Consider the following 42,698-nt stretch of genomic DNA (forward strand, 5'->3'; position numbering starts at 1 on the left):
GATGACGATACTTTGCTTTATGGCGTGGAGGTTAAATTCTACAACATGGAGGTTGAGATCGACGAAAATCTGGAAACCTGCCACAAGGGTCTCTTTGTTATCGGAGACTGCAGCGGCGTGACCCATTCTCTTTCCCATGCATCTGCCAGCGGAGTCTACGTAGCCAGATACCTGGAGCAGGAGTATTTTAACAGATAAACTGCAAAGCAGTTTATCTGTTATGAGCAAGTAGCGAAGCGGATTGCGAATATCCAGTGTAAGACAGTCCTTTTCTGATATCAGGGTGATGACAGAAAGGGGCTGTTTTTTATGCAGGATGTGCATGAATATTGGAGAAAGTATTCTGATAATAACTGACAGATACAGGGAGAAAACCGGTTACTGTTCACTGGTAATATTTCGCGAGGTGTTTTTGGTGAGCGAAGATCACAGAAAACCGTGAATCGTCTGACATCAATCTTGACAAATTTATGAGTTTGTGGTAAAAGTTAGATAACCAGGTAAAAGAAAATATGTGCAAATGTTATAATGATAAGGTTGCATCCAGTCGGATGTGCAAAAGAGAATCCGGTGAGAATCCGGAACGATACCGTCACTGTGAAAGGGGAGTTGCTTTTATAACCACTGGGAGACCGGGAAGGGAAAGCAGCGTGGAACCAAGTCAGGAGAACTGCCTTATTGTGAGATTCAGGGATTCGCGGTTTACGAATCGGTATTCTCCATAACAATACAGAACTTCTTTTTATGTATTTGTATTGCGCAGAGAATCATGTGTGAGCAGGCGGCCGCAGAGAGCTGCTGCTTTTTTGTACATATCAGTATTCTGGAAATACATGAAAAGAGGACAATGAGAAATGAAAAGAAAAACAATGTTAGCTCTGATGCTCGCAGTTTCCATGACATGCTCTATGGGTGCGGCTACAACAGCAATGGCAGCAGAGGATTCTGCTACAGAAGAGAACGCTGAGGCAGCTGATACCACAGAGGCTTCTGATGCAGATCAGGAAGCAGCAGATAATGTAGCAGCTCTGATCGACAAGATCTATGTACAGGAAAGAAACGACACAACAGATGAGGACTGCAAGGCAGCCAAAGAAGCATGGGATGCTCTGACAGATGCTCAGAAAGAACTGGTAGAGGGTGAGAATGCAGATCCGGATTATTTCGGACGTGACACAGGAGATGCTTCCAAGGACGATCCGCGTAACCAGGATGAGATCGGTGAGAATGAACTTCTTGTTGTAAGCTTTGGTACTTCCTTCAATGACAGCCGTGCAGAGGATGTCAAGGGAATCGAGGATGCTCTTGCAGAAGCTTATCCGGACTGGTCTGTAAGAAGAGCATTTACAGCACAGATCATCATCAACCATGTAGAGGCAAGAGATAATGAAGTGATCGATAACATGCAGCAGGCTCTTGACCGTGCAGTAGAGAATGGTGTTAAGAATCTGGTTGTACAGCCTACCCATCTGATGCATGGTGCTGAGTACGATGAGATGACAGAAGCGATCAATGGCTATAAAGATAAATTCGAGTCTGTAGCTATCGCAGAGCCAATGCTCGGTGAGGTTGGAGACGATGCAACTGTGATCAATGATGACAAGAAAGCCGTTGCTCAGGCGATCACAGATACGGCTTGCAAAGAGGCCGGATTTGACAGCATGGATGCAGCAGCTGAGGCTGGCACAGCATTCGTATTCATGGGACATGGAACATCTCATACAGCTAACGTTACATACGATCAGATGCAGACACAGATGGAAAACCTTGGATTGAAGAACGCATTCATCGGTACTGTAGAGGGTAAGCCGGAAGATACAGCCTGCGACAAGGTTATCGAGAAGGTAAAAGAAGCAGGATACAAGAACGTTGTTCTTCGTCCGCTGATGGTTGTTGCCGGAGACCATGCAAATAACGATATGGCCGGTGATGAGGAGGATTCCTGGAAGAGCCAGTTTGTAGCATCCGGAAACTTCGATAAGGTTGACTGCCAGATCGAGGGTCTTGGAAGAATCGAAGCAGTTGAGAAGCTTTATGTAGAGCATACAAAGGCAGCCATCGATTCTCTGGGAAGCACTGAGGAGTCCGCAGATTCTGATGCAGCAGCAGATACAGAGGCTGATTCTGCTGAGGAGTCCGCAGAATAATAAATATAAAAATATCTGAGTGAGTTCAGATACCTATAAGAAATCAATGTAACTGCCCGGAAAGATCAGGAAGACTGTTTTCCGGGCAGATTGCTGTATCTATGGAAGGGAGAAGATTATCATGAAAAAACGCTATGTAAACTTAATTCTTGCAATGGCAAGTGCATCAGTCCTGGTGCTGGGCTCTGTGCCTGCGATGGCAAAAACAGATGAAACAAAAACAGAGTCCGGTGAGGAAGCAGAAGCTTCCGAAGAAAAGGATACAGATGCAGCCAAAGCAGATACCCTGGAAGATGGCGTTTATACAGCAGAGTTTGAGACAGACAGTAGCATGTTTCATGTAAATGAGGCCAATGACAAAAAAGGAGAGCTCACGGTCAAAGATGGTAAAATGACCATCCACGTAAGTCTGGTTTCCAAGAAGATCGTTAACCTGTTTGCGGGAACTGCCGAGGATGCCCAGAAGGACGGAGCAGAGATCATTGAGCCGACCACAGATACAGTGAAGTACAGCGATGGTTATACAGAGGAGGTTTACGGATTTGATATCCCGGTACCGGCCATTGGTGAGGAATTTAACGTGGCGATCCTGGGAGAAAAAGGCAAATGGTACGACCATAAAGTCAGCGTAAAGAATCCTGTAAAAACCTCTGACGACAAAAAATCCGAAGGGAAAAAACCGGAAGAGCTGAAGCTGGAGGACGGAACCTATGAGACGGATGTAACCCTTACAGGCGGAACAGGAAGAGCATCTGTAGAATCTCCAGCTAAAGTAGAGATCAAGGGCAAAGAAGCTACGGCAACCATCATCTGGAGCAGTCCGAATTATGATTACATGATCGTGGACGGCGAAAAATATGAGCCGGTGAACAAAGACGGAAACTCCACATTTGAGATCCCGGTCACAGTCTTTGACGCAGAAATGGAAGTGACTGCAGATACTGTAGCCATGAGTACTCCTCACGAGATTGAGTATACCCTGAATTTTGATTCTTCAAGCATGAAAAAGGAAGAAAAATGAAAAAAATAATTTCATACATATTTCTGACGCTGACCCTGATCCTGGGGTGTGCTTTTGCAGTGCAGGCAGCAGAGACAGAACATAAGCCTGCGGATATTCCAGGCCTTACCTTTGACCACAGTATGGATCTTTCCTACGCAAAGGAATTTAATGTGGATTACTACAACGATGGCTATGCGCTGCTCACCATTGATCAGGAAGGACAGTTTCTTGTAGTTCCCGAAGGCAAGAAAGCACCGGAGGGGCTGGATCCTGACATTGCGGTTCTGCAGCAGCCCATAAACAATATCTATCTGGTAGCAACCTCGGCCATGGATCTTTTCCGCGCTATCGACGGGATTGACAGCATCAAGCTTTCCGGAACCAAGGAAGACGGATGGTATATCCAGGAAGCAAAGGACGCCATGGAACAGAAAAAGATGATCTATGCTGGCAAGTACAGTGCTCCGGATTACGAGCTGATCCTGAACGAGGGCTGTGACCTTGCCATTGAATCCACCATGATCCATCACAATCCGGAGGTACAGGAGAAGCTGGAGCAGTTCGGGATCCCTGTAATGGTAGAGCGTTCCAGCTATGAGAGTCATCCTCTTGGAAGGACCGAGTGGATGAAGCTTTACGCAGTTCTTCTGGGAAAAGAAGATGTAGCAGAAAAGGTTTTCAAAGAGCAGACGGACAAGCTGGATAAGGTTCTCACAGCAGATAAAACAGATAAGACCGTGGCGTTCTTTTATATCAACTCCGTAGGTGCGGTAAATATAAGAAAAAGCGGCGACTATGTTTCAGAAATGATCTCTCTCGCAGGAGGAAATTATGTTCCGGAGGATACGGGAGTAAATGACAATGCTCTTTCCACCATGAATATGCAGATGGAAGAGTTTTATGCCAAGGCGAAGGATGCAGACTATATCATCTATAACAGTACGATTGACGGGGAACTTAAGACCATTGATGAGCTTCTTTCCAAAAGTAAGCTTCTTGCAGATTTCAAGGCAGTGAAGAACGGAAATGTCTGGTGCACAGGCAAAAATCTCTTCCAGGAAACCACCGGACTTGGAACCATGATTGAGGATATCCACACCATGCTGACTACAGACGATGATTCTCTGGATGAGCTGACCTATATGCATAAACTGAAATAAATTCCAGTGTTCGCTTTAAATCCTTTGCCGGTTTCCACCTGTGAGCAGGAAACGAAAGGACAGGATAACAAAACAGAAGAGGAGTGTACCAGAAAAAATGAATGACAGAAAACGCGCAGTCCGATACGGGATCTCTTTTGTGATCCTTGCGGTACTTTTGATCTTTTTATTTATATGGAATGTAAATTCCGGAAGTATCCACCTCTCTGTGAAGGAGATCCTGAATATCATATTCCGGCATCAGGGAGATGAAACTTCTTATAATATCGTCTGGGAGATCCGTCTTCCCAGGATACTGGCAGTGATCATCCTTGGCGGAGCACTTTCTGTTTCCGGATTTTTGCTGCAGACCTTTTTTAACAATCCTATCGCGGGACCCTTTGTACTGGGAATCTCTTCCGGTGCCAAGCTGATCGTGGCGCTTCTGATGATCTTTTTTTTAAGCAGATCGGTGTCCATCGGTTCCGGTGCCATGATCCTGGCTGCTTTTGCAGGCTCAATGATTTCCATGGGCTTTGTGCTCCTTGTGGCAAAAAAAGTCCACAACATGTCCATGCTGGTCATCAGTGGTGTTATGATCGGCTATATCTGTTCGGCCATCACAGACTTTGTGGTGACCTTTGCAGATGATTCCAACATAGTCAATCTTCACAACTGGTCACTGGGAAGCTTTTCCGGTATGACCTGGGGGAATGTGCAGACTATGGCTGTTGTGGTACTTCTTACCATGGTGATCGTATTTTTTATGTCAAAACCGATCAGCGCCTATCAGCTGGGGGAGACTTACGCGCAGAATATGGGAGTTAATATCAAGGCTTTCCGGATACTTCTGATCCTGCTTTCCAGTATTCTTTCTGCCTGTGTGACTGCTTTTGCAGGGCCGATCTCCTTCGTGGGGATCGCTGTGCCTCATATTGCAAAAAGTCTCCTGAAGACTGCCAAACCCCTGCTTGTGATCCCGGCCTGTTTTCTGGGCGGTGCAGTGTTCTGCCTGTTCTGTGACCTGATCGCAAGAACTGTATTTGCACCGACGGAGCTGAGCATCAGTTCTGTGACAGCAGTTTTCGGAGCACCGGTAGTTATCTATATCATGATTCACAGACAGCAGAGGATATAAACGATGAAATCATATTTTTTTTATACAGATCAGCTGACCGTAGGCTATGATGGAAAACCGCTGATCAAAGAAATCAATATTCAGCTGAATAAAGGAGAAATCCTGACACTGATCGGTCCCAACGGTGCCGGAAAATCTACTATTTTGAAGAGTATCACAAGACAGCTTTCCCTGATCAGCGGAACGGTATATCTGGAACAGGAACAGATGAGCCGGATGACCAACAGGGAAGTGTCAAAAAAACTGGCTGTAGTACTTACCGAGCGCATGCGACCGGAGCTTATGACCTGTGAGGATGTGGTATCCACCGGACGATATCCCTATACCGGAACTCTCGGGATCCTTTCCGCAGAGGACAAGGAAAAAGTTAAAAGTGCCATGGAGATGGTTCACGCCTGGGATCTGAAGGACAGGGATTTTACAGCTATCAGTGACGGACAGAGACAGCGTATCCTTCTGGCACGCGCCATCTGCCAGGAACCGGAGATCATTATCCTGGATGAACCGACCTCCTTCCTGGATATCCGGCATAAGCTGGAGCTTCTTGCTATTTTGAAGAAGATGGTACTGGAAAAACAGATGACGGTGATCATGTCCCTTCATGAGCTGGATCTTGCCCAGAAGATTTCTGACCAGGTGATCTGTGTTCATGGAGATCACATTGAGAAATATGGTGCACCGGAGGAAATCTTTACTTCCGATTATATTCGGAAGCTTTATGGCATCACCCGTGGAAGCTATAATGCAGAATTCGGCTGCGTGGAAATGGAACCTCCGGCCGGAAAACCGGAGGTGTTTGTGATCGGAGGAAATGGAAGCGGGATTCCGGTATATCGGAAGCTGCAGCGACAGGGGATTCCTTTTGTGACCGGAGTTCTCCATACCAATGATGCAGATTATCAGGTGGCAAAAGAACTGGCTGCAAAAGTGATCACGGAGAAGCCTTTTGAATGCATTTCGGAGTCTGCCTTTGAAGAAGCACTGGAGTTCCTGGGAAAATGTGAAAAAGTGTACTGTCCGCTGAAGGATTTTGGTATCATGAATGAAAAAAACCGGGAATTGTTGAAAAAAGCAAAAGAAACCGGAAAATTAAACCAGATCAGATAAGTTCTCTGGGAAAATGAGAAAAGCAATAAAACGCTGTCAGAAATGAGTGATATAATTTCCGGCAGCGTTTTTTATATAATATAAATTACAAATATTTCAGCAGCTGTGTTATAATATGACAAGAACGACAGATCGTGAAGCGCTCGCATTCGTGGAGATGTAAGTAACGAAGAGGAATGTCCGCTTTACACCGCAAAAGTTAAGCAGATACAATCGATCCGAAAAAATATATGGAGGGAAGATCAATGAAAAAAAGAAACATGATCGCAGCTCTGCTCTGCAGTGCATGCCTTGTGGCAGGAAGTGTAAATCCCGTATTTGCAGATGCATCGAAGGTAGTAACACTTGGAGCAGATCTTACGGATGCCCAGAAGCAGACAATGATGAAATATTTTAATGTAAGTTCCGATCAGGTGCAGGTGATGACCATTACAAATGAGGATGAGCATAAACACCTGGATAATATCGCACCACAGTCCCAGATCGGTTCCAGAACTTTGAGCTGTGCCTATGTGAAGCCTACACAGTCCGGCGGGATCAAGGTCCGCACAGCAAATCTGAACTGGGTGACAGGTAATATGATCGCAACGACACTTTCCACATCCGGTGTGAAGAACTGTGAAGTAGTTGCTGCCTGCCCGATGGAAGTATCCGGAACAGGTGCACTTACCGGTATCCAGATGGCATATGAGAAGGCCAGCGGAGAGAAGCTGGATGAGACCAAGACGAAGCTTGCCAACCAGGAGATCGTAACCACTGGTGAGCTTGCAGATAAGGTTGGTAAAAATGAGGCGACAACAGTTGTAAACCAGTCCAAGATGGATGTGATCCAGAACGGAGTACAGAATGCAGATGAGATTCAGAATATTGTAATCAATGTGGCTGAGCAGAACAATATTTCCGTAAGCCAGGACGATATTGACAGGATCGTGTCTCTTCTGAAGCAGATCTCACAGCAGGATTACAATTATGATGATGTGAAGGAAACACTGGAGCAGGTAGATGCCAATACCACAGGCCAGACCTCTTCCTCTGATGATACGCTGGATGGCGAGAGCAGTGATGAAACCGTAGATGTGGATGCAGATTCTTCTGATGATATCGTCAACAATGTAAATGACAGCATTCTTGGTGACGATGTGATCCAGAGCTCCACAGAGGATCCGGGTCTTGAGGAAGAAACAGGAGCAGATTCTCAGGATACAAGCAATGAGACCGGAATCCCGGATGCTACCGACGACGGAACCTATAGCAATGAGGAAAGCTCGGACGAAAGCAGCACAGACGAAAGTACCTCCGACGAGAGCAGTACAGACGAAAGTACCTCTGACGAGAACAGCACAGAGGATAGTGCATCTGACGAGAGCAGCACAGATGAAAGTGCTTCTGACGAGGCTGCATCCGATAAGACCGGAATCCCGGAGGCAACAGAAGATACAGAATCTTCAGAAAGTACAGAGGGCTCAGACCAGGCAGATAGTGCAGAAAACGATACTTCCGTGCTCAGTGAAGAAGCAAAGAACAATTATGATAAATTTGTCCTCTTTGTAAAAGGCGAGTATGAGGGAGATGCAGATTCCCTTCTCGCTGCAACGGAGGATACAGAGGCAGTGGCAACGGTAACACTGGATGAGCAGACAGCGAAGAGTGTGGCAGAAACTGTTGAGAAGGATTATTATGATATCCTGAAGGATGGTACAGAATCCTATGAGGCAGATGGTACAGAAAAATATCAGAGTACAGAGCTGAATATGATGGATCAGAAGCTGAAGAAGCTGTTCAGTATTGACAGTTCCCAGGAGGCCACAGAGGCCACAGACGTGACAGCAGCTATTCTTGCAGATGTTCCCCAGGAAGATAAGCAGACACTTTATAAAGAAACCATGAAATATCTGGCAGGTCTTTACGGCGAGAACACGGACTCTTCTGAGGAATCCGCAGCAGAATAAAAGATTTACAGAAAAAGAGATAAAAAATACCGCAGCAGAGAAAACAACCTCTGCTGTGGTATTTTTTGTCGTGCAGGAAAGATATCATGAAAATTTTGTGATTTACGACAAGGATTTGTGTAAGCACTGGAAAAATGGATTTTTCTGTGATAAAATTGACCGTAAATCGGTTTTGTGGACTCATACATCGCAAACCGTGACAGGGAAACGAGAAAGGGAAAAGGTAGAATTTATGAGCCTGGCAGTAGTAACATTAAAAAAAGGCGAAGGCAGATTCCTGAAATCAGGAGGCCTCTGGGTATATGACAATGAGATCGCAAGCATCATGGGAAGCTTTGTGAACGGAGATATCGTTCTGGTCCGGGACTTTGACGGATATCCAATGGGAAGAGGATTTATCAACACCAATTCCAAGATCACAGTCCGTATGCTTACCAGAGATGAGCGTACAGAGATCAGTCCGGAATTTTTGAAACAACGTGTCCGCGACGCATGGGAGTATCGTAAGAAGGTAGTAGATACCGGAAGCTGCCGTGTGATCTTCGGAGAAGCAGACTTTCTTCCGGGTCTTGTTGTGGATAAGTTTTCAGATGTGCTTGTTGTACAGTCTCTTGCACTGGGAATCGATCGTCTTAAAGAAACGATCATAGATGCACTGAAGGAAGTCCTTGCTGAGGATGGGATCCGGATCCGTGGAGTCTATGAGCGGAGTGATGCAAAGGTACGCCGCCAGGAAGGAATGGAACTTACCAAGGGATTTATCGGAGAAGAATTTCCGACACTTGTTCAGATTGAAGAGAACGGTGTGAAATATGAAGTAGATATCAGGGACGGGCAGAAGACCGGATTTTTCCTGGATCAGAAATATAACCGTCTTGCTATCCAGAAGCTTTGCAAGGGGGCGAAGGTTCTGGACTGCTTTACACATACCGGCTCTTTTGCACTGAATGCGGGAATTGCAGGGGCACAGAGTGTTCTTGGTGTGGATGCGTCGGAAACTGCAGTCCTGCAGGCAAGAAGAAACGCCAGTCTGAACGGCCTGGACGGAACAGTGAAATTCCTCTGTGAGGATGTTTTTGAACTTCTTCCCGAGCTTGAGGAGAAGGGAGAGAAATTTGATGTTGTGGTACTGGATCCTCCGGCATTTACGAAATCCAGAAGCTCTGTAAAAAATGCCATCAAGGGATACCGTGAGATCAATCTCCGTGCAATGCGTCTTGTAAAGGACGGCGGATTTCTCGCAACTTGTTCCTGCTCTCATTTTATGACGTATGAGCTGTTTACACAGACCATCGGTCAGGCAGCGAAGAATGTCCATAAGAGACTGCGCCAGGTAGAGTACCGTACACAGGCACCGGATCATCCGATCCTATGGTCAGCAGATGAGTCCTATTATCTGAAATTCTACATTTTCCAGGTATGCAATGACCGTTAGGAACTGCCATCCGGATTTTTTTACGGAAATTTTTGGGCAGTGCCGTCTGGCAGTGAAAAGGAGATGCAGATCATATGAGAGACAAATTCAATAAATTTATGCAGGGACGTTATGGAGTGGATGATCTTTCCAGGTTCACCATGGGAGTCGCACTGGTTCTGATCATTCTGGCAATGTTTGCTAATATATTCAGCAGAACTGTCGGCAGCACCCTTGACATTCTCGGGGTCGCAGCGATCGTATATGCATATATACGTATTTTTTCCAGAAATATCCAGCAGCGTTATGCCGAAAATCAGAAATTCCTTCAGATGACGTCAAAGTTTCGTTTTCGCTTTAATAAAGAAAAGGATCTGATGAAGCAGAGAAAGACCCATCATATCTACAGCTGTCCGGGCTGCGGACAGAAGATACGTATTCCAAAGGGAAAGGGCAAGATCGAGATCGAATGTCCGAAATGCCACACAAAATTCGTAAAAAGGAGCTGACATGTTCGGATATGTGACCGTTAATAAACCGGAAATAAAATTCAAGGATTTTGATGTGTACCGTTCTTTTTACTGCGGTCTTTGCAGAGAATTGCGGGAGAGATACGGGATACCGGGACAGATCTCACTGACTTATGATATGACATTTGTGGTCCTTCTTTTAAGCGCTCTTTATGAACCGCCAACGAAGAAGGGAACCTCCAGGTGTGTGGTCCATCCGCTGAAGCCCCAGCCGGTACGTAAAAATACAGTAACTGAGTACTGTGCGGATATGAATGTGATCCTTACCTATTACAAATGTATGGATGACTGGCAGGATGAACACAAACCACTGCGCTATGCATATGCAGGAATTCTGAAGAATTGCGGAAATATGCATATGTCCGCTTATCCGGAGAAGATCCAAAGGATCCGAAACGCACTGGAGGAGCTTTCTTCCCTGGAAAAACAGGGGGAAACCGATGTGGACCGTGTAGCCGGATGTTCCGGACGTATCATGGAAGAGATTCTGGCCTTCCGTAAGGATGTCTGGGAATCGTCCCTGCGCCGTCTGGGATTTTATCTCGGAAAATTTATCTACATCCTGGATGCTTATGACGATGTGGAAAAAGATGCAGAAAACGGAAATTACAATCCTTTCCTTGAAAAATATAAGATAGAAGGGTTCGAGGAAGAGGTACGTCGGCTTCTTATGATGATGCTTGCAGAATGCTGCAGAGAATTTGAAAAGCTGCCGATCCTCCGATACGGAGATATCCTTCGAAATATTTTATATTCCGGCGTCTGGTGCCGCTTTGCGGCGATCGGACAGAAGCGCAGGGAAGAACGGGAGAAAGAGAAAAAATGTTAGATCCATACAGCGTGCTGGGAGTTCCCAGAAACGCATCTGATGATGAAATAAAAAAGGCATACCGGAAGCTGAGCCGAAAGTATCACCCGGATGCCAATATCAATAATCCGAATAAGGATCAGGCCGAAGAAAAATTCAAAGAAGTGCAGCAGGCTTACGAGCAGATCATGAAAGAGCGTGAGTACGGAAGCAGTTCCCAGAATGGTTATGGCGGTTACGGAAATTACGGTGGTTTTGGAAATTACGGAAATGCCGGTTCCAGTGCCTATCAGGATGAGGAAAGTATGCGCAGAAGGGCGGCCGCCAATTATGTGCAGAGCGGTCATTTTCAGGAAGCTATGAATGTACTGGATTCTCTTGGTCAGAAAAATGGGGAATGGTATTACCTGGCTGCTATGGCAAATATGGGAATGGGAAATAATGTAACAGCTCTGGATCAGATCCGTGAAGCAGTCCGTCAGGAACCGGATAATATGCAGTACCGTATGCTGCTCCAGAGAATGGAAGGCGGTGGCGGCTGGTATCAGCAGCGGCAGGATCCCTTTGGGGGAATGCCGACTGCAGAAGGGGATATGTGTGATGCCTGCTGCAGGACCATGGCCTGTTTCATGTGCTGGCCGGGCGGCTTTTTCTGCTGCTGATGCAGGAACAAAGCGGTCATCGATATCCCGGAATTGAGAATCGGAATATCCCGAGGCAGCATATCCATATGTTTGTAAGGCGGATCCTGCAGATCCGTTTTGCGATATAGATTGCAGAAGGCTTTTTCTGACAGAGATTCACAATGCTGTCCGGAAAATGTCATACTGCAGAGAAAAAGAGGAGGAAATCGTTATGAGTATAAGAATTGGTATTTTAGGTTACGGAAACCTGGGACGCGGCGTGGAGTGCGCCATCAAGCATAATCCGGATACAGAGCTGGTTGCAGTATTTACCAGACGTGATCCAGAGACTGTAAAGATCCTTACAGAGACCGCAAAGGTTTATTCTGTAAAAGATGCGGAGAAGCTGAAGGATGAGATCGATGTCCTGATCATCTGTGGAGGAAGTGCTACAGATCTTCCTGTTCAGACACCGGAGTATGTAAAATATTTCAATGTTGTGGACAGCTTTGATACACATAAGAAAATCCCGGAGCATTTTGCAAATGTTGACAAGGCAGCAGCAGAGAGTGGACATGTAGGAATCATTTCCGTAGGCTGGGATCCAGGAATGTTTTCTCTGAACCGTATGTATGCAAATGCGATCCTTACAAATGGAAACGACTACACATTCTGGGGCAAGGGTGTCAGCCAGGGACATTCTGATGCAGTCCGCCGCATCAAAGGCGTAAAGGATGCAAAGCAGTACACCATTCCGGTAGAAGCTGCACTTGAGGCAGTAAGAAACGGAGAAAATCCGGAGCTTACCACACGCCAGAAACATACAAGAGAGTGCTTCGTAGTTGCTGAGGAAGGTGCTGATCTTGCACGCATCGAGGAAGAGATCAAGACCATGCCGAACTACTTTGACGAGTATGATACAACGGTACATTTCATTTCCCAGGAAGAGCTGGACCGTGACCACAGCGGTATCCCGCACGGCGGTTTTGTGATCCGCAGCGGAAAAACAGGCTGGAACAATGAGAACAGCCATGTGATCGAGTACAGCCTGAAGCTGGATTCCAATCCTGAGTTCACATCTTCTGTGATCGTTGCCTATGCAAGAGCTGCATACCGCATGAACCAGGAAGGACAGAAGGGCTGCAAGACTGTATTTGATGTTGCACCTGCATATTTAAGTGCCCTTGACGGAGCAGAGCTTCGCAAAAAATTCCTGTAAGGATCTGTAACAGATCTGTAACAGACAGGAGCAAAACTGCATAAAAGATCATATCCCCGGAGCATCAGTGAATATTTCTGATGTTTCGGGGCTTTTTTCTGCATAAAATCAACATTGGTAATACCTGGATGATGATTTTTCTGAAAGAAAAGGAAAGAGTTGACGGACCGTAAAGAATGTTATATAATATGGACGTAAAATTGTAACAAAATTGTAACGTTTACGATCAGTCGGACTTAAGAAATAGTAAATATCAATGATCTATCTATCAAAGGAAGGTATGTATGCGAAAATTAAGCAGAAAATGGAAACTCTGGGGACTTTTTTTTGTTCTGATGTTCTTTGCAGCCGGAGCAACTGTACATACAACGGCAACAGATGTACAGGCTGCGACCAAAAACGGCTTTAAAACAGAAAAAGGAAAGTCCTATTATTATCAGAATGGACAGAAGGTAAAAGGCTGGCTTACACTGAACGGGAAGAAATATTTTTTTAATAAATCCACAGGCGTGCAGATGAAGCGTTGGGCTAAGGATTCCAAGGGCAAACGATATTTTTATAATGTCAACGGTGCCAAGGGCTATATGGCAACAGGCTGGCTTACAGACAGTAAGAACAATACCCGCTATTTTAATCCCACCAGCGGATATATGACAACGAAATGGGCCACGATCAGTAATAAGAAATATTATTTTTACAGAGGCAGTGGTGCTGCAGCCAGAAGTGTATTCCTTACAGACAAGAAGAATGTGACCAGATATTTTACCAGCAAATGCTTTATGGCAAAGGGCTGGGCAACGAATAAGAAACAGCAGAAGCGTTATTTTGATCCAAACACGGGAGCTATGTATAAGGGCTTCAAGAAGATCGGCAGCGATACCTATTATTTTTACAGCAAGAGCGGCGTGATGGCTACCGGTTGGGTCACAAATTCCAAAAAAGGATATAAATATTATTTCGATCCGTCAACCGGTGTCATGGCTACGGGAACGAAGACGATCGATGGCAAGAAGTATACATTTGGCAGCAATGGTGTCTTGGATACCAACCCAAGCACTACTACAGCGACAAGCTCCAGGACTATCAAGAATTTCCTTGCCAATGCATTACTTCCGGTAGGAAAGACTCTTTACGTATGGGGCGGCGGCCACAACTGGTCGGATGCGACCAGAAAGGGCATCAGTCCAAAATGGAAACAGTGGTATGACAGCAATTCCAGCTCCTATAATTACAGATATTATATGGATCTCAGTGAAGCTACAGAACAGAAGGGCCTTGACTGCTCCGGCTTTGTAGGATGGTCTGTATATCAGATCATGCAGAGCAGATCCGGTGGACCTATGTACACGGATGTTTCCGGAAATCTTGGATCTTTGTATTCCGGCAAGGGAATGGGTACCGTTGTTTCCCAGGCTCAGCTGGCAAGCTCAAACTGGAAGCTTTATCCTGGGGATATCGGATACAACAGCGGACATACCTGGATCGTTCTCGGACAGTGTTCCGATAAGAGTGTCGTGATCCTCCACTGTACACCGAATGCCGGCGTACAGATTTCCGGAACACCGACACCAAGCGGAACTTACGGAAGCCAGGCGATCAAGCTGGCAGAAACTTATATGTCTAGGTATCCTGGAGCCAGCAAATATGACTATCATGAATCCAGTGGTAACTATATCCGAAACGGTGCATACTTCAGATGGAACAGAAGCACTCTTTCCGATCCCAACGGATATCTGAACAAGACAGCCAATCAGATCCTTGCAGATCTGTTCTGATCAGGATGTGCTGAAAGAAATTTGTATGTAACAAATAGCAATAAGAAACGTGAGAGGAGAACCTGAGATAACCCGGGTTCTCCTTTTTTAATGTCAAAATCATTAATAAATGTTACAAAGTTTTAAACTAATTAATAGAAAATCCTTGCAATCCAAATAACACTGTGTTAATATATAAAAAGATTGAAACAAGATATTGCAAAAGTATTACAAAGAAAACCAACGAAGCGGATGGTCAGATCCGCTGTATTAAATTAGAATCAGATTGCGAGGGTGAACAGTCATGAAGAAAAGGATATTATGTCTGACACTGGCGCTCATCATCAGCGGAGCACAGGTAGTCAGCGTAAGCGCAACAAGAGAAGATGAGGCAGCACTTCAGCAGGAGATGGATGCGACTAACGAACAGCTGAATGCGACTTATTCCAGATTGGATGAGCTTTCCTCACAGAAGTCACAGATTGAAGGCGAGATTTCAACTCTTGATGCCAATCTTGTAAACGTGATGGTTTCGATCCAGACACTGGAGGGAGATATCTCCAATAAGGAAGCCGACATTGCATCTACACAGACCAACCTTGAGAAGGCCCAAAATGCCAAGCAGAAACAGTATGAGGCAATGAAGAAACGTATCCAGTATCTCTATGAGAAGGGTGGAGACGATGCATGGTTCCAGATGATGCTGAATGCAGAGAACCTGTCTGACCTTCTTACAAGAGCAGAGTACACACAGAAGACTTATGAGCAGGACCGTAAGAGCCTTGAAAAATATTCCAATACGATCCAGCAGGTGGCAAACCTGGAGGCACAGTACACACAGGAGAAGGCAGAACTGGAGGGAATGAAGCAGGAATATGAGGCAGAGTCCCAGAACCTGCAGGCACAGCTGGATGAGAAGCGTGCCACATCCGCAGATTATGATAATGAGATCGCCTACGCACAGCAGCAGGCTACAGATTATGCCAACCTTCTTGCAGAGCAGACTGCAGAGCTTCAGAGATTAGAGGCTGAGCGTATTGCAGCAGAGGAAGAGGCAAGACGTCAGGCCGAGGCTGAAGCAGCAGCGAGAGCACAGGCTGAGGCAGAAGAGGAAGCAAGACGTCAGGCAGAGCAGGAAGCACAGCAGGATGAGGCGGACGAGAGCGAAGACGTACAGTACGATGAGGACGGCGACGTGATCGAGAATGCAGATGAGGATACTGCAGAAGATGACACCGAGGATGTGGATGAAGATGCAGACAATGGTGAGAATGATGATGCGTCCGAGGATACTGAGAATACAGAGGATAATGCAGACGCAGATTACGATAACAGCACAGACGCATCTGAAGAAAGTGCAGAGGACACATCTAATGCAGAGGATACATCTTCAGACAGTGACAGTTCTTCTTACAGCAGTGGTTCCGGATCTTCTGTTGTGAATTATGCTACACAGTTTGTGGGAAATCCTTACGTATGGGGCGGAACAAGCCTTACCAATGGTGCAGACTGCTCCGGATTTGTACAAAGTGTCTATGCGAACTTCGGAGTCAGCCTTCCGAGAACCTCCTATGAGCAGCAGAATGCAGGTACAGAAGTATCCTACGCAGATGCACAGCCGGGAGATCTGATCTGCTATGGCGGACACGTGGCTATTTACATGGGTAATGGCCAGATCGTTCATGCATCGAACTCTCAGGACGGGATCAAGATCAGCAATGATGCTACATACAGAACAATTGTATCTGTAAGACGTCTTGTATAATAAGAACGTACAACAGAAAATAAAAATACAGCAGCCCGACAGTAGTTTGTCGGGCTGTTTTTGACGTCGGAAAAAATATTGAAAACCCATGGAACGGATTGAACAGCAATAAAATATGCTCAAAAATGTATAAATATTGAAAACAGTATTGACATATAATTAACAGGATGTTATTATAATGTCAGTATAATTCCATATTGAACATAGCAAGTGCTGAGGATAGCTGACAGTTATATATTGATTATCAGAAGTCCACAGAAAAGGGAATCAGGTGTGAAACCTGAGCGATCCGGTCACTGTAACGGAGGAGCGAATCTCATAGTCCATTGTACATATGTATGAGAAGGAGAGAGGAGTCATGATCCCGGAGCCAGGAAACCTGCTTGTTATGGCGAGGTTAAACTTCCGTGTAAAGTGTAACAACCATTTCAGGGACTCCGCACCCCTGGGACGTTGTCTACTTTTTTACGAGAGTAGGCATTTTTTTATGGAATGCGCCTGTTCATATGAATTATACATGATTAAATGGCAGGCGATACTACTCCGGATACATTCGTTCCCTCCGCGCACTCATGAACGGATTATATTTCTACCCCGGGGTGGCATCGCTACCTCTTTTTTTATAGGAAAAAATTATGTGTGGTTATGTCAGGAGAGGAGAAAAGAGCCATGGAGAAACCATACTGGGAAGGCAAAGAATACTCTTACTTCAGCCACAAAAACTGTGAGTATTTTCCGTGCCATAAAGGGGCAGATCCGGAGAACTTCAATTGTCTGTTCTGCTATTGTCCTTTATATGCACTGGGAGATAAATGTGGTGGTAATTTCCGCTTTACGGAAAGCGGGATCAAAGACTGCACCGAATGCAAGCTTCCTCACAGAAGAGAAAATTTCGGATATGTTACAGGTAAATATAGCGAGCTTGCGGAAATTGTACGGAAGCAGCGGGAAAAATAAAAAACAGGCCAGTTCAGATACAGGAAAATGTATATTCCTGTGTTTGAACTGGCCTGTTTTGTTTGGAGTGGACAATATCTGTTATCTGTCGGAAAAGATACAGAAGATCATTCTCTGGTTTGGAGAAAAACCTTGAGTCTGGGAATCTGGTTGTTGAGGATCAGCTGTTCCGGAAACATGGCCTGATGAACAAACTCAGCAGCACAGGTAAAATCTCCGATATGCTCCGGGCCATGGCTGTCACTGGAAAGAAGCAGCGGCAGATCATATTTGCGGCAGCATCGAAGGATCTCGAAACAGTTTTCTCTTGTGTCGCCACGATAGCCATAAGGTGCAAGAGAAGCTTCGTTGATCTCAAAGATCGTGCCGGTTTCCCTGGCAGCCCTTGCAAGCGCATCATAATTAACCGGGTAATGAGTGTTATCACTATGTCCGAGGATCTTTACACAGGGGTTTTTCATTACATTGATAAAAGCTTCTGTGTTTTCGGCTCTGGTACCGCAGCGGTAATTCCAGGCATGCATGCTGGCAATGGCGTAATCAAGTTTACATAATGATTCCTGATCTAAATCTACCGTTCCGCTGCGGTCAAGGATATTCAGTTCAATTCCGTAGAGTAATTCTACACCGAAATGTTTTTTGGGAGAATAGGTAAGGCTGCGGAAATAGGAGGAAGTTCCGGCTGCCAGAGTGCCGGGACCGTGATCAGTGATCCCGAGAAGCCGGAGACCTTTCTCGGCAGCTGCGCGTGCCATGTTGGTGATGGTACATTCCGTGCCGTGACCACTGGCGATGGAGTGGGTATGCATATCAGAAAGATACATAAAAATACACCTCTTTTACTGTTTGAGAACATGTGACAGAGCGGAATACGAATGTCCGCTTTGCATAAATTTTTTCTGAAAAACAAAGGAATTCCTATATAAATCCAAGTATGGCAGAGCAGAAAAACAAAGTCAATAGAGAAAAACATAAAAATACAAAAAACAAATAAAATCAACAGGGCGCAACCGATAAAAACCACAAAAACAGCTATAAACACATGTTGGATTTCGTTGACATCGAAGTAGGGGTAAGGTATAATAAAACTACATGAGCACATAGCCGGACAGGAGCGGTTCTGGAAGCGTAGAGGCAGACAGATCACCAGAAACAACCGGTTATGAGAAAGGAGAATCATGGAGAAATTTCATATAGCAGATGTTCCGAAAACAGACAGGATCACACATCTTGTAGATAATCTTTATGCAAAGATGCCGGTGATCGAATCTGCCAGAGCAAAACTGATCACAGAGTCTTACAAAGCAACAGAAGACGAGCCGATCATCACCCGCAGAGCCAAGGCATTTGCCCACATCCTGCACAACATTCCGATCATCATCCGTGATGAGGAGCTGATCGTCGGAAGCAGCACTTTGGCGCCGAGAGGATGTCAGACGTTTCCGGAGTATTCTTTCCAGTGGCTGGAAGATGAGCTGGATACAGTGGCTACCAGAACAGCCGATCCATTTTATATTGCGGAGGAAACCAAGGCGGAGCTCCGTGAGGTACATAAATACTGGAAAGGCAAGACTACCAGTGAGCTTGCAACCTCCTACATGGCACCGGAAGCGATTCTTGCCATTGACCACAATATTTTTACACCCGGAAACTATTTCTACAATGGTGTAGGACACGTAACCGTTAAATATGAAGAAGTTCTGGCAATCGGTTATGAAGGGATCATTGCCAAAGCTCAGAAGGAACTGGATGAGTGTAATGTAGGAGATGGTGATTACGCAAAGAAATCCCGTTTCCTGGAAGCAGTTATCATGAGCTGTCAGGCAGTTATCGACTATGCACATCGCTATGCCGAGCTCGCAGAGCAGATGGCATATCAGTGTCAGGATCCGACCAGAAAACAGGAACTCCTTCAGATCGCATCCAATTGTACACACGTACCGGCGAAGGGCGCCCGTAACTTCTATGAGGCGTGCCAGTCCTTCTGGTTTGTACAGCAGCTGATCCAGATGGAAAGCAGCGGACATTCTATTTCTCCGGGACGTTTTGACCAGTATATGTATCCATATTACAAGAGTGATATGGAAGCCGGCAATCTTACCAGAGAATTTGCCCAGGAACTGATGGACTGCATATGGGTAAAATTAAACGACCTGAATAAATGCCGTGATGCTGCATCTGCAGAAGGCTTTGCAGGCTACAGCCTTTTCCAGAACCTGATCGCAGGTGGTCAGAACAAGGATGGCGAGGATGTGACCAATGATCTCTCCTTTATGTGCATCCAGGCGTCTATGCATGTGCACCTTCCGGCACCGTCTCTTTCTGTAAGAGTATGGAACGGATCACCACATGAATTCCTGATCAAGGCTGCAGAGCTTACAAGAACAGGAATCGGACTTCCGGCTTATTACAATGATGAGGTTATCATTCCTGCACTGCAGAACCGCGGCCTTTCTCTTGCAGATGCCAGAGAATATAACATCATCGGCTGTGTAGAACCGCAGAAGGCAGGTAAGACAGAGGGCTGGCATGACGCTGCATTCTTTAACATGTGCCGTCCGCTGGAGATGGTTTTCTCTAATGGTATGGACAAAGGGGTACAGATCAGTGTCCAGACCGGCGATGTCACAGAGATGAAGAGCTTCGATGAGTTCTATGATGCATATAAGAAACAGATGGAATATTTCATTTCCCTGCTTGTAAATGCTGATAATGCCATTGATGTGGCACATGCGGAGAGATGTCCGCTTCCATTCCTTTCCTGTATGGTGGATGACTGCCTGAAACGGGGCAAATCCGTTCAGGAAGGCGGAGCTGTTTATAACTTTACAGGTCCTCAGGGATTTGGTATTGCAAACATGGCAGATTCTCTGTATGCGATCCGCAAGCTTGTATATGAAGAAAAGAAGATGACCATGGAAGAGCTGAAGGAGGCTCTGGCATGGAACTATGGCAAGGGTATCGATGCACAGTCTGCAGCAGATATCACCACCATCGTTATGCAGAAGCTTCAGGAGAATGGCATCAGCGTAAATGAGCAGACCGCAACAGCTGTTATGACAGCAACTCTCGGAACAGAGCCATCTCCGGAGAAAAAGGCAAGATTCGAAGAGATCCACAAGATGATCGAGGAGGTTCCGAAGTTTGGAAATGATATCCCGGATGTGGACTACTTTGCAAGGGATGTGGCTTATACTTACACAAGACCGCTTCAGAAATATATGAACCCAAGAGGCGGACATTATCAGGCAGGACTTTATCCTGTATCTGCAAACGTTCCGCTTGGCGGACAGACCGGTGCAACACCGGATGGCCGTTACGCACATACTCCGGTAGCAGATGGCGTTTCCCCGTCGGCCGGCAAGGATGTGAAGGGACCGACAGCTGCGGCAACTTCTGTATCCCGCCTGGATCATTTTATCGTATCCAACGGAACACTGTTTAATCAGAAATTCCATCCGTCAGCACTTGCAGGAAGAGAAGGACTGGAGAAATTCGTAGCACTGATCCGCGGATACTTTGATCAGAAGGGTATGCATATGCAGTTTAACGTTGTTGACAGAGAAACACTTCTGGATGCACAGAAGCATCCGGAGAAGTACAAACATCTGGTTGTACGTGTTGCAGGCTACAGCGCATTGTTCACTACACTTTCCAGATCTCTGCAGGACGATATCATCAGACGTACTGAGCAGGGCTTCTAAAGGAGTAACGAATGGACTATTTGGATACAAAGGGCAGGATCTTTGATATTCAGAAATATTCAGTACACGATGGACCGGGTATCCGTACCATCGTGTTCCTGAAGGGCTGCGTTCTTCGCTGCCGCTGGTGCTGTAATCCGGAATCACAGGAATACCGGATCCAGAACATGAAGGTTCTGGGAGAAGATAAAGTGATCGGCCGCGACGTGACAGTTCGTGAGATGATCGAAGAGGTGGAAAAAGACCGTGCCTATTATTATCGTTCCGGAGGCGGGATCACCCTTTCCGGAGGGGAATGTATGTGTCAGGCGGACTTTTCCAGAGATCTTCTTCGCGCGGCAAAGGAGAGAGGGATCAACACAGCGGTAGAAAGTATGGCCTGTGCCCCATGGGAAAAGATCGAACAGGTACTTCCCTATCTGGATGTATATCTGATGGATATCAAGCATATGGATCAGGAAAAACATAAAGAATTCACAGGACGGGCCAACGGACTGATGCTGGAGAATGCAAGAAGGGTTGCGCTCTACGGAAAAACCAGACTGGTGATCCGCGTTCCGGTGATCCCCACATTTAATGATTCTGTGGAAGAGATCCAGGCGATCGCAAGATTTGCAGCATCCCTTCCGGGCGTAAACAAGATCCATCTTCTTCCGTACCACAGACTGGGGCAGGATAAATATGAAGGACTTGGCAGACCCTATTTAATGGAAGGAATCCTTCCGCCTACAGCAGAACATATGCAGATGTTAAAGAATGCAGTGCATGCGGTATGCAGCCTGGACTGCCAGATCGGCGGCTGAGAGATACAGGATTACAGAAAAAAGATCCTTTACAAACAGAAAATATAAAAAACAATAAAAACAACACAAAATACAACAAGAAACCAACATAAAACAACGGATTGTCCTTGACTTATTTTGTGGTATGGGGTAAAATGTTCTCAGAAACAAAATAGTGCAATCCAATGCTCAAGGAGGAAATTAAGCATGGTAAACGAGTTTGAAATCAAAAAACAGCTTTGTGACATCGGTAAGAGAATCTACAACCGTAACATGGTTGCAGCTAACGACGGAAACTTTTCTGTTAAGATAGCTGAGAATGAATATCTTTGCACACCAACTGGTGTATCCAAAGGATTCATGACACCAGAGTTCATCTGTAAAGTAGATGGCAAGGGTAATGTGATCCAGGCTAACCCGGGATTCAAACCATCATCTGAGATCAAGATGCATATGAGAGTATATGAGAAGAGACCGGACGTAGGATCTGTTGTACATGCTCATCCAATCTATGCTACATCTTTCGCAATCGCAGGTATCCCGCTTACACAGCCGATCATGCCTGAGGCAGTTATCGCTCTTGGATGTGTTCCGATCGCTGAGTACGGCACACCTTCCACAATGGAGATTCCGGACAACCTTGAGAAATACCTTCCATACTTCGATGCAGTACTTCTTGAGAACCATGGAGCACTTACATGGAGCACAGACCTTAACGCTGCATATATGAAGATGGAGTCTGTAGAGTTCTATGCACAGCTTCTGTATCAGACCAAGCTCCTTGGCGGACCGAAGGAATTCGACAAAGAGAACATCGAGAAGCTCTATGCGATCCGTCGTAAATTCGGTATGCCTGGAAAACATCCGGCAAGCCTCTGCCTGAACAAAGACGGCAAGAACTGCCACAACTGCGGCGGTGCATGCCACAGCGAGGACTACAAACAGTTCCCAGGATATCAGTATGATTTCGTTGGAAAAGACTGTGATTGTGATAAAGATGCAGCTCCTGCAGCAGATACAGCAAAGAATGACGCAGAGCTTGTTGCTCAGATCACAAAACAGGTTATGGCTCAGCTTGGGCTGAAATAATTTTTTGACGGAATATTAAGGAGGACATCTCATGCCAATAAGTGAGAATATGGTACAGGAAATTGTACAGGAAGTTATGGCAAAAATGCAGATCGCAGATGCTCCGGCCGGAAAACATGGCGTTTTCAAGGATATGAATGATGCTATCGAAGCAGCCAAGAAGGCTCAGTTGGTAGTTAAGACAATGTCTATGGACCAGAGAGAAAAGATCATCACCTGCATCCGCAAGAAGATCAAAGAAAATGCGGAAGTACTGGCACGTATGGGTGTTGAGGAAACTGGTATGGGTAATGTAGGAGATAAGATCCTGAAACATCACCTGGTAGCAGACAAGACACCTGGAACAGAAGACATTACAACAACTGCATGGTCCGGAGACAGAGGACTGACTCTGATCGAGATGGGACCGTTTGGTGTTATCGGTGCGATCACACCATGTACTAACCCGAGTGAAACAGTTCTCTGCAACACAATGGGTATGCTGGCAGGTGGAAATACAGTAGTATTCAACCCACATCCGGCAGCAGTTAAAACTTCTATTTACGCAATCAATCTTTTAAATGAGGCTTCCCTGGAATCAGGCGGCCCGGATAATATCGCTGTCACAGTTGAGAAACCAACTCTTGAGACAAGCAATATTATGATGAAACATAAAGATATCCATCTGATCGCAGCAACAGGAGGTCCTGGTGTTGTAACAGCAGTTCTTTCCTCCGGTAAGAGAGGAATCGGTGCAGGAGCAGGTAACCCACCGGCACTGGTTGATGATACTGCTGATATCCGTAAGGCAGCTCAGGATATCGTAAACGGATGTACATTCGATAACAATCTTCCATGTATCGCTGAGAAGGAAGTTGTTGCAGTATCTTCCGTAGTTGATGAGTTAATGCACTACATGCTTACAGAAAATGACTGCTACCTTGCATCCAAGGAAGAGCAGGACAAACTTGTTGAAACTGTACTTGCAGGTGGCAAGCTGAACCGTAAATGTGTAGGACGTGACGCGAAGACACTTCTTTCCATGATCGGAGTTCAGGCACCGGCAAATACCCGCTGCATTATCTTCGAAGGACCGAAGGAACATCCGCTCATCACAACAGAGCTTATGATGCCAATCCTCGGAATCGTAAGAGCTAAGGATTTTGACGATGCTGTAGAGCAGGCTGTATGGCTTGAGCATGGCAACCGTCATTCCGCACATATTCATTCCAAGAATATTGATAACATTACAAAATATGCGAAAGCAATTGATACCGCAATCCTTGTAAAGAACGGCCCGTCCTATTCCGCACTTGGATTTGGCGGAGAAGGTTTCTGTACATTCACAATTGCAAGCCGTACCGGTGAGGGACTTACAAGCGCAAGCACATTCACAAAGAGAAGACGCTGCGTAATGACAGACAGCCTTTGCATTCGTTAATCAGGAGGAACAGAAACAATGGATATGAACAATGTAAATATCGAAGAAATCGTTAAACAGGTTCTCTCCGGCATGACAGGAAACGCTCCTGCAGCAGCTGCTGCAACAAGCGCTCCGGCTGCTCCGGCAGGAAACACAATTCCGAAAAAAGCAAGAGTAGCAATGATGACAGAGAAGAAACATTTTGAGCTTCAGGAGTATGATCTTCCGGAAGTTGGTGACGACGACATCCTCGTTAAAGTTGAGGGCTGCGGCGTCTGCGGAACAGATGCTCATGAGTACAAAAATGACCCGTTTGGTCTTATCCCAGTAGTTCTCGGACATGAGGGAACCGGTGAGATCGTAAAAATGGGTAAAAACGTTAAAGTTGATACAGCTGGTAAACCGGTTAAAGTCGGCGACAAGATCGTTACCTGTATGATCTTCAAAGATGATCCGGAAATCACAATGTTCGACCTTAACAAGAAGAACGTAGGCGGCGCTGACGTATATGGACTTCTTCCGGATGACGACGTTAAATTCAACGGCTGGTTCGCTGATTACATCTTCATCAGAGGCGGAAAATTCGGTTCCACATTCTTTAATGTAAGTGACCTGGATCTTGATTCCCGTATCCTCATCGAGCCATGTGCAGTACTTGTACATGCTGTAGAGAGAGCAAAAACAACAGGAATCCTGAAATTCAACAGCAGAGTTGTTGTTCAGGGTTGCGGACCGATCGGTCTTATCTGCATCGCAGTTCTCCATACAATGGGCGTTCATAATATCTGTGCAGTAGACGGAAATGAGAAACGTCTTGAGTTTGCCAAGAGAATGGGAGCAAACACAACCGTTAACTTCATGAACTTCAAGGGCATTGAGGCACTTACTGAGGCTGTTAAAGAGGCGCAGGGCGGACATCTTGCAGATTTCGCTTTCCAGTGTACTGGAAATCCTCATGCACACTCCAACATCTACAAATTTATCCGCAACGGCGGCGGTCTTTGCGAGCTTGGTTTCTTCATCAACGGTGGAGACGCTACCATCAACCCGCACTTCGACCTCTGCTCCAAAGAGATCAACCTTGTTGGTTCCTGGGTATACAACCTCAGAGACTATGCAACAACATTTGATTTCCTTAAGAGAGCAAAAGCAATCGGACTTCCAATGTCTGAGCTGATCACACACAAGTTCCCGCTTGAGGAGATCAACGAGGCACTTGAGACAAACCTGGCAATGACAGGTCTTAAGATCGCGATTGTTAATAAATAACCTTAACGGGAAAGGAGAAGCAACATGGCAGAAGCTGTAGGAATTCTTGAGGTCTTCGGACTTGCAACAGCCTTTGTGGCAGCTGACGCCGGGTGCAAGGCTGCAAATGTCCACCTGGAGGTATTCGATAAGAATAAACCGGCGAATGCGGACAGCCTGCCAGTACCGCTTCTTGTCTGCATCAAGTACCGCGGAAGCGTGTCAGATGTCACGGCAGCGGTAGAAGCCGGCATGAAAGTCGCAGAGAGCATGACAGGCGTGGTACAGCATTACATAATCCCCAACCCGGAACCAGGTACACAGAAAATGCTGAAAATCAGCGCCCTGGATAAAGATTAAGAGGATTCCGAAGTTCACTTTACAAAAGTGGCGGAATCATATATGATAAAAATGTAACGAAGATAAGATTCAGGAGGATAGAATCATGGCACAGGAAGCATTAGGAATGGTTGAGACAAGAGGCCTCACAGCTGCGATCGAGGCAGCAGATGCAATGACAAAAGCAGCAGAGGTTGCTCTGGTAGGAACAGAGAAGATCGGTTCCGGTCTTGTAACTGTTATGGTTCGTGGAGACGTAGGCGCTGTAAAAGCAGCAGTAGAGAGCGGAAGCGCAGCAGCATCCAGACTTGGAGAGCTTGTAGCTACACACGTGATCCCGAGACCTCATACAGACGTAGAGAAAATCCTTCCAAAGCTCTGATTCAGGCTTTGTGAGGAATAGAAATTAGTTAAGGAGTTCGCTCATGGGAAAATCATATGGATTTATAGAAATCACTGGTGTAGTTGCGGCGATCAATGCCCTGGACATCATGTGCAAAACGGCAGACGTTGAGCTGGCGTCATGGGAGCGTAAGCTGGGCGGACGACTGGTGACCCTGATCGTACAAGGCGATGTATCAGCAGTTACAGCAGCTGTCAATGCAGCAGTAGAGCAGGCTATCAAGAAGCCTGCCAGCTATGCGGTAATTGCCAATCCCCACGAGGAAATCGTCAAACTGGTTGAGCTGAGTGCAAGCCGATGGAAAAAGAGACAGCAGGAAAATCCGGAAGAAGCACTGGAAAGCAAAAACAGCAGCAAAAAATAAGCTGTTGCACCAAAATAGTCAAAAGTAAACAGAACAAATAAAGCATTTATAATCCACAAGGAGGATATGATCATGACACAGGAAGCATTAGGAATGGTTGAGACAAGAGGACTTACAGCAGCTATCGAGGCAGCTGACCAGATGTGTAAAGCAGCTAACGTTGCTCTGGTAGGAACAGAGAAGATCGGTTCCGGTCTTGTAACAGTTATGGTTCGTGGAGATGTAGGAGCAGTTAAATCTGCAGTAGAGAGCGGAAGCGCAGCAGCATCCAGACTTGGAGAGCTTGTAGCTACACACGTAATCCCGAGACCTCATACAGATGTTGAGAAAATCCTTCCGGTTCTTAAATAATTTCAACTGATTCTTACTGATACGCACCGGCCGAAGGGCCATTAAGGCTTCTGGCCGGTGCTTTTCAGTTTTCAGTTATGAGACCGAAAGAAAGCAGGTGTACTCTTGGAAACGAATAATATTGAAATGATCACAAAAATGGTGATCGATGCGATCAACAAAAACGAAGACAAGGGCAATGGTTTTGTTGTACCTATCGGAGTTTCCGCAAGACATATTCACCTGACACAGGAGCATGTGGAGGCACTGTTCGGAGAAGGCTATCAGCTTACCAAGAAAAAAGATCTGATGGGCGGACAGTTTGCATCCAATGAAACAGTTACCATCGTAGGACTGAAGCTCCGTGCGATCGAGAATGTAAGAATCCTCGGACCTGTCCGCAGCAAATCTCAGGTTGAGGTTTCCGCAACAGATGCGATCAAGCTGGGAATGAAGGTTCCGGTACGTATGTCCGGTGACCTTGCCGGAAGCGCGCCGATCGCCATTGTCGGACCGAAAGGTGCTATTTATCTGAAAGAGGGATGTATTGTGGCCATGCGTCACATTCATATGGCTCCGAAGGATGCCCAGGCTGCGGGTGTACATGATGGTGATATTGTTTCTGTTAAAGCGGACAATGAGCGCGGAACAATCTTTAATCAGGTTAAGATCCGTGTAGATGACAGCTTTACACTGGAAATGCATATTGATACAGATGAAGCAAATGCAGCAAGAATTGCCACAGGCAATACAGTTACCATAATCAAATAATATTCCTCCTTTGGGGATGCCACTTTCTGGCATCCCTAACAGAGGATATGGAGAAAAACGGAGGCTCATATGATCGTAGGCAAAGTAGTTGGAAGCATTGTTTCCACACGAAAAAGTGAAAAACTGATAGGAAATAAATTCATGATTGTAGAGCCGGTGCATCATATGAAAGCCGAGCACAGCCAGATTGTTGCCATCGATATCATCGGTGCGGGAATCGGCGAGTATGTATTGGTGGCACAAGGAAGCGCAGCAAGAATAGGCTGCGGCGTAGAAACAGCACCGGTAGATGCCGCAATCGTCGGAATCGTAGATGACGGTGCAGGATTGGAGTAACGCCATGGATATCAAAGAATTACAGAAAATTATGCAGGAGAATGGTGTTGTCGGAGCAGGTGGTGCAGGTTTCCCTACATACATGAAACTGACAGACAAAGCGGATACCATTCTTATGAACTGTGCAGAGTGCGAACCATTACTGAAACTTCACAGACAGTTGTTGGAAAAGCACGCATATGAGATCATGAAAACATTCGATATGGTTGCGGAGACGGTAGGAGCTTCCCAGGCCATCATCGGAATCAAAAAATCTTATGTACAGACAATCAATGCCTTAAATCAGCATATCGAAGAATTCCCAAGGGTTAAGATCCATCTTCTGGATGAGGTTTATCCGATGGGTGATGAGGTTGTTCTTATTTATGAGGCAACCGGACGCGTGGTACGGCCAGGAGGACTGCCTATTGAGCAGGGAGTAGCCGTATTTAATGTAGAGACACTTTACAATGTATATCGCGCGGTAGAAGAACACAAACCGGTCACAAGCAAATATGTTTCCGTTGTTGCAGAGGTTGAGAACCCTGTTACAGTGAAAGTTCCGTTAGGATGTACACTGGAAGAGGTTGTTGCCCAGGCAGGCGGAACAACTGTGAAAGATCCAGTATATTTCGTAGGCGGCCCGATGATGGGACGTATCGGAAATGGTTCTGATCCGGTTACCAAAACAACGAACGCAATCCTGGTTCTTCCAAAGGACCATGTTATTGTCATGAAGAAGCAGCGGACTTCTTCCATAGATTTAAAGAGAGCAGCATCCATCTGCTGCCACTGCCACACATGTACAGATCTTTGCCCGAGACATAATCTGGGACATCCGATCGATCCGGCAATGTTCATGATGGCAGCATCAAACCAGGATTTCAGAAATGTAAATCCTTATATCAATTCTGCATTCTGCAGCTCCTGTGGTGTCTGCGAGATGTATGCGTGTCCGCAGAGCCTGGCTCCGAGAACACTGCTTGCAGATATGAAAGGCGGACTTCGTAAAGCCGGAATCAGACCACCTCAGGGTGTTCAGCCGAAACCGGTACAGGAGTCAAGAGAATACCGCAAGGTTCCTGAGGAGCGCCTGATGGCACGTCTGGGACTTACCAGATATGACAAGGATGCACCGCTTCAGGAGGAGCTTGTAAATGTATCCAAGGTAAAAGTTCTCTTAAGCCAGCATATTGGTGCACCGGCACAGGCAATCGTAAATGTAGGCGATATGGTAACAGAAGGTCAGATGATCGCACAGCCTGCACAGGGATTAAGTGTCGGAATCCATGCAACGATCAGCGGAAAAGTTACAGAAGTAACAGACCGCCATGTTGTAATTGCAAGAAATTAGAAAGGACGTGCACAAAATGAGTAGAGCAATCGGAATGATTGAGTTTAAAACCACACCAGCTGGTATCACTGCAGCAGATGCCATGGTTAAGACATCTGAAGTAGAGATCGTGGAGGCGCAGACAGTATGTCCGGGAAAATATATTGCAATTATCACCGGAGATTTAAGCGCAGTGAAAGCTGCTGTAGACACAGCAGTAACAACATACGAGGATAAATGCATTGACAGTTTTGTACTGGGCAATCCGCATGAGTCCATTTTCCCGGCAATCTACGGAACCACACAGGTTGAGGAGATCAGTGCCCTGGGAATCCTGGAGACCTATGATGCGGCATCCATCATCGAAGCAGCAGATCAGGCTGCAAAGACAGCAATCGTTGATTTGATCGAGCTTCGTATCGCGAAGGGTATGTGCGGTAAATCCTACATGCTTCTTACAGGTGAGGTTTCTGCAGTAGAGGCTTCCATTGAAAGAGCAAAAGAGCTGGTAGCTGAAAAAGGAATGTATATGGATTCCTCAGTGATCGCTCATCCGGACAAGAGAATGATCGATACGATCCTTTAATATTGTCTTTATATCTGAGGGATATCCTTTTGAAGGATATCCCTGCAATGACATCTGAAAAGGAGGCATCTTATGCTAGCGTTAGAGAGAAGAAATCTGATTCTCGAGAAATTACAGGAAGAGAAAAGGGTTGTTGTAAGTGAACTAAGCCAGCTTTACAATGTCTCAGAAGAAACTATCCGCCGTGATCTGGACAAGCTGGAAAAAGAAGGACTTGCCACAAAGAGTTATGGCGGTGCGGTGATCAACGAAGATGTCGGTATTGATTTACCATTTAATATTCGTAAAAACCAGAATGTACAGGGAAAGCAGAAAATGGCGGAGATTGCTGCTTCCATGGTGAATGACGGAGATCATATTTTTCTGGATGCCAGCACAACGGCAGTTTTTGTGGCCAAGGCACTGAAAGAAAAAGAACGTCTCACCGTTGTCACCAATTCCATGGAGATCCTTCTGGAGCTCTCTGATGTATCCGGATGGAATATTATTTCCACCGGCGGAGTGATGAAGGAGGGGTATCTTGCCTTTCTTGGTGCCAGAACCGAAGAAGTGATCCGTTCTTACTATGTGGACAAGGTTATTTTTTCCTGTAAGGCATTAAACGAGGATATGGGGATCATGGAATCCAAAGAAGCCTTTGGAACAACAAAAAAGGCCATGATCAATTCCGGAAAGATGCGTATTCTGGTGGTAGACAGCACGAAATTTGATCAGACTGCTTTTTCCGTGGCAGGACAGCTGCGGGATATCGAGACGATCATCACAGACAAAAAACCGTCTGAAAAGTGGCTGGATCATTTTAACAGGCATAAGATCGAATGCATCTACCCGAAATAGGTTGGACATATATCGGAAAACGATTGTGTTCATGAGCATGCAGTGTATGCGGAATGCGGAGATCCGCTTTACTTTATCCGGCCACAGGCAGACAAAAGAGACCTGTGTTCCGGTATGACGAGAGGGAGCAGTTTCTATGAATACATTTGAAATGAAAACAGCCATCCATTTTGGAGCTGATGCCCTGGGAAGACTGAAAGAAATTCCATACAAAAGAGTCCTTGTTATCACAGACCCGTTTGTTGTAAAAAGCGGAATGATCGATATGATCACAAAACCGCTTCAGGCAGGTGGAAAAGAATTTGATATTTTCTGTGATGTTGTTCCGGATGCTCCGGTTGGAAAAATTGCCGAAGGAGTCAAAAAATTCCTTCAGTATCAGCCGGAAGCGATCGTTGCAGTAGGTGGTGGTTCTGCCATCGACTCTTCCAAGGCAATCCGTGAGTTTGCCCTGAAGATCAATAATTACGGAAAAGTCGGACTGGTTGCCATTCCTACAACAAGTGGTACCGGTTCCGAGGTTACTTCTTTTGCAGTTGTAAATGATACAGAAGCACATGTGAAGTATCCGCTGATCTCAGACAGCCTGACCGCTGATGAGGCAATTCTGGATGCGGAGCTTGTACGTAGTGTTCCGCCTGCGATTACAGCAGATACAGGTATGGATGTTCTGACTCATGCAATTGAGTCTTATGTCAGCATCAACCATAATGAGTTTACATCTGCACTTGCAGAGAAAGCAATCGAGATCTGTGGCGTATATCTTTATCGTGCATATGTTGACGGTAATGATATGCATGCAAGACAGAAGATGCATGTAGCGTCCTGTCTGGCAGGACTTTCCTTCAATGCAGCAGGTCTTGGAATTACTCACAGTATGGCTCATCAGCTGGGTGCTATTTTCCATATTCCTCACGGAAGAGCTAATGCGATGTTACTGCCGCATATTGTTGAATATAATGCAAATATCAACAAACGCAGCAGAAGTCAGAAAGAATATCTTCCGGCAGTAAAGAGATATTCCAATATTGCACATCTTCTTGGACTGAGCAATTATAACGAAGTTATGAGTGTCAGATCTCTTGTAAACTGGATTCAGTTTATGCAGAAAGAGATGAATATCCCGCTTACCATCGAAGAGATGAAGACGATCACACCGGATGCTTATTTTGCAGCGGTTGATAAGATGGCGGATATGGCACTTGCGGATGCTTGCACAGCGGCAAATCCGCGTGTACCGAAGAAAGAGGATATTATTAAGATTTATACTAAACTTTGGTCTTTTTGATAAAAGATGAAAACCGCAAAGGGGCCGCAAAGCCGCGGCCCCTCTGCACACCCCTCGGGCTTTTTTTAGAGTGCTTGACTGTGGCGGGCGGAAGGGTATTGACTTGTGCCTGTATGCTGCGGTTGTTCCGGGTTGAACGTTGTGCCGATGGGGCGCCGTGGGCGCTTTGGATGTGTGACGTTGTTGGCAGGGGCTGGCGCGTTTGTGAACGCCGCGCTTGGTTTGCCGGGATGATTGTGGTATGCGTAGCATTTCGAGGATTGTAAAATTGGTCTGATATGGGTGGGATTATTTATCAGGAATTGCTGGGAGGTTGAGCTGGGATGGAGGTTTATACCGGGTATGGTGATAAGGGGATGACGGATCTTTCCCATACGAAGAATGTTTCAAAGTCAGATGATCGGATTTGTCTGATGGGGTCAGTTGAGGAGCTGATGAGTCATATTGGGCTTGTGCGGGTTCTGGTTGATGATGTGGATGTTGTCCGGATGCTGGAGAAGATCTCGGAGACTTTGAAGAAGATCGTAGATGGGGTTTCTGATCCTTATAATCGGGAGTTTAAGGTCAGTGAAGACCGGACGGAGCTTCTGGAGGAGGAGATTGGCCGGATGAAAGAGATTTTTTCCGGAGAGAGGCTTCCGATTCTTCCGGGGGATTCCCGAGTTGCGGCTGAGATCGATGTGACAAGAGCTGTGGCGCGGAGGGCTGAGAGAGAGCTTGCGCTGGTCAGTGTGAAGTTTGGATCGGATACCGGAGCCAAGAAATATATGAACCGTCTGTCAGATTATTTTTATGTGCTGGCAAGGTATGTGGATGTTGCGAAGATCGAAGAGAAGAAGACAGATATTTCTGGAAGTGTTCAGAAATCTGTGAAAGCAGAAACTGCTGGGATTGAAGCTAATGTTGGGGTAGAGGCTGTAGGAACTGTTGGAAGTAGTGCGGATGTTGCAGCGGGTACATCGGCGGTGGATGTAAGAGCACAGGATTCGCAGATGGTGCAGAAAAGGGATGTACAGGCTTTTGATGTGCAGAATGGGACTGTGACGACAGCAGTGGGAGGAAATACGGCGATGGCACAGAATGACAGTATAGCAGCAAACACGGCGATGATCCAGGAAGTGCTGAAGCGTATGGGTATCCAGGGTCGTATCACATTGGATTCTGCCAAGAGGCTTATTGAGAAGATCGAGCAGGAAGCTTTGAGAAGAAACAAGCCTTCTGTAATTGCGGTATGCAGCCCGGATGGAAATCCGGTTGCGGTTCATGTGATGGATGGATCTTTTCTTGTAAGCTTTGATATGGCCGTAAAAAAGGCATATACATCTGTGGCAGTGAAGATGTCCACCATGGAGCTTTCCAGACTGACACAGCCGGGCCAGACATTTTATGGTCTTGGAAAAATGAGTGACAATATTGTGATATTCGGAGGCGGTGTACCCCTGAAGGTTGGAGACACCATCATCGGCGGTCTCGGTATCAGCGGTGGTACCGGCGAAGAGGATAACAGCCTTGCAGAGTATGGACTGCAGGTACTGAATGAGGTACTGTAGGATACAGGATAAAAACAAAACGTATAGACAGCTCAGAGAGAATAAATAAAAGGGACGTGTTGCAGTGATGATTTTTAAATCAATACTGCGGCACGTCCCTTTTGAATTATTTACTTCCAGCTAATCTTCAGGCATTTAACGGAAATATCACTTTTTTCCGGTGCCTGGACCATGTTCTGGATGAAATAGGTCTTTGTCATGGCTTTTCCGGGCTTCAGGTTCAGTGTCAGGTTCTTGGTCCAGTACATCTGGTCATAGATACCGGAACCTGTGATGATCTGTACTTTTGCGGTGGTGATGGTTTTCGCAGAAGTATTGGTGAATTTTAAGGTATAATAGGTCTTCATGTCATTGGGGCCATACTTGATACCGGCAACACGGATTTTCAGATTTTTGACGGTAGGTTTGGCGGCCGGTGCAGATACGGTAATAGTGATCTTACGATTGACACCGTTTAAGTTTGCGGTAACCGTGGCTGACCCTTTTTTCTTTGGGACAAGATAGTTTCCGGAAATGGCAAGTACGGAAGGCTTGCTGGATTTTGCATTTTTGATGGTCAGACTGGTACCGCCCTTCAGATTGATGAGGGAACGCATGCTGACCTTGGAGCCAACCTTGAGTGTAGTCTTGGAAGCGCGGAAGGTTGCTACGGTTTTTGAAGGCGAGGTTACTTTTCCGGTCAGCTTACAGGCTGCGGCCTTTGGATAGGATAAAGTGATCTTTGCGGATCCGGCTTTCATGCCCTTCAGGGTAACTGTGAAACGGCTGCGTTTTTTGGAATCCTGAGTGATGCTCTGTACCTTGAGAACAGAGCTGTTGGAAGAAGTAACCTTGAATTTTGATTTGCTGATGGTTTTTACGTAGGGATCAGAAATCTCAATTCCGATGGAAGTGGTTTTTCCGGTCCGGATGCTCTGGTTCAGATAATTGTTGTTGGTGATAAAAATTTCCGGAACAGCCTGTTTGATGGTAACCTCATAGTCACAGTCTACCGGTACCGGACATTCTTTATTGCCGAAATCGAACTCCAGGTAGCCATCCTCTATGTTGTCATCGTAGGTGAAAAAGGTTTCCTTGTATGCCAGTGGTGTATAATTTGAAGTGCTCAGCTTAACCACATTGATCCCATCGATGGAAAATGTGGTGCTTTTTGGGATGACTCCCTTGGGTGAATAAAAGCTTACACGAACTGTCACGGCATAGACCCGTTTTTGGCAGTTTGCATTTTTGATGTTGATCGGGAAATTAATGTCTGAAGACTCATCTTCGATCACACCGTCGGTATCACGGATAGTGGAAGTGGTTCCTTTGGTCACGACCCGGACTCTGGCGTGAGCATCCTGGGGAAGCAGGAGCACAATAAAGGAAAAAAGAATCAGGAAAAAAAATGTTTCGATGGTTTTTATTTTTCTTTTACACATAACAAACCCTCCTTTTTTTATGAGCATACCGGCTGTTACTGAACAGAGGCCCGGGTACTCCATGAATTCATGGTCCTCTGCTGCGGAACAGTATAAACAGACTCTTTCTCTTATATCATTATAACAGGAAACCAGGTAGGAAGTGCATTGTGATTTTTTTGTATCAATTGGCAATTTATCTGTAAATGTGTTAAAATAAAATATTCGGAAAACAGCAGCGATTCGACAATGAAAAAGAGAAGCGTTACAGTTCCGATGGGAACGTAACAGAAAGGATCATGTCGATTTATGACGAAACAGGAACTTTTAAAGACCCATTTCGGGTATGATACATTCAGAGAAGGGCAGGAAGCGGTGATCGATGCGCTTCTTGCAGGAAAAGATGTTCTGGCAGTGATGCCAACCGGCGCAGGAAAATCCATCTGCTATCAGGTACCGGCACTGATGATGAAGGGGATCACACTGGTAATATCACCGTTGATCTCCCTTATGAAGGATCAGGTGAGAAGCCTGAACCAGGTCGGCATCTCAGCAGCATACCTCAACAGCTCTCTGACGCAGGGGCAGTATTTCACAGCCTTGCGCTATGCAAAGGCAGGACGATATCCGATCATCTATGTAGCACCGGAGAGGCTTACCACAGAGGCGTTTCTGGATTTTGCGCTGAGCGCGGATATTTCCATGATCGCAGTGGATGAGTCACACTGTGTATCACAGTGGGGACAGGATTTTCGGCCAAGCTATCTGAAGATCGCAGAGTTTGTGGCACAGCTTCCAAAAAGACCGGTGATCGGTGCATTTACAGCTACAGCCACGAAGGAGGTCAGGGAGGATATTGCAAGACTTCTGGGGCTTCAGGATCCCTTTTGCACAACCACAGGATTTGACCGGGAAAACCTTTATTTTGCAGTGAAAACACCGAAAGATAAATATAAGGAAGTACACGATTACATACTGGAGCATCCGGACGACAGTGGAATCATCTACTGTCTCACCAGAAAGCTGGTGGAGGAGGTCTGCGGAAAGCTGATCCGTGACGGCATCACGGCCACCAGATATCATGCAGGACTTTCCGATGAGGAACGCAGGAACAATCAGGATGATTTTATTTATGACCGCTGTCGTGTGATGGTAGCCACCAATGCATTTGGAATGGGAATCGACAAGTCCGATGTGCGTTATGTCATTCATTATAATATGCCGAAGAACATGGAAGGCTATTATCAGGAAGCAGGCCGTGCGGGCCGTGACGGCGATCCTGCGGAATGTATCCTGCTTTACAGCGGGAAGGATGTGGTTACCAATCAGTATCTTATCGAGAGAGGACAGGATAACCAGGAAATGGAGGCGGCAGCCTGGCGCCTTGTCCGGGAGCGTGATCAGGAGAGGCTGAAGCAGATGACCTTTTACTGCTTTACCCATGATTGTCTGCGTGAGTACATCCTGAAATATTTTGGGGAATACGGAAAAAGCTACTGCGGAAACTGCCTGAACTGCCAGACCGAGTTTGAAGAGCAGGATGTGAGCCAGGAGGCCAGGGCAATGATCCGGTGCGTGGAAAGCAGTGGTCAGAGATACGGGGTGACCGTGATCCTGGATACTCTGCGTGGTGCATCTACGGCGAAGATCCGGCAGTATGAGATGGATGGAAATCCGGAATATGGAGTCTGTGCAAAGATTCCGGCACACCGGCTGCGGCAGATCTTTAATTATCTGGTACTGAAGGAATATCTTCATCTGACGGATGATGGATATACGATTGTGAAGCTGACTGCCGCTTCCAGGTCACTTCTGGAGGAGGAGCATATCCTCACAATGAAAATGTCAAAAGAGCTGGAGACGAAGAAAAAAGAGAAACGGATCAGACTTCCGAAATCTGCAGTCGGGGAGCTGGGAGAACAGGATGAGCCCCTTTTTCAGAAGCTCCGTGCTCTTCGCCTGGAGATCGCCAGAGAGGAAAAAATCCCCCCTTATATGGTCTTTTCCGACAAAACCCTTATCCATATGTGCATTCTGAAGCCCGGAAACGAGGAGGAAATGCTGAATGTGACAGGAGTCGGCAGGCACAAGTACGAAAAATACGGAAAAAGGTTTATAGACGCGGTGAAAAATCTGTAGGAAATAGACTTTTGCCGTCGGAAAATGAAGAGCGAAATGTTCTGAAATTTCTTGCAATTTAAAGAGGCATTTGTTAGAATAAGACAAGCAGGAAACATCCGGCGGCTATAATGCGGCCGGATCGTTTTTAACTGTATCATATTCTGCTGCATGTTCCGGTGCAGCGTACAGGCATTTCGCAAGCAGAGTTCTATGCAGCAGTGGAATCCCTTCGAGTAGATGGACCGACTGTGTGAGATATCCGTTGGTCAGAAGCAAGCAGTGAGGTGGATGATCGTATCCGCTTTCAATTAAGACATAATCTGGTGCTGGTCACTGCGTGAACAGAGATCAGGCTCCTTCACGATCTGCGTCGGCTTTTTCATGCAGAAAATCTGCCCTGCCGGCTTTTTTTCTCATACAGAAGAGTAGCATGTATTCATAAAGACATGAACATAGCCCGTCTGCAAAACGGGAATCCGTTCCGGCATGACTGTTCTCCGCCAGGCCGAAAAAGCTGTATTTACATAAAACAGCCCAATTCCTCAAAAAGCAGGATATCCGCAATATGTGCGAGATCCTGCTTTTTGTCATGTAATACTCTGATATGTGCCATTAAGACGTGGAAAAATATTTTAGCGTCTTTTATATTTGCCGGGGGTGATCCCCTTGTACTTTTTGAAGGTACGGATAAAGTAGCTCAGATCATTAAAGCCATTCCGATAGGCAATCTCCGTGATGGAATCATCGGTGGTAGCCAGCTGGCAGCAGGCCTGCTCGATCCTCTGGCGGTTGAGGTAATCCATTGGTGTCTGATGCGTCATCTCGGAAAAGAACCGGCAGAAATATTTGGGAGACATGGAAACCGAAGCGGAAAGCTCCTGCAGGGTAATGGGGCTGGCATAGTTCTTTTCAATAAATTCCACGACCTGCTTCAGCTGGACAATGCGCTTGTAATCTCGTCTGGTTTTCCGCAGGCTTTCCAGGTAGTAATGATTACCAAAAACCAATCCGAAAAAGTGGTAAAATTGTCCAAACACAACCAGCTCATATCCTGGCTTCCTCTGCCAGAAAGAATCAAAAAGAGAGTTCACCGCTCTCTGGATATCAGGCTGCTTTTCATTGAAATGGTGATAGATCAGAAGCTCCTGGTGGCTGATCTTCTGCATATATTCTGTGCAGACGGAATTAAATTTCAGAAACATGTTCATATCAAAAACAATGCACTGATAGATACAATCCTGAGGAATTCCGGAATGCAGAACTCCACTATTGACAAAAATCACATCTCCGGCTTTTGCTGTAAAACTTTTTTCGTCTAAAGTGACGGTGAGAGTGCCCTGTAATACACGCATGATTTCACATTCTACATGCCAGTGGTAGGACATGACATAGCGTGGATGGCTGCTGTCAATGTGGTGGAATTCAAAAGGAAATTCATAGGTACCTCGAAGTCTGTCCTCATTTCTTCCAAGATCGTGCAAAATACAACCCTTCTTTCTTAAATTTTATAGATTTTTTAGGAACTCATATGAAAAAGTGAATATTGTACTGTTTTTTGCTATTATAACACAAGTAATTTAAAAGATGCAATCGTATAATAAAAGCATAGTTCGGACAGGAGTTGTCAGAACGTGAAAAAACTGTAAGTTATAATAGTGAATATAAATTTAGGAGGTAATTGTTACTATGGCAAAGAGCAGATTAGTAGGCAGCTATCCGGTTATCGGTATCAGACCAACCATCGACGGACGTAGAGGAGCCCTCGATGTAAGAGGATCTCTGGAAGATCAGACTATGAACATGGCCAAATCCGCAGCAAAGCTTTTCGAGGAGAACCTGAAATATTCAAATGGTGAGCCTGTAAAAGTTGTTATTGCTGATACCACCATCGGACGTGTTGGTGAGAGCGCTGCATGTGCGGATAAATTCCGTAAAGAGGGTGTAGATATCACTCTTACAGTTACACCATGCTGGTGCTACGGAGCTGAGACTATGGATATGGATCCACAGACCATCAAGGCTGTATGGGGATTCAACGGAACAGAGAGACCTGGTGCTGTATATCTGGCATCCGTTCTTGCTACACATGCACAGAAGGGCCTTCCGGCATTCGGTATCTACGGACATGACGTTCAGGAAGCTGACGACACATCCATTCCGGAAGACGTTAAAGAGAAACTGTTAAGATTCGGCCGTGCAGCAGTTGCAGCTGCATCCATGAGAGGTAAATCCTACCTGCAGATCGGTTCTGTAACAATGGGTATCGGCGGATCTATCATCGATTCTGATTTTATCGAGTCCTATCTCGGAATGAGAGTTGAGTCTGTTGATGAGGTAGAGATCATCCGTCGTATGACAGAGGGTATCTACGATCACGAAGAGTTTGAGAAAGCTCTCAAATGGGCAAAAGAGACCTGCAAGATCGGCTGGGACAAGAACCCGGAAGAGCTTCAGTTCTCACCAGAGAAGAAAGAGGAGCAGTTCGAGTTTGTTGTTAAGATGGCAGTTATCATCAAAGAGCTGATGAACGGCTGTGATAATCTTGCTCCGGAATTCTCCGAGGAAGCAATCGGACACAATGCTCTTGCAGCTGGATTCCAGGGCCAGAGACAGTGGACAGACTTCTATCCGAACGGTGACTTCGCAGAGGCTATGCTGAACACATCCTTCGACTGGAATGGCGCTCGTGAGCCGTACATCCTTGCTACAGAGAACGACGTTCTCAACGGACTTGGAATGCTGTTCATGAAACTTCTTACAGGACGTGCTCAGATCTTCGCTGATGTTCGTACATACTGGAGCCCGGAGGCAGTTAAGAAAGCTACAGGATATGACCTTGAGGGTGTTGCCAAAGAAGCTGGCGGATTCCTTCATCTGATCAACTCCGGTGCTGCTTGCCTGGATGCTAACGGACAGGCTAAAGAGGCTGACGGAACACCAGTTATGAAACAGTGGTGGGATGTTACAGAGGCAGACCAGAAAGCGATCATGGACAATACAGAGTGGTGTATGGCCGACAACGGATACTTCCGTGGAGGCGGATACTCCAGCCGTTATGAAACACGTGCTCAGATGCCTGCAACTATGATCCGTCTGAACCTTGTAAAAGGACTTGGACCGGTTCTTCAGATCGCAGAGGGATGGACAGTAGCCCTTCCGGAAGAGGTATCTGACAAGCTCTGGAAACGTACAGATTACACATGGCCATGTACATGGTTCGCTCCAAGATGCGATGGCAAAGAGGGACCGTTCAAAACAGCTTACGATGTAATGAACAACTGGGGTGCTAACCACGGTGCGATCTCCTACGGACACATCGGTGCAGACCTGATCACAATGTGCTCTATGCTGAGAATCCCGGTATCCATGCACAACGTTCCTGAGAAGGATATCTATCGTCCGGCAGCTTGGAACGCATTCGGTATGGAAAAAGAGGGTGCAGACTTCCGCGCTTGCAAGAACTATGGACCACTTTACAAATAAATCATATTGTTAAGATAACGGAATATCAAATCCTCCGGCATGCATGTGCCGGAGGATTTTTTTGTGCCATAGTATATGGATAGTTGGGAAATATACTGTTCGGATCTACGGAAAAAAGTTATAATAGAAAAAGATATACATGAATACGGGAGGTTACGTAGATGAAATATATGCAGCTGAACAATACAGATCTGAACATCAGTCCTATCTGCCTCGGAACAGCAGGATTTGGAGATAAATCAGACCTGGAAAAAAGCTTTGAGATTCTGAATGCATTTGTACGCGCAGGTGGAAATTTTATTGATACGGCAAATGTCTATTGCAAATGGCTAAAAGGACATGGAAACTGCAGTGAGCAGATCATAGGAAAATGGCTGAAAGAGAGTGGCATGCAAGGAAAAGTTATTGTGGCAACGAAGGGCGCGCACTATTCCTTTGAGGATCCGGGCCGCAGCAGAGTGAACAAAGAAGATATCCGCATGGACCTGGATGAGAGCTGCCGCACACTGGGAAAAGATGAGATGGATTTTTACTGGCTTCACAGAGATGATCCGGAGAAACCGGCGGAGGAAATCGTGGATATTCTGGAAGAATTGAAAAAAGAAGGCCGGATCCGTTATTATGGATTTTCCAATTACCGCACAGAGAGGCTGAAAGAAATTGCTCAGTGTCTGAGAGAACGAAATCTTTCAGGGATCACAGCAGTATCCAATCAGTGGAGTCTTGCAGGAATCAATCCCGGAGGAAATACAAATCCGGATCCTACACTTGTGGAGTTTTCCAGAGAAGAATATCAGTGGCACTGTGAGACAGGCGCTGCTGCCGTTCCGTTTTCTTCCACTGCAATGGGATTTTTTTCAAAACTTCAGAAAATGGGGCTTTCCTGTACAGATGCAGAGGTGGATGCATCCTGGATGCGGGAGAAGGAAACACAGATCACAGGTCTTTCAGAAAGTATGAAAAGATCCTACTGGAACGAGACAAACCTTCGCACCTATCAGAAGCTGTTAAAGCTGCAGAAAGAAACCGGCCACAGCCTGCAGGCCCTGTCTTTGGCATACTTTTTCCATCAGCCATTCCAGACTGTGCCTGTAACCGGTGTCAGCAATCCTTCACAGCTAAAAGATGTACTGGATGCCTGTGAGATCGACCTTGCACCGGAACTGTTCGGAGGCTGGGTGAGTGCAGGAGGATGATATAAGTAACTAAATATATTGTAAAAAGATATTAAATGTGTTTAAATGTACTTATGGAGGTATATTATGAACACATCAAATATCACAAATTATAAACCAAAAGATTTTGCTGAATTATTAGGTGTTTCTGTAAAAACGCTTCAGAGATGGGACAGAGAGGGAATCTTAAAAGCAAACCGAACTCCAACAGACAGGCGTTATTACACATATGACCAGTATCTTCAATTTAAAGGTATAAATATAGAACATGATAAACGAAAAGTTGTTATTTATGCAAGAGTATCTACCAAAAACCAAAGGGATGATCTTCAAAATCAGACAGCATTTCTGCGTCAGTTCTGTAATGCCAGAGGAATGATCGTAGACCAGTGCATTGAAGACTATGGAAGCGGACTTGATTATAACCGCAGGAAATGGAATGGATTACTGGACGAAGTCATGGAGCAGAAGGTCAAAACCATAGTGATCACGCATAAAGACAGATTTATCCGTTTTGGATACGAATGGTTTGAAAGATTCTGCATGAGATTCCACACAACGATACTGGTGGTGAACAATGAAGAACTGTCACCACAGGAAGAACTTGTACAGGATATTATTTCCA

38 protein-coding genes and 2 riboswitches (1 of these 40 cut by a window edge) are annotated in these 42,698 nt (G+C 45.8%); of the genes, 35 read left to right on the forward strand and 3 right to left on the reverse strand.

Translation table 11 applies throughout. The annotated features are described in order from the left end of the window. From AB5026_RS01315 to AB5026_RS01385, 15 genes are all read left to right on the forward strand, one after another. On the forward strand, positions 1 to 198 hold the 3' end of the coding sequence (locus tag AB5026_RS01315) for an NAD(P)/FAD-dependent oxidoreductase (protein ID WP_015525975.1). Its footprint begins 1,182 nt before the window's first position; 198 of the gene's 1,380 nt are visible here — the last part of the coding sequence; the start codon falls outside the window, past its left edge; it ends in the stop codon at positions 196 to 198. Positions 199 to 517: 319 nt separating this feature from the next. Beyond that, positions 518 to 693: riboswitch (cobalamin riboswitch) on the forward strand. A gap of 161 nt (positions 694 to 854) precedes the next feature. Continuing rightward, positions 855 to 2,147, forward strand: a complete 1,293-nt coding sequence (locus AB5026_RS01320) for a sirohydrochlorin cobaltochelatase (protein ID WP_368212613.1) — start codon at positions 855 to 857, stop codon at positions 2,145 to 2,147. A 121-nt stretch (positions 2,148 to 2,268) separates the two neighbouring features. Continuing rightward, entirely contained in the window at positions 2,269 to 3,168 is a 900-nt protein-coding gene (locus tag AB5026_RS01325) for a hypothetical protein (RefSeq protein WP_173758558.1), read from the forward strand. Continuing rightward, a complete protein-coding gene (locus AB5026_RS01330) occupies positions 3,165 to 4,310 on the forward strand; it encodes an ABC transporter substrate-binding protein (protein ID WP_114002183.1) in 1,146 nt (381 codons plus the stop codon). The genes AB5026_RS01325 and AB5026_RS01330 overlap by 4 nt, the downstream gene beginning before the upstream one ends. Positions 4,311 to 4,407: 97 nt before the next feature. Beyond that, positions 4,408 to 5,427 (forward strand): iron ABC transporter permease, encoded by a 1,020-nt coding sequence (locus AB5026_RS01335; RefSeq protein ID WP_118608086.1) that lies wholly within the window; start codon positions 4,408 to 4,410, stop codon positions 5,425 to 5,427. 3 nt (positions 5,428 to 5,430) lie between these two features. After that, positions 5,431 to 6,534: an ABC transporter ATP-binding protein gene (locus AB5026_RS01340; protein ID WP_021651559.1), complete on the forward strand. Its 1,104-nt coding sequence runs from the start codon at positions 5,431 to 5,433 to the stop codon at positions 6,532 to 6,534. 245 nt (positions 6,535 to 6,779) lie between these two features. Continuing rightward, entirely contained in the window at positions 6,780 to 8,483 is a 1,704-nt protein-coding gene (locus AB5026_RS01345) for a DUF1002 domain-containing protein (RefSeq protein ID WP_368212614.1), read from the forward strand. 232 nt (positions 8,484 to 8,715) lie between these two features. After that, a complete protein-coding gene (locus AB5026_RS01350) occupies positions 8,716 to 9,918 on the forward strand; it encodes a class I SAM-dependent rRNA methyltransferase (protein WP_015525970.1) in 1,203 nt (400 codons plus the stop codon). Between the two features lie 74 nt (positions 9,919 to 9,992). Beyond that, positions 9,993 to 10,406 (forward strand): hypothetical protein, encoded by a 414-nt coding sequence (locus tag AB5026_RS01355; RefSeq protein ID WP_015525969.1) that lies wholly within the window; start codon positions 9,993 to 9,995, stop codon positions 10,404 to 10,406. Between the two features lies 1 nt (position 10,407). Then, positions 10,408 to 11,256: a DUF5685 family protein gene (locus AB5026_RS01360; RefSeq protein ID WP_015525968.1), complete on the forward strand. Its 849-nt coding sequence runs from the start codon at positions 10,408 to 10,410 to the stop codon at positions 11,254 to 11,256. Further along, positions 11,250 to 11,897, forward strand: a complete 648-nt coding sequence (locus tag AB5026_RS01365; protein ID WP_015525967.1) for a J domain-containing protein — start codon at positions 11,250 to 11,252, stop codon at positions 11,895 to 11,897. Before AB5026_RS01360 ends, AB5026_RS01365 begins: the two co-directional genes overlap by 7 nt. A gap of 193 nt (positions 11,898 to 12,090) precedes the next feature. Further along, on the forward strand, positions 12,091 to 13,077 hold the full coding sequence (locus AB5026_RS01370; RefSeq protein ID WP_015525965.1) for a diaminopimelate dehydrogenase: 987 nt from the start codon (positions 12,091 to 12,093) through the stop codon (positions 13,075 to 13,077). 284 nt (positions 13,078 to 13,361) lie between these two features. Then, a complete protein-coding gene (locus AB5026_RS01375) occupies positions 13,362 to 14,852 on the forward strand; it encodes an N-acetylmuramoyl-L-alanine amidase family protein (RefSeq protein ID WP_227588551.1) in 1,491 nt (496 codons plus the stop codon). A 283-nt stretch (positions 14,853 to 15,135) separates the two neighbouring features. Beyond that, positions 15,136 to 16,596 (forward strand): NlpC/P60 family protein, encoded by a 1,461-nt coding sequence (locus tag AB5026_RS01380; protein ID WP_368212615.1) that lies wholly within the window; start codon positions 15,136 to 15,138, stop codon positions 16,594 to 16,596. A gap of 231 nt (positions 16,597 to 16,827) precedes the next feature. Continuing rightward, positions 16,828 to 16,998: riboswitch (cobalamin riboswitch) on the forward strand. Between the two features lie 267 nt (positions 16,999 to 17,265). Further along, positions 17,266 to 17,553 carry a cysteine-rich small domain-containing protein gene (locus tag AB5026_RS01385; RefSeq protein WP_173723397.1) on the forward strand — a complete coding sequence of 96 codons (288 nt, stop codon included), beginning with the start codon at positions 17,266 to 17,268 and terminating at the stop codon, positions 17,551 to 17,553. Positions 17,554 to 17,660: 107 nt separating this feature from the next. Here the strand turns inward: AB5026_RS01385 and AB5026_RS01390 are convergent, their stop codons facing one another. Next, complete coding sequence (locus AB5026_RS01390; RefSeq protein WP_015525959.1) at positions 17,661 to 18,377, reverse strand: phosphatase; 717 nt, start codon at positions 18,375 to 18,377, stop codon at positions 17,661 to 17,663. Positions 18,378 to 18,731: 354 nt separating this feature from the next. Between AB5026_RS01390 and AB5026_RS01395 the strand changes: the two genes are divergently transcribed. The 16 genes from AB5026_RS01395 (at position 18,732) to AB5026_RS01470 (ending at position 33,894) form a co-directional block, all read left to right on the forward strand. Beyond that, on the forward strand, positions 18,732 to 21,257 hold the full coding sequence (locus AB5026_RS01395; RefSeq protein ID WP_059086810.1) for a glycyl radical protein: 2,526 nt from the start codon (positions 18,732 to 18,734) through the stop codon (positions 21,255 to 21,257). 11 nt (positions 21,258 to 21,268) lie between these two features. Continuing rightward, positions 21,269 to 22,060 carry a glycyl-radical enzyme activating protein gene (locus tag AB5026_RS01400; RefSeq protein ID WP_021651548.1) on the forward strand — a complete coding sequence of 264 codons (792 nt, stop codon included), beginning with the start codon at positions 21,269 to 21,271 and terminating at the stop codon, positions 22,058 to 22,060. Between the two features lie 186 nt (positions 22,061 to 22,246). Then, positions 22,247 to 23,128: a class II aldolase/adducin family protein gene (locus tag AB5026_RS01405; protein ID WP_015525956.1), complete on the forward strand. Its 882-nt coding sequence runs from the start codon at positions 22,247 to 22,249 to the stop codon at positions 23,126 to 23,128. 31 nt (positions 23,129 to 23,159) lie between these two features. After that, positions 23,160 to 24,548, forward strand: coding sequence for an aldehyde dehydrogenase family protein (locus AB5026_RS01410; RefSeq protein ID WP_092070142.1), 1,389 nt, complete (start codon positions 23,160 to 23,162; stop codon positions 24,546 to 24,548). An 18-nt stretch (positions 24,549 to 24,566) separates the two neighbouring features. Further along, positions 24,567 to 25,799, forward strand: coding sequence for a zinc-binding dehydrogenase (locus tag AB5026_RS01415; protein WP_015525954.1), 1,233 nt, complete (start codon positions 24,567 to 24,569; stop codon positions 25,797 to 25,799). A 24-nt stretch (positions 25,800 to 25,823) separates the two neighbouring features. Beyond that, on the forward strand, positions 25,824 to 26,138 hold the full coding sequence (locus AB5026_RS01420) for a BMC domain-containing protein (RefSeq protein ID WP_015525953.1): 315 nt from the start codon (positions 25,824 to 25,826) through the stop codon (positions 26,136 to 26,138). 85 nt (positions 26,139 to 26,223) lie between these two features. Then, positions 26,224 to 26,499, forward strand: a complete 276-nt coding sequence (gene pduA / locus AB5026_RS01425) for a propanediol utilization microcompartment protein PduA (RefSeq protein WP_015525952.1) — start codon at positions 26,224 to 26,226, stop codon at positions 26,497 to 26,499. A 43-nt stretch (positions 26,500 to 26,542) separates the two neighbouring features. Then, entirely contained in the window at positions 26,543 to 26,884 is a 342-nt protein-coding gene (locus AB5026_RS01430) for a BMC domain-containing protein (protein WP_118368606.1), read from the forward strand. 72 nt (positions 26,885 to 26,956) lie between these two features. Further along, positions 26,957 to 27,235 carry a BMC domain-containing protein gene (locus AB5026_RS01435; protein WP_005427721.1) on the forward strand — a complete coding sequence of 93 codons (279 nt, stop codon included), beginning with the start codon at positions 26,957 to 26,959 and terminating at the stop codon, positions 27,233 to 27,235. 105 nt (positions 27,236 to 27,340) lie between these two features. Continuing rightward, positions 27,341 to 27,985 (forward strand): phosphate propanoyltransferase, encoded by a 645-nt coding sequence (pduL, locus tag AB5026_RS01440; protein ID WP_021977481.1) that lies wholly within the window; start codon positions 27,341 to 27,343, stop codon positions 27,983 to 27,985. 69 nt (positions 27,986 to 28,054) lie between these two features. Next, on the forward strand, positions 28,055 to 28,321 hold the full coding sequence (locus AB5026_RS01445) for a EutN/CcmL family microcompartment protein (protein WP_015525950.1): 267 nt from the start codon (positions 28,055 to 28,057) through the stop codon (positions 28,319 to 28,321). Positions 28,322 to 28,325: 4 nt separating this feature from the next. After that, positions 28,326 to 29,654: a 4Fe-4S dicluster domain-containing protein gene (locus AB5026_RS01450; protein WP_021977480.1), complete on the forward strand. Its 1,329-nt coding sequence runs from the start codon at positions 28,326 to 28,328 to the stop codon at positions 29,652 to 29,654. 16 nt (positions 29,655 to 29,670) lie between these two features. Next, the gene (locus AB5026_RS01455; protein ID WP_015525948.1) at positions 29,671 to 30,219 is read left to right on the forward strand and encodes a BMC domain-containing protein; all 549 of its coding nucleotides are present in this window, start codon (positions 29,671 to 29,673) and stop codon (positions 30,217 to 30,219) included. Between the two features lie 72 nt (positions 30,220 to 30,291). After that, positions 30,292 to 31,056 (forward strand): DeoR/GlpR family DNA-binding transcription regulator, encoded by a 765-nt coding sequence (locus AB5026_RS01460; protein WP_059086815.1) that lies wholly within the window; start codon positions 30,292 to 30,294, stop codon positions 31,054 to 31,056. A gap of 136 nt (positions 31,057 to 31,192) precedes the next feature. Next, on the forward strand, positions 31,193 to 32,344 hold the full coding sequence (locus tag AB5026_RS01465; protein WP_118752780.1) for a 1-propanol dehydrogenase PduQ: 1,152 nt from the start codon (positions 31,193 to 31,195) through the stop codon (positions 32,342 to 32,344). A gap of 323 nt (positions 32,345 to 32,667) precedes the next feature. Beyond that, on the forward strand, positions 32,668 to 33,894 hold the full coding sequence (locus tag AB5026_RS01470) for a cob(I)yrinic acid a,c-diamide adenosyltransferase (protein ID WP_173776130.1): 1,227 nt from the start codon (positions 32,668 to 32,670) through the stop codon (positions 33,892 to 33,894). A 110-nt stretch (positions 33,895 to 34,004) separates the two neighbouring features. On the opposite strand, the gene AB5026_RS01475 is transcribed toward AB5026_RS01470, so the two are convergent. Beyond that, a complete protein-coding gene (locus AB5026_RS01475; RefSeq protein WP_368212616.1) occupies positions 34,005 to 35,315 on the reverse strand; it encodes a hypothetical protein in 1,311 nt (436 codons plus the stop codon). A 288-nt stretch (positions 35,316 to 35,603) separates the two neighbouring features. Here AB5026_RS01475 and recQ point away from each other — a divergent pair, with 288 nt between their 5' ends. Further along, positions 35,604 to 37,433, forward strand: coding sequence for a DNA helicase RecQ (gene recQ, locus AB5026_RS01480; protein ID WP_368212617.1), 1,830 nt, complete (start codon positions 35,604 to 35,606; stop codon positions 37,431 to 37,433). A 614-nt stretch (positions 37,434 to 38,047) separates the two neighbouring features. On the opposite strand, the gene AB5026_RS01485 is transcribed toward recQ, so the two are convergent. Further along, on the reverse strand, positions 38,048 to 38,896 hold the full coding sequence (locus AB5026_RS01485) for an AraC family transcriptional regulator (RefSeq protein ID WP_173741252.1): 849 nt from the start codon (positions 38,894 to 38,896) through the stop codon (positions 38,048 to 38,050). Between the two features lie 205 nt (positions 38,897 to 39,101). Between AB5026_RS01485 and AB5026_RS01490 the strand changes: the two genes are divergently transcribed. The 3 genes from AB5026_RS01490 to AB5026_RS01500 form a co-directional block, all read left to right on the forward strand. Next, positions 39,102 to 40,898: an L-fucose isomerase gene (locus AB5026_RS01490; RefSeq protein ID WP_015525941.1), complete on the forward strand. Its 1,797-nt coding sequence runs from the start codon at positions 39,102 to 39,104 to the stop codon at positions 40,896 to 40,898. Between the two features lie 161 nt (positions 40,899 to 41,059). Further along, complete coding sequence (locus AB5026_RS01495; protein WP_368212618.1) at positions 41,060 to 42,094, forward strand: aldo/keto reductase; 1,035 nt, start codon at positions 41,060 to 41,062, stop codon at positions 42,092 to 42,094. 81 nt (positions 42,095 to 42,175) lie between these two features. Continuing rightward, positions 42,176 to 42,698: IS607 family transposase (locus tag AB5026_RS01500; protein WP_368212619.1), on the forward strand; the 523-nt coding region annotated here is incomplete at its 3' end.

It is taken from the genome of Blautia sp. RTP21359st1_E11_RTP21359_211015 (assembly GCF_040910705.1).
In the GTDB taxonomy this organism is placed as follows: Bacteria; Bacillota; Clostridia; order Lachnospirales; family Lachnospiraceae; genus Blautia_A; species Blautia_A fusiformis.

What these genes read in the sequence shown, in the direction of transcription:
- AB5026_RS01320 (WP_368212613.1), top strand. Translation starts at nt 855, where the DNA reads ATGAAAAGAAAAACAATGTTAGCTCTGATGCTCGCAGTTTCCATGACA.
- AB5026_RS01325 (WP_173758558.1), top strand. Translation starts at nt 2,269, where the DNA reads ATGAAAAAACGCTATGTAAACTTAATTCTTGCAATGGCAAGTGCATCA.
- AB5026_RS01330 (WP_114002183.1), top strand. Translation starts at nt 3,165, where the DNA reads ATGAAAAAAATAATTTCATACATATTTCTGACGCTGACCCTGATCCTG.
- AB5026_RS01335 (WP_118608086.1), top strand. Translation starts at nt 4,408, where the DNA reads ATGAATGACAGAAAACGCGCAGTCCGATACGGGATCTCTTTTGTGATC.
- AB5026_RS01340 (WP_021651559.1), top strand. Translation starts at nt 5,431, where the DNA reads ATGAAATCATATTTTTTTTATACAGATCAGCTGACCGTAGGCTATGAT.
- AB5026_RS01345 (WP_368212614.1), top strand. Translation starts at nt 6,780, where the DNA reads ATGAAAAAAAGAAACATGATCGCAGCTCTGCTCTGCAGTGCATGCCTT.
- AB5026_RS01350 (WP_015525970.1), top strand. Translation starts at nt 8,716, where the DNA reads ATGAGCCTGGCAGTAGTAACATTAAAAAAAGGCGAAGGCAGATTCCTG.
- AB5026_RS01355 (WP_015525969.1), top strand. Translation starts at nt 9,993, where the DNA reads ATGAGAGACAAATTCAATAAATTTATGCAGGGACGTTATGGAGTGGAT.
- AB5026_RS01360 (WP_015525968.1), top strand. Translation starts at nt 10,408, where the DNA reads ATGTTCGGATATGTGACCGTTAATAAACCGGAAATAAAATTCAAGGAT.
- AB5026_RS01365 (WP_015525967.1), top strand. Translation starts at nt 11,250, where the DNA reads ATGTTAGATCCATACAGCGTGCTGGGAGTTCCCAGAAACGCATCTGAT.
- AB5026_RS01370 (WP_015525965.1), top strand. Translation starts at nt 12,091, where the DNA reads ATGAGTATAAGAATTGGTATTTTAGGTTACGGAAACCTGGGACGCGGC.
- AB5026_RS01375 (WP_227588551.1), top strand. Translation starts at nt 13,362, where the DNA reads ATGCGAAAATTAAGCAGAAAATGGAAACTCTGGGGACTTTTTTTTGTT.
- AB5026_RS01380 (WP_368212615.1), top strand. Translation starts at nt 15,136, where the DNA reads ATGAAGAAAAGGATATTATGTCTGACACTGGCGCTCATCATCAGCGGA.
- AB5026_RS01385 (WP_173723397.1), top strand. Translation starts at nt 17,266, where the DNA reads ATGGAGAAACCATACTGGGAAGGCAAAGAATACTCTTACTTCAGCCAC.
- AB5026_RS01390 (WP_015525959.1), bottom strand. Translation starts at nt 18,377, where the DNA reads ATGTATCTTTCTGATATGCATACCCACTCCATCGCCAGTGGTCACGGC.
- AB5026_RS01395 (WP_059086810.1), top strand. Translation starts at nt 18,732, where the DNA reads ATGGAGAAATTTCATATAGCAGATGTTCCGAAAACAGACAGGATCACA.
- AB5026_RS01400 (WP_021651548.1), top strand. Translation starts at nt 21,269, where the DNA reads ATGGACTATTTGGATACAAAGGGCAGGATCTTTGATATTCAGAAATAT.
- AB5026_RS01405 (WP_015525956.1), top strand. Translation starts at nt 22,247, where the DNA reads ATGGTAAACGAGTTTGAAATCAAAAAACAGCTTTGTGACATCGGTAAG.
- AB5026_RS01410 (WP_092070142.1), top strand. Translation starts at nt 23,160, where the DNA reads ATGCCAATAAGTGAGAATATGGTACAGGAAATTGTACAGGAAGTTATG.
- AB5026_RS01415 (WP_015525954.1), top strand. Translation starts at nt 24,567, where the DNA reads ATGGATATGAACAATGTAAATATCGAAGAAATCGTTAAACAGGTTCTC.
- AB5026_RS01420 (WP_015525953.1), top strand. Translation starts at nt 25,824, where the DNA reads ATGGCAGAAGCTGTAGGAATTCTTGAGGTCTTCGGACTTGCAACAGCC.
- pduA (WP_015525952.1), top strand. Translation starts at nt 26,224, where the DNA reads ATGGCACAGGAAGCATTAGGAATGGTTGAGACAAGAGGCCTCACAGCT.
- AB5026_RS01430 (WP_118368606.1), top strand. Translation starts at nt 26,543, where the DNA reads ATGGGAAAATCATATGGATTTATAGAAATCACTGGTGTAGTTGCGGCG.
- AB5026_RS01435 (WP_005427721.1), top strand. Translation starts at nt 26,957, where the DNA reads ATGACACAGGAAGCATTAGGAATGGTTGAGACAAGAGGACTTACAGCA.
- AB5026_RS01445 (WP_015525950.1), top strand. Translation starts at nt 28,055, where the DNA reads ATGATCGTAGGCAAAGTAGTTGGAAGCATTGTTTCCACACGAAAAAGT.
- AB5026_RS01450 (WP_021977480.1), top strand. Translation starts at nt 28,326, where the DNA reads ATGGATATCAAAGAATTACAGAAAATTATGCAGGAGAATGGTGTTGTC.
- AB5026_RS01455 (WP_015525948.1), top strand. Translation starts at nt 29,671, where the DNA reads ATGAGTAGAGCAATCGGAATGATTGAGTTTAAAACCACACCAGCTGGT.
- AB5026_RS01460 (WP_059086815.1), top strand. Translation starts at nt 30,292, where the DNA reads ATGCTAGCGTTAGAGAGAAGAAATCTGATTCTCGAGAAATTACAGGAA.
- AB5026_RS01465 (WP_118752780.1), top strand. Translation starts at nt 31,193, where the DNA reads ATGAATACATTTGAAATGAAAACAGCCATCCATTTTGGAGCTGATGCC.
- AB5026_RS01470 (WP_173776130.1), top strand. Translation starts at nt 32,668, where the DNA reads ATGGAGGTTTATACCGGGTATGGTGATAAGGGGATGACGGATCTTTCC.
- AB5026_RS01475 (WP_368212616.1), bottom strand. Translation starts at nt 35,315, where the DNA reads ATGTGTAAAAGAAAAATAAAAACCATCGAAACATTTTTTTTCCTGATT.
- recQ (WP_368212617.1), top strand. Translation starts at nt 35,604, where the DNA reads ATGACGAAACAGGAACTTTTAAAGACCCATTTCGGGTATGATACATTC.
- AB5026_RS01490 (WP_015525941.1), top strand. Translation starts at nt 39,102, where the DNA reads ATGGCAAAGAGCAGATTAGTAGGCAGCTATCCGGTTATCGGTATCAGA.
- AB5026_RS01495 (WP_368212618.1), top strand. Translation starts at nt 41,060, where the DNA reads ATGAAATATATGCAGCTGAACAATACAGATCTGAACATCAGTCCTATC.